We start from the raw sequence: 54,356 nt of genomic DNA, 5'->3' as shown, positions 1-54,356 counted from the left end.
CTGCCGCGTGCGGTGTCGTGGAGAGCCTGCAGGGGTTGGGAGGACACGCACCGGTTCGGCATCCGTCCGGGCCATGCGCGCTGCGGCCGCTGCCCCTGTTGCCAGCCCCTTAGACGATGGTCGGTTTGGGCGCGGTCACCGGCATCGGGCATAATTGCCGGTGAAACCTCCTTGCGCCGCTCTGCCGGGTTTGACGGCTGGCGCTCCCCCCTTCAAGTTCGGAACCCCAACCTTATGACGCAGACAATCACGGTCATCCGCGGCGACGGTATTGGCCCGGAGATCATGGATGCCACGCTGTTCGTGCTCGACGCGCTGCAAGCTGGCCTGACCTACGAGTACGCCGACGCTGGCCTGGTCGCGCTGGAAAAGCACGGCGATCTGCTGCCCGAGTCCACCCTGGCCTCGATCACCAAGAACAAAGTGGCGTTGAAAAGCCCGCTGACCACGCCGGTTGGCGAAGGTTTCAGCTCGATCAACGTCGCCATGCGTCGCAAGTTCGACCTGTACGCCAACGTGCGTCCGGCCAAGTCGTTCCCCAACACCAAATCGCGTTTCGCCGATGGCGTTGACCTGATCACGGTGCGTGAAAACACCGAAGGCGCGTATCTGAGCGAAGGCCAGACCGTGTCCGAGGATGGCGAGACCGCATTCTCCGGCGCCCGCGTCACCCGCAAGGGCTCCGAGCGCATCGTGCGCTACGCCTTCGACCTGGCGCGCGCCACCGGCCGCAAGAAGGTCACCGCGGTGCACAAGGCCAACATCATCAAGTCGACCTCGGGCCTGTTCCTGAAAGTCGCCCGTGACGTCGCCACGCAGTACCCGGAAATCGAATTCCAGGAAATGATCGTCGACAACACCTGCATGCAGCTGGTGATGCGTCCGGAACAGTTCGACATCATCGTGACCACCAACCTGTTCGGCGACATCATCTCCGACCTGTGCGCCGGTCTGGTCGGCGGCCTGGGCCTGGCCCCGGGTGCCAACATCGGTCTGGACGCGGCGATCTTCGAGGCCGTGCATGGCTCGGCGCCGGACATCGCAGGGCAGGGCAAGGCCAATCCATGCGCGCTGCTGCTGGGCGCCGCGCAGATGCTTGACCACATCGGTCAGCCGCAGAACGCCGAGCGCCTGCGCGAAGCGATCGTCGCTACGCTGGAAGCCAAGGACTCGCTGACCCCCGACCTGGGCGGCACCGGCAACACCATGGGCTTCGCCAAGGCCATCGCCAGCCGCCTCTGAGCGCGCGGGTAGATCGCACAAAAGAAAGGGCGCCTAGGCGCCCTTTCTTTTTGGTGGAAGCGGATTGCTTAACGTCAGTGTCAAACCATCAGGCCAAGCGATCGCTGTTGCGATTCCCCAATCCCGATTCCCGATTCCCTGCTCAATTGCGTGACTGCAGCTTCGACAGCAGGCGCAAAAACTCGATGTACAGCCACACCAGCGTCACCATCAGGCCGAACGCGCCGTACCACTCCATGTGCTTGGGTGCACCCTGCTCGACGCCGCTTTCGATGAAGTCGAAGTCCAGCACCAGATTCAGCGCTGCCACCACCACCACGAACAGACTGAAGCCGATGCCGATCAGGCCCGAGTCGTGGATGAAGGGAATGCGCACACCGAACAAGCCCAGCACGATGGTGGCCAGATACACCAGCGCGATGCCGCCGGTGGCCGCGACCACACCCAGCTTGAAGTTCTCGGTGGCCTTGATCAAGCCGCTGCGATACGCGAACAACAGCGCGAACATGGTGCCGAAGGTCAGCAGCACTGCCTGGAACACGATGCCGTTGAAACGTGCCTCGTACACGGCCGAGATCGAGCCCAGAAAAAAGCCTTCAATCAGCGCGTACAGCGGCGCGGTGACCGGTGCCCAGGTCGGCTTGAAGCTGGTCGCCAGTGCAAACACCAGCCCGCCGATCGCACCGGCGATCATGTACAGGCGTGCTGCCGGCAGCGGCGCGCCGTCCGCGCCGATCGATTGCGACCAGGCAAACGCAGCGGTGGCGACGGCCATCAGCAACAGCAGGCCGGTCTTGTTGACCGTGCCGTTGAGTGTCATTGCCTGACCGTCGCGGGTGACCACCGAGCCGGAGCCGAGGTCGAGGAACGTGGATTCCCGAAGAGCCGGGTTACCGCTACGCATGCGTGTTCTCCATGAAAGTGGTGCTCGCCGTACCAGTGAGCGTTGCTGCGAGGATACCGGATCGCCGAATTTACACAGAGTGATTGACAGCGAGGCCAATCGTTCCCAAAATAGCCGACCTTTCCAGCCTTTGGGATGGAAAGGTCCCGCCGGGGTATAGCGCAGTCTGGTAGCGCGCCTGCTTTGGGAGCAGGATGTCGGGGGTTCGAATCCCTCTACCCCGACCATTCCAAGCTCTTGACGGCGTGGGAATGCGAAGTTCGGTCCGGGCGCCCGTAGCTCAACCGGATAGAGCACCGGCCTTCTAAGCCGGCGGTTACAGGTTCGAGTCCTGTCGGGCGCGCCATCGGCGGTGCGGTAGGAAGTAGGTTTTCAGTGGTGGCTGTAGCTCAGCTGGTTAGAGTACTGGATTGTGATTCCAGATGTCGGGGGTTCGAGTCCCCTCAGCCACCCCACTGATTGCAGGAAAGTTCGACCCGATGCTTCGCGGGGTATTGCAACGAAGCAGAAATGCACATACAATGTGCGACCAGTTTCAGGGCCGTTAGCTCAGTTGGTAGAGCAGTTGACTCTTAATCAATAGGTCCAAGGTTCGAATCCTTGACGGCCCACCAGACAGGCAGCCACTCAGCGCAAGTTGAGTGGCTGTTTTTCTTTGTGCCGATGTCTGGTCCGGGCGCACTGCATTCCCCGCATCGCTGCGCGGCCACCTACGCTGTTAGCGCAACGCCTGCTGCCACGTCGACGTGCGAATCGATTCGCTCGGCCCTCGTCACTTCGGATAGACCGGGTGACGACACTGCAGGCGACGGCAGTCCGCCGCGTGCAGCCGGCAGTGTCGTTATCTCGCATCGCTACGATGCATCGCGCGCCCTGGCTTTAGCGCTGCTTGTCCAGCAGTTGCTGGCGCACGGCGATCATGCAGCTCTCCTTGATGATCAGGTGCTCCAGAGCGCTGTTGTCGTCGCGATTGCCGCTTCCCAGATCCAGTACCGAAACCTGCGTACTGCCGTGTCGCTTGAAGCTGTCGATGGCGGTGATGGCGTTCTTCAGTGGCACGGTGGCGTCATTGGACGAGCCGCACAGCAGCGTGCGTGTGCGTGGCGTCCAGTCCAGCAGATCGTTGCGCGCCAAGTCCTTGCGGAACGGGTTGTTCGGATTGCGTGGCACGTCCTTGTAGAAACTCGGCTGGAAATAGCTGCCGATCTTGTCGATGCCCGGCAGCGCGTCGCCGATCGCAAGATCGGTCAGCTCATCCTTACCCGGAAAGTAACCCTCGACCTTGCTGGCCCACGGGTCCTGAAAGACCTGCGAGGGAGCGAGATAGATGTTGTGATAAGCATGCTGCATGCCGACCAGCGCGTAAGTGGCCAGCACCAGGCCGAATGTGCTTTCGCCAACCGCATTGGTTCCGCTCCAGCTGTCCAGGAAGGTCTGACTCAGCGCATACGGCCCGGAGATCGGCGCGCTGGCAACCAGATTGAATTCCTTGGAATCGTGCGCTTCGATCTCGCGCTGGGTCGCCATCGCCGCATGCCCGCCTTGCGAATATCCCGACAGCATGACCTTGCCCGACAGTGGCGTGTGCAAACGTGCCAGAACCTGGCGAGCGGCACGCATCGCGTCGATGCTCGCACTGGCTTCGGTGGCCGCGTGCAGATAAGGATGGAACGGATACTGCGACTTGCCCAATCCCAGATAATCGGTGCTGACCACCACATAGCCCTTGCCTGCCAATCGAGTGACAAGCGGGTCGTCGCCCTTCGCATCGCGGATGTCCTTCGCCTGTTCCGCGGTACGTTTGGGTTGGGTGCCCTGGTTCCAGCCCAGCAAGGGATAGGGGCCTGTGCAGCGTGTGCCGCCCGGCACCAGCAGAGCGCCCGACGCGGTGGTCGGCTCTCCCTGGACACCGATCGTGGCGTAGGTGAACTCGGCCACGCGAACATCGCATGTCGGAAGGTCGCTAGCCTTGTCGTCGGGCAGCAAGGCGCCAAGTGCCGAGTGGGTATAGCTGGTCAGGAAGTTACTGTTGAGCAGCGTGCCGCGTGCAGGCGACGCCACTGCGATCATCGGCAGAAAAGCCAGTGCAGTCCCAATGGCAGTGAACAGGCGTGATGCGTTGCTATTCCGTATCTGGACCATGGAGTGGTGTCTCATGTGTAGTTACCCGAGAAGTGCGGATTGCGTGGGGAGCGACCGGGAACTCGAAAGCTTCCCGCTGCAGAAGCAATCCCTTGCTGTTGGTGCAAGTCTTGTATCCGGTAACGACGAGTAGTCAGGTGCGTATTGGTCAGCGGGCTTTCAAAAAACGGCATGCGATATGCCGACAGTGCGATTGCGATTGCGAGTTAACAGCGCCAGATGATGTGCTTGTGGGCTAGCCCAGGATTTCCCAACAACGAAGCCCGCACTCCCAGCGCGAACGCGTGCGGTCTGACGCGATTAATCGCTGCTCCGCGTTTATCGGGTGTTTGACGCAATAGATTCGCAGAGTGATGGAAGGTGGCAGAGAGGTGCGCGACGCCTGGTTCCCTGCTGGTAACTCACTATCGCGGCGCTGCATGCAGTCGGCTGTGCATGCCCGGTAGGCAGCACGACACATCCATGCCGGAACGATCTGCATGGGCATTAAGTAAGAAGTATCGAATACCGAATGGATGCTGCTGCATCACTTGATCAGCGGGCTACCAACTGCCGCCTTAGATATTTGAAAATTCCCTTCGCCTCGATTAAGGCAAGGGTGTTACCGATATGTTGCAGGCAGTGGTGAAAGAATTCTGCAATTGCAACGCCGCGCGCAATCGCCGCAGTTAGCGATTTACGTCAATTTAACTACATAACGCACGCATGCAGCTACGCATGTCTGCATTCGCCAACCGAGTGTTACGCCTGATCCACGCGCGGAAACGCAAGCAGGAAGCGCGCGCCTTTGCCTGGTGCCGAAGTCACGTCGATAAAGCCGCCTGCCTGGCGCACCGCGCTGTAAACCTGCGCCAGGCCCAGGCCGGCTCCCTTGTTTGCGCTCTTGGTGGTGAAGTACGCCTCGAATAGCCGTGACTGCACATGGCTGTCCATGCCGTGCCCGTCATCAGCGACCGTGATGGTGGCGAACTCGCCAGCGGGTTTGGTCAAGGTTGCATCGGCCTTGGCGACCTGCGTTTGGCCGGTCTCCACACGGATGACGCCGCCGCTTGCGCAGGCATCGCGCGCATTGATGACCAGATTCAAGATCGCGCGCTCCACCGTATGCCGGTCGACCATGGCGCAGCATCCGCCCGCAGCGGTGTTCACCTGCAAGCGCAGGTCTGTGCCGATGACCTGTTCCAACAACGGATTGAGCTGGTCGGCCAGTGCGGCAAGGTCAACAGGTTCGGGGCTATACGGATACTGGCGCGAAAATCCCACCAGCCGCTGCGCCATGACCGAGCCATGTTGAAGCGCGGCATCGGCCACGCCGAGCAGTTTGGTGTCCTGTGCGTCGATCTGCCCACGCTGGACCACCAGGTCGATCGCCGAGGTGGCGGCTTGCAGCACATTGTTCAGATCGTGCACCACGCCGGCCAGCAGTTGCCCGACCGCCTCGCCTTTCTGTGCCTGTTCGGAAATTCGTTCGGCAGCCCCCTGTGCGGCGCGCGCAATGTCCAGATCGTCCTCGATGCGCTCCTGTAGATCGCGCAGGCTGTGCAGCTCGGTCGATAGAGAATTCTCGCGCGTGCGTGCCAGCATCAGTGCGCCCGTGGAGAACTCGCGCTCCGCCTTCAAGGTGCGATCCAGCGTATGGAAGGCAGCTTCCAACGCACGGCGGTCGGAAATGTTCTTGCTGACCGCCAGGATCGCCTCGACGTTACCGTCTGCGTCGAACAACGGACTGGTGACCACCTGCCAGGTCTGGCGCACGCCAACGAAGTTGACGCAGCTGGCCTCGAACTCGTGCACCGCGCCCGCGAGAGATGCAGTAAGTGCCGTATCGATCAAGCCGGCGGCTCCCGCAGGCCAGAAGTCCCGCCACGGGCGAGAGATCAACTGCTCGGGCCGACTGGCGCCCAAGACGGTCAGTCCATTGGCATTGATCGCCGTGATCCGCCCGTCGAGGTCGATCTCTTTGATGCAGTCTCGCGACAGTGCCACGATCTGACGGTATCGGTCTCTCATTGCGACGGCGCGCTCTCTCGACTTGGGCTTAACGGAATTTTCGCAAATATTGACGCAGTCATGTACACGCAAAAGCATCAGGTTTGGGCTGGGATCAGGCCGGGGCGTGAATCGTTCACTTGAGTTCGGTTGGCGGGCGCCTCCGGAGCGTCGATTTGGCAGGTGCATGCCTGCCATGCCCGCCTCAACCCGGCGCGCGGCCTTGGCAGCCCGTTCGCGGCGCTTTTTCTTTGCCGGCATCCCTGCAACAATGCGCATGCACCTGCGACATCGCGAAAGTGGCGGAATTGGTAGACGCACCAGATTTAGGTTCTGACGCCGCAAGGCGTGGGGGTTCGAGTCCCCCCTTTCGCACCAATGCAGTGCGGCCGTGAGTGCTCCGGCCGCTGCCGCTCCGGCAAACCCGTCTTTCCGCTGCAAACCCCAGTGCGCGCGTTCCGCTGGCAGCCGTCGCCGTTATCGGCGAAACTACAAGGCTCGGCGGCATTCTCGCCATCCGTCAACCCGTCTCTTCCATCTCGTGCCGACGCTTGTGCTGTCGGTGGCAGGAGTCAACATGCAAGCATCGATCGAATCCACCGGCAATCTGGAACGCCGCCTGACCTTCACCCTGCCGCAGGAGCGTTTGGAGACCCACGTCGGTGGCCGCCTGCGCGAACTGGCGCGGACCACGCGCATCAAGGGCTTCCGTCCCGGCAAGGTGCCGACCAAGGTCATCGAGCAGCGCTTCGGTCAGCAGGTGCGTGCCGAGGCGATGGAAGGCCTGTTGCGTGAAACCTTCGACTCGGCCGTGCGCGAGCACTCGCTGCGTCTGGCCGGCAACCCGCGCATCGATCAGGGCGAAAGCGATTTCGACTTCGTCGCCACCTTCGAAGTGGTGCCGGACTTTGGCGATATCGATGTCGCCAAGCTGTCGGTGGTGCGTCACACCGCTGACGTGACCGACGCCGACATCGACCAGATGATCGAAAACCTGCGTCTGCAGCGCCGTACCTGGAACCCGGTCGAGCGCGGCGCGCAGGTTGGCGATCTGGTGGCGCTGGAGACCTGGTCGCAGGCCGGCGACGAGCGTCTGCCCGCCGAAGGCGTGGAAACCGGCAGCAGCGTGTTGGGCTCGGGCGTGATGTTCGACCAGATCGAGAAGGGCCTGGAAGGCCTGACCAAGGGTGAAGACAAGGCCCTGACCATCGATTTCCCGGCCGAGTGGCGCGTGCCGCAGCTGGCTGGCAAGACCGTGCAGGTGCATGTCAAAGCAGTTGAAGTGTCCGAGCCGGTGCTGCCGGTGGTGGACAAGGAATTCATCAAGAGCTTCGGCGTGAAGAGCGGCGATGCCGAGCAGTTCCGCGCCGACATCCGCACCAACCTGGAGCGCGAGCTCAAGGGTGCACTGATGAACCGCCTGCGTCGCGAAGTGGGCGAGCAGCTGATCGCTGCCTACGCGCACGTCGAGATGCCGCCGCGTCTGGTCGAGAACGAGGCCCGTTCGATGCTGGCCCAGCAGGTTGAGCAGGTGCGCCGCAGCGGTCGCGATCCAGGCCAGGTGCCGGACGATGCACACCAGGGTTTCATGGATGCCGCCGCCAAGCGCGTGCTGGTCGGCCTGCTGGTCGGTGAAGTGGCACGCCGCAACGAACTGCGGCTGGAGTCCAAGCGCGTCAGCGAAACGCTGCGTCTGATTGCCTCGACCTACGAAGAGCCGGAACAGGTCATTGAGATGTACCGCAACGATCCCCAACTGATGGGTGGGCTGCAGAGCCGTGTGATGGAGGAGCAGGTGATCGACTGGATCGCCGAGCGCGCCCAGCATACCGAGCAGCCGCTGTCGTTCCAGGACGCGATCCGCGTCTAAAAGCGGCGGTGTGACACCAACCCGCATCCCGCTGGCTGGGATGCGGACGTCAAACCCGGTTATCGGCGCAAGCTGGTGCCACAACAGGAAGACCGATGAGCATTGTGACCAAAGCCCTGAATCTGGTGCCGATGGTGGTCGAACAGACCAGCCGTGGCGAGCGTGCGTATGACATCTACTCGCGTCTGCTCAAGGAGCGTCTGATCTTCCTGGTCGGTCCGATCGACGACCATATGGCCAACGTGATCGTGGCTCAGTTGCTGTTTCTGGAAGCGGATAATCCGGAAAAAGACATCAGCATCTACATCAATTCGCCCGGTGGCGTGGTCACCGCCGGCATGGCGATCTACGACACCATGCAGTACATCAAGCCGGACGTTGCCACCATCTGCGTGGGCCAGGCCGCCTCGATGGGCGCGCTGCTGCTGGCATCGGGTGCGGCCGGCAAGCGCTATGCGCTGCCGAATTCGCGCGTGATGATCCATCAGCCGCTGGGCGGCTTCCAGGGCCAGGCGACCGATATCGACATCCATGCGCGCGAGATCCTGACCCTGCGTTCGCGCCTGAACGAGATCCTCGCCAAGCACACTGGCCAGTCGTTGGAGACCATTGCGCGCGACACCGAGCGCGACAACTTCAAGAGCGCGGTCGATGCACAGGCCTATGGTCTGGTGGATCAGGTGCTGGAGCGTCGTCCGGAAGAGTCGATCCAGCCGTCTTGATCGCCAGGTCGCTGAAATTGCAGGAAAAACCGGCAGGGTCGGGCGGGGCGAACGTCCTCCCGACCCTGTGCTATTCTCGAAATCGAACCCCCGTGCATCGGGTGGGGTAACTGGGTAACAGAAGCATGAGCGAAGACCGCCAAGGTCGTTCCGGCGACAGCAACAAGATTCTCTACTGCTCGTTCTGCGGTAAGAGTCAGCATGAAGTCCGCAAGCTGATTGCCGGTCCCAGCGTATTCATCTGCGATGAATGCGTTGAGCTGTGCAACGACATCATCCGTGAGGAACTCGAAGAGAAGGCGCAGTCGGCACGTTCCAGTCTGCCCAAGCCGCGCGAGATCCTCGAAGTGCTGGATCAATACGTGATCGGGCAGCTGCGCGCCAAGCGCACGCTCGCCGTGGCGGTGTACAACCACTACAAGCGTATCGAGAGCCGCAGCAAGAACGACGAAGTCGAACTCGCCAAATCCAACATACTGCTGGTCGGTCCGACCGGTTCGGGTAAGACGCTGCTGGCCGAAACGCTGGCGCGCCTGCTCAATGTGCCGTTCACGATCGCCGATGCCACCACTTTGACCGAGGCCGGCTATGTCGGCGAGGACGTGGAAAACATCATCCAGAAGCTGCTGCAGAAGTGCGACTACGACGTCGAAAAAGCGCAGCAGGGCATCGTTTATATCGACGAAATCGACAAGATCTCGCGCAAGAGCGAGAACCCGTCGATCACCCGCGATGTGTCCGGCGAAGGTGTGCAGCAGGCGCTGCTGAAGCTGATCGAAGGCACGGTTGCCTCGGTGCCGCCGCAGGGTGGGCGTAAGCATCCGCAGCAGGAATTCCTGCAGGTCGACACCAAGAACATCCTGTTCATCTGCGGCGGCGCGTTCGCCGGTCTGGACAAGGTCATCCAGGCCCGCTCCAACGACGCTGGCGGCATCGGCTTCGGTGCCAAGGTCAAGAGCAGCGAGCGCAAGCAGGAAGTCGGCAAGATCCTGGCAGAGGTCGAGCCGGAAGATTTGATCAAGTTCGGTCTGATTCCCGAGTTCGTGGGCCGCCTGCCGGTGGTTGCCACGCTTGAGGAGCTGGACGAGCCGGCACTGATCAAGATCCTGACCGAGCCCAAGAACGCCATCACCAAGCAGTTCAAGAAGCTGTTCGACATGGAAGGCGTGGAACTGGAGTTCCGCCCGGACGCACTGTCTGCGATCGCCAAGAAGGCGCTCAAGCGCAAGACCGGCGCGCGTGGTCTGCGCACCATCGTCGAATCGGTGCTGCTGGATACGATGTACGAGCTGCCTTCGCAGGAAAATGTGAGCAAGGTCGTGGTGGACGAGTCGGTGATCGAACACAAATCCGAGCCGTATCTGATCTACCAGGCGCAACCGGCCCCGGCCAAGGCTGCGTCCGGCGATTGAGCTCCGCATTCGCGTTGCCAGGCCTTGGCCCCGCTCGCGGATAAAGGGTTTCCGACAGCTACTTGCAACACCTCGCCGATGGCCCCATAACGGGGCCATCGGCTTTTTTTACGCCCTAATTTCCCCGATTCCTGCGGAGCGCCCCATGGCCCAGTCCCAACCAGAAGTTCTCGATCTGCCGGTGTTGCCGCTGCGCGACGTGGTGGTGTTTCCGCACATGGTGATCCCGCTGTTCGTCGGCCGTGACAAGTCGATGCGTGCGCTGGAAAAGGCCATGGAGGCGGACAAGCGCATCCTGCTGGTGGCGCAGAAGTCGGCCGAAACCGACGACCCGGCGGCCGGCGATCTGTACACCGTCGGCACCCTGGCACAGGTGCTGCAACTGCTCAAATTGCCCGATGGCACCATCAAGGTGCTGGTTGAGGGCCTGTCGCGGGTCACCGTCGACAAGGTCGTCGAACTGGACGGCGCATTGCAGGGGCAGGGCACCGAAGTGGAGGCCAGCGATGGCCGTGAGCCGCGCGAAGTCGAAGCGATCGCACGCTCGCTGATGTCCCTGTTCGAGCAGTACGTCAAGACCAATCGCAAGCTGCCGCCGGAGTTGTTGCAGACCCTGGCCGGCATCGACGAGCCGGGCCGTCTGGCCGACACCATCGCCGCCCATATCGGCGTGCGTCTGGCCGACAAGCAGCGCCTGCTGGAGATCACCGAGATCGGTGAACGCCTGGAGCTGCTGGTTGGGCTGGTGGATGGCGAAATCGACGTCCAGCAGCTGGAAAAGCGCATCCGCGGCCGCGTGAAGTCGCAGATGGAAAAGAGCCAGCGCGAGTACTACCTCAACGAGCAGATGAAGGCGATCCAGAAGGAGCTGGGCGATCTGGACGATGCGCCGGGCGAACTGGAAGAGCTTGCGCGCAAGATCGCCGAGTCCGGCATGCCCAAGCCGGTCGAGACCAAGGCCAAGGCCGAGCTCAACAAGCTCAAGCAGATGTCGCCGATGTCTGCCGAGGCGGCGGTGGTACGCAACTATCTGGACTGGCTGCTGGGCGTGCCGTGGAAGAAGCGCACCAAGGTCCGCAAGGATCTGAAGGTTGCCGAAGACACACTGGACGCCGATCACTACGGCCTGGACAAGGTCAAGGAGCGCATCCTTGAGTACTTGGCAGTGCAGTCGCGGGTGAAGCAGATGAAGGGTCCGATCCTGTGCCTGGTCGGCCCGCCTGGCGTGGGCAAGACCTCGCTCGGCCAGTCGATCGCCAAGGCGACCAACCGCAAGTTCGTGCGCATGAGCCTGGGCGGCATCCGCGACGAGGCCGAGATCCGTGGCCATCGCCGGACCTACGTCGGCTCGATGCCGGGTCGCCTGGTGCAGAACCTCAACAAGGTCGGCAGCAAGAACCCGCTGTTCCTGCTGGACGAGATCGACAAGATGTCGATGGACTTCCGCGGCGACCCGTCGTCGGCGTTGCTGGAAGTGCTAGATCCCGAGCAGAACCATTCCTTCAACGACCATTATCTGGAAGTGGATCTGGATCTGTCGGAAGTGATGTTCGTCGCCACTTCCAACTCGCTCAATATCCCCGGCCCGCTGCTGGACCGCATGGAAGTGATCCGCATCCCCGGCTACACCGAGGATGAAAAGCTCAACATCGCGATGCGTTACCTGGTGCCCAAGCAGATCAAGGCCAACGGCCTGAAGCCGGAAGAGATCGAGATCGGCAGCGACGCCATCCAGGATGTGGTGCGCTATTACACCCGCGAATCCGGCGTGCGTAATCTGGAGCGCGAAATCGCCAAGATCTGCCGCAAGGTGGTCAAGGAAATCGCGCTTGCCGGCCCGCAGCCGGCAGCGAAGAAAGTGGTCGCCAAGAAGGGCAAGCCGAAGGCGTTGATGACGGTCGGCTCGAAGAATCTCGACAAGTACCTGGGCGTGCGTCGCTTCGACTTCGGTCGCGCCGAAGAAGAAAACGAAATCGGTCTGGTCACCGGTCTGGCCTGGACCGAAGTTGGCGGCGAGTTGTTGCAGGTCGAATCGACGTTGGTGCCGGGCAAGGGCAATCTGATCCTGACCGGTCAGCTTGGTAACGTCATGAAGGAGTCTGCATCGGCTGCGCTGTCGGTGGTGCGTTCGCGCGCCGAGCGTCTGGGCATCGATGTGGATTTCCTGCAGAAACAGGACGTGCATGTGCACGTGCCCGATGGCGCCACACCGAAGGACGGCCCCAGCGCAGGTATCGCGATGGTGACGTCGTTGGTATCGGTATTGACCAAGGTGCCGATCCGCGCCGATGTGGCGATGACCGGCGAGATCACGCTGCGCGGTCGCGTGTCGGCAATCGGCGGGTTGAAGGAGAAATTGCTGGCGGCACTGCGTGGTGGCATCCGAACCGTGTTGATCCCGGACGAGAACCGCAAGGACCTGGCCGATATCCCGGCCAACGTCACGCGCGATTTGAAGATCGTGCCGGTCAAGTGGATCGACGAAGTGCTGGATCTCGCCCTGGAGCGTCCGCTCGCACCGAAGAAGGCAGGCAAGGAAAAGGCCCGCAAGACTGCGTCGCGCGTTGCCGTGCGCGGCAAGTCGCGTACTACCCCGGGTACCCGCGTCAAGCACTAACGTGCGCTGTCTAAGACGTCCCGAAACAAGCCAAAACCCGCGTCGTTATTGGGTTTTGGCTTGCGCGCTGTTGGGGGCGCTGGTATAAATGCACGACTCGTGGGCGCGGCAAAATGTGATGCGTCACGCGATACCACTTGTGTCGGGTTCTTCGCTAACGGCAAGAGCGCCGATTGTCGATTCCGCGGCATCTGCCGCAAAGGGAGTTTCAAGAATGAATAAAACCGAATTGATCGATGGCGTTGCCGCTGCCGCTGACATCTCCAAGGCTGAAGCTGGCCGTGCTGTCGACGCGGTTGTGAGCGAAATCACCAAGGCGCTGAAGAAGGGCGACGCTGTCACCCTCGTTGGCTTCGGCACCTTCCAGGTCCGCGAGCGCGCTGAGCGTACCGGCCGCAATCCGAAGACGGGCGACAGCATCAAGATCGCTGCTTCGAAGAATCCTGCATTCAAGGCTGGCAAAGCCCTGAAGGATGCAGTAAACTAATCGACTCGCTAGGGTGCTTAGCTCAGCGGTAGAGCGTCTCCCTTACACGGAGAGGGTCGGGGGTTCGAAACCCTCAGCACCCACCACTAAGCACCAAGCAAAGTTTTAAGCGCGGAGCGGTAGTTCAGCTGGTTAGAATGCTGGCCTGTCACGCCGGAGGTCGCGGGTTCGAGTCCCGTCCGCTCCGCCAGTTACACCGAAGCCCCTGAGCGATTGGGGGCTTCGTTTTCTCCACAGCATTTGCAATGCGAATGCCTTGGGGTAGATGTCCAAGTTTAAAGCGGAGCGGTAGTTCAGCTGGTTAGAATGCTGGCCTGTCACGCCGGAGGTCGCGGGTTCGAGTCCCGTCCGCTCCGCCAGTTACACCGAAGCCCTCGGCCTTGTGCCGGGGGCTTTTTTTTGGAGCGTTTGAACCTTGTCCCATGACGCGATGGCGCATGGGTCTGCGGTGAATGGAGCGCAGGCTGTGCGCGGCGGTGACCTCAATGCGCTGACTCCATGGCGCCTGTGAGGTGCGGCGATCTTCACGTCTCTTCCATTCACGACTGCACTTTTCTGCATCTTGACCCGCACCTGACGGGCGTCGGGCTGGGTGCATGGCGTTAAGCGGGTTACACTGCCCGGCTCGCCCACAGGCCGTGATTTGCCAATGCTGCAGAAACTTCGCGACAAGACGTCAGGCTGGATCGCTACCGCCATCCTGGGGTTGCTGATGATTCCGTTCCTGTTCGTCATCGACAACAGCTACCTGGGCGGCATTGGCGCCAACAATGTGGCCAAGGTGCAGGCGCCGCCGACGTGGTGGAAATCCGCGCCGACCTGGTGGCCGATCTCGCTGCTGTGGCAGCACCACGAAATCAGCACGCAGGATTTCCGCGCGCGCTTCGAACAGGCGCGCATGCAGGAGCGCCAGCGTCAGGGTGAGAACTTCGACCCGCGCACCTTCGAATCCCGCGAAAACAAGCTACAGGTGCTCGACCAGCTGGTGGACGAGCAAGTGATTCGCCTGGGTGCCGAAGATGCCGGTATCGTGATCGGCGATGCCACGGTGCGCGATTACATCACCAATATTCAGGCGTTCCAGGTCGATGGCAAGTTCAGCCCTGACCAGTACCGCGCCGCACTCGCACAAGGCACACCGCCGCGCACGCCGGCGCAGTTTGATGCGCTGGTGCGCGACAGCTTGCAGCAGTCGGTGATCCCGCAGGCCGTCGCCGAATCGGGTTTTGCAACCAAGGCCGAGTTCGAGCGCCTGCTCAAGCTGATGGGCGAAACGCGCGATGTGGAGTTGGCGATGTTGCCGGCGCCGGCCGCCGATACCGCGCCGGTCAGCGATGCGCAGATCAAGCAGTGGTATGACGCGCATACGCAGGATTTCCGTCAGCCGGAGACCGTGAGCATCGAATACGTCGAGCTCAATGCCGCCACGATGCCGCCGGCCACGGCAGCTGACGAGGCGACGTTGCGTAAGCGCTATGAAGAAGAGAAGGCGCGCTTTGTCGAGCCGGATCAACGGTTGGCGTCGCACATCCTGATCAGCGCCGGTAGCGATGCTGCTGCGCAAAAGGCTGCCGAAGCCAAGGCAGCCAAGCTCGCTGCGGAGGCCAAACAGCCAGGCGCGGACTTCGCTGCGCTGGCCAAGGTCAATTCGCAGGATCCGGGCTCCAAGGATGCCGGTGGCGATCTGGGGTGGGTCGAGAAGGGCACCATGGTCAAGCCGTTCGAAGACGCGCTGTTTTCGATGAAGGCCGGCGATGTGGTCGGGCCGATCAAGACCGAGTTCGGCTATCACGTGATCCAGCTGCGTGAGGTCAAGGGCGGGCAGGGCAAGTCGTTCGAGCAGGTGCGTGACCAGCTTGCTGCCGAGCAGCTCAAGGCCGATGCCGACAAGGCGTATGCCGATATCAGCGGCAAGCTGGTGGATCAGGTCTACAAGAATCCGACTGCGCTGGAGCCGGCGGCCAAGCAGGTCGGTCTGCCGGTGCAGACCCTCGGCCCGTTCTCGCGCACCAACGCCAGCGGTATTGCGGCCAATCCGGCGGTGCTGCGTTCGGCGTTCTCCGAAACGTTGGTGCAGGACGGCACGGTGAGCGACCCGATCACCATCGCTCCGAACCACAGCGTGATGTTGCGCGTGACCAACCACACCGCCGAGCAGGCGTTGCCGTTGGACAAGGTGCGCGACAAGGTGATTGCGGCAGTACATGTCGACCGTACCGAGAAGGCTGCAGCTGCGGCCGCCGATGCGCTGCTGGCACGTGTGCAGAAGGGTGAAACCCTGCAGGCGCTGGCGGCGAGCGAGAAGCTGCAGGTGCAGCCGATCCCGGGCCTGCCGCGCACTGCGCCGATTCCGACGCCGGCCGCAAATCGGGCAATCTTCAGCGCGCCGCGTCCGACCGAGGGCAAGCCGTCGGTGGGTAAGGTGGAGCTGGATGGTGGCCGCTTTGCGGTGTTCGTGATCAGCAAGGCCACGCCGGGCGACCTGAAGCAGATGCCGCCCGAGCAGCAGACGATGCTGCGCGAGCAGCTGAGCCAGATCGACGGCAACAACGCCGCGCAGTCCTACGTCAAGGAGATGCGCAAGCGTTACAAGATTCAGATCGAAGAAACACAGCTGTAACGGCGTGTTGTCGACGGATGTAAAGAGCGAGCCCGGGCGACCGGGCTTTTTCTTTGGGGCTGTTTACGGTAGTGCACCGGTGTGGCGCTCGTGTTGTGCCCCGATGCGATGTGGTACGTAGTCAAGGCTCACGCAATGTGCGATTGGGTATGCACTGCGCGGTAAGAGCGGCTAATAAACCACCGCCTAGCCGCCAGACGGGCACGGCCTGTATGCGGTGTGGCATGTCCCGCGCCTACGCTCCGGTTCCGAGTGTGCCGTCTACGCCCAACTGACGATTACGCACTACGTTCTCTTCGCCGCGCTTAGCGGTAAAGCGATTCGTGGACATGCGGCTTGGATGTTGGCGGCGTGGGTGCGGCCAGCGCTGCTCCAGCCGCTCTTGGACCATGCGGGCCCCTCTTTCTCAAGTCGGGCAGCTGAAATCAGTGCGGGACGCTGAAGTCCGATGACTCGTTCGTCGATGCAGTACGTTGCTGTGCCGACCAGCGCGCTATCCAGACGCACGCGATGCCATGCAATGCAGAAGCAGCGGTCAAAGCGCTCTCGAGGCCTGGATGTGTTCTTAAGCGACGGCTATCGAGACAGCGAAGGCTCGTGATGACCAGCCGCTGGCGCGGCTGCTCAAGCGGCTTGCTCAGGGCGTGTCGTTGAACGACAGCACCATGCCCGGCTTCAACACGGCCTGCTTGTCCAGGCCGTTGCTGGCGAGCAGGGTGGCGACCGTAATGCCATAGCGCCGTGCGATGGCCCATGCAGACTCGCCGTTGCGTACGGTGTGAGTGGTGCGGGCGGGCGAAGAGCGGGATGCCTTGGTAGGTGTGATGGTGGCGACCGCTGTTGAACGGCCAGCCGTATCGGTGTCTATGTTCACGGAGGTGAGCGCGACCACTGCACCGCTGGAACCAGGTTGGGCTGCCGCGACAGGGGCCAGCACATGGACACCCTTGGGTGCCGCACGGGCGCCCGCCACTGCAGGATTCAGGCGCGCCAACAGTTGCGGTTCAATCGCACGCTGCCCGGCCCACGTATTGAGGCTGGTACCGGCCGGAAGCGCATGTTCGGTCAGTACCGGCACTGGGCGATCCAGCGATGTCAGCAGCGTGCCCTGTTGCTGCGCGTGATCGAGCACGCAGGCCAGTGCATGCAGCTTTTCGACATAGTCGTAAGTGACCTTGGACATGCCCGGCAACTCCGACGGACGCGCGTTCTGCGCGTTCATGCCGGCACTGCGCATTGCCTGCAGGACGCGGTACTCGCCGGCGTTGTAGGCCATCAGCGCCAGTCGCCAGTCGCCACCGAACATGCCATACAGCGTTTTGAGATAACGCACCGCTGCGGTGGTGGAGTCCACTGCCGACAGGCGGCCGTCGTACTGCGCGCCGACCGGCACATGGTGGTTGCGCGCGGTGGTAGCGATGAACTGCCAGAGGCCAGCCGGGCCGCTGCCGTTGCGCGCGCCAGGGCGGTAGCCGCTCTCGACAAACGGAATCAGCGCAAATTCGGTCGGCATGTCGGCGGCACGCAGTTCGTCGACCACATACCCGAACAGCGGCAGGACATCCTGCGCGTCATCGGCCAGGCGGGCCGGGGCGCGCGAGAAATGCTGTTCCCAGCGGGTGTCGCTGTGTTCGCTGTCGCAGCCCGGGTCGGCACGGCCTTCCAGGAACGACGAAAAGATCTCACGCCCATTGCGCATGCTGGGAGCGTTGGACGCGACAGCGGTGCTGTCGACGGATGTGAGGCGGCTTGCGTCGTTGGACGAGGCGGCTGCCGGTGCGATGGCCGCGCAGGCGGCCAACACTGCCAGAACCAGGCGCCTCATGCGCGAAATTCGTCTTTCCAGCGCCGAAGTTCGGCGAAAACATCTACTTCAGAGGAAAGTGCGCCGGCTGCGCGCGGTGCGACTGCGGTGCGAATTTCGGAACGGCTGGTACGTAAGAACGGATTGGTGGCCAGTTCACTCTTGAGCGAAATCGGCAGGGTAGGACGGGCTGCTTGACGCATGGCCTGGGCTTCCTGTTGACGGCGCTGCAAGGCAGCGTTGGTGGGATCGACGTGCAGCGCAAAGGCCGCGTTGGCCAGGGTGTATTCGTGGCCGCAACACACAAGCGTTTCGCCGGGCAGAGAGGCCAGGCGCTGCAACGAGTCGAACATCTGAGGAGCGGTACCTTCGAACATCCGCCCACAGCCTAGGCTGAACAGGGTATCACCACTAAACAGGTGGCGGTCTGTCACAAAGGCGATATGGCTGCGGGTGTGGCCGGGCACCTCCAGCACATCGAAGCTGGTGTCCAGCAGTCGCAAGCGCTCGCCCTGGCCGACGCGGCGGGCGCCTGCGGGGATGCGCTCGTCGTCCGGGCCGAACAGTTCGAGCTCGGGCCAACGCTGCTGCAGCGCTGCCACGCCGCCGATGTGGTCGGCATGATGATGGGTGAGCAGCACCGCGCTGGGCGTCCAGCCTTCGCGCGCGGCGGCGGCGATCACCGGCTCGGCCTGGCCCGGGTCGACAATGACGGCACGGCCCTCCGCGGCGACCAGCGCCCAGATGTAGTTATCGTCGAATGCGGGCAGGGCGGTCAGTCGCATAGAATTGGGACCATGCCTGCCGCCCCATTCTCCCGTCAAGCTGGCGTCTCATCCTGGTTTGATACGGATGCGGGGCGCAGCCTGCTCCAGTCCGAGCGCCGCCTGGCGTTGGAGGCGCTGCAGACGCGACCATCACAGCCCTGGTTGTGGGTGGCGCCGACCAAGGAGTTGCCGCCACGCGAGTTGCTCGATGGCCGCGGGCTGCGCCTGTTTCGCAGTGCCGGACGCTTTGCTGGCGATGCCCGGTGCGCAATGCCGTTTCCGTTGCCCACCGAAAGCCTGCAGGCCATCGTGGTGCAGCATGCGGTGGTTGGCGGTGCGGCGGAGTTTCTGGGCGAATGCGAGCGGCTGTTGATGCCAGGCGGGCGGCTTTGGTTGTTCACGCTCAATCCGCTGAGCCCGTACCGGTTTCATTGGGCGCGGCGCGGCCCGGTGGCATTGCGCCCGGATCGCTGGCGATCGCTGGCGCAGCAGGCCGGCTTGCAGTGTGTGGAAACCGAGCGCTATCTCGGGCCGATCTGGCGGACCGGGCGCGGTTCCTCCGATCCTGGTCGTGCCCCATGGCGCGCGGTGTATTTACTCGAAGTGGAAAAACGCGCCTCCGCACCGATTGCGCCGACACCGATTGCGCGGCCAACGCGCTGGCCGCAACCGGTGGCCACGATCTGACCTTAGTACGCGACAACTCTGGAAGCTGATGAAATCAATTGAAGTGCATACCGACGGCTCGTGCCTCGGCAATCCGGGGCCGGGCGGTTGGGCGGCCCTGCTGCGTTACAACGGCCGCGAAAAGGAATTGGCCGGCGGTGAAACGCTGTCCACCAACAACCGCATGGAATTGATGGCCGCGATCATGGCGCTGGAAACGCTCACCGAGCCGTGCCAGATCGTGCTGCATACCGATTCGCAGTACGTGCGCCAGGGCATCACCGAGTGGATGTCCGGCTGGGTGCGACGCGGCTGGAAAACCGCTGGCGGCGATCCGGTCAAGAATCGCGAACTGTGGGAGCGGCTGCACGCGGCCACCCAGCGGCACACCATCGATTGGCGCTGGGTGAAAGGCCACAATGGCGACCCGGACAACGAGCGTGTCGACGTGCTTGCCCGTCATCAGGCCACCATCGCCCAGCGCGGCGGCGCTGCAACTGCGTAAGAGGATTCATGCGTCAGATCATTCTCGATACAGAAACCACCGGCCTGGAATGGCGCAAGGGCAACCGCGTTGTCGAAATCGGTGCGGTGGAGCTGCTGGAGCGGCGCCCGAGCGGCCACAATTTTCATCGCTATCTGAAGCCGGATTGCGATTTCGAGCCGGGTGCGCAGGAAGTCACCGGGCTGACCCTGGAATTTCTGGCGGACAAACCGTTATTCGGCGATGTGGTGGAGGAGTTCCTCGCCTACATCGACGGCGCGGAATTGATCATTCATAACGCTGCGTTCGATCTGGGCTTTCTGGATAACGAGCTCTCGCTGCTGGGCAATGGCTACGGCCGCATCATCGACCGCGCCACCGTGGTCGATACCTTGATGATGGCGCGCGAGCGTTACCCGGGGCAGCGCAATTCGCTCGATGCCCTTTGCAAACGCTTGGGCGTGGACAACGCGCATCGCCAATTGCACGGGGCCTTGCTCGATGCGCAGATCCTGGCCGATGTGTATATCGCGCTGACGTCGGGTCAGGAAGAGATCGGCTTTGCCAGCGCCGATGCCGGCCAGAACAACAATGAGGGCAGCGGCATGATCGCGTTCGACCCCGCATTGCTGCTGCCGCGCCCGCGCGTGGTGGTGACTGCGTCGGAATCGCAGGCGCACGAGGCGCGGCTAGCGCAGTTGCGCAAGAAGGCCGGCCGCGCGCTGTGGGATGCGCCCGTCGAAGAGAGCGCAGTCGCCGGCTAGGTCGGCGGTGGCGGCGCTGCTGCCCGTTGCTTGCGGCACATGCCATCGACGGCATGTGCCGCGTATGGTCAGGGCGTCAGCAGGTCTGCGGCGGACTCGAAGGCTGACGTCCGGCATCGACGCTGCGCAGCCTTGCTCAGTAGCTGCGCACCAGGATCGCGGTGATGTTGTCTGAGCCGCCGCCATCCAGTGCCGCGGCGACCAGGCATTCCACGCATTCCTGTGCGCTGCAATCGGCCTGCGACAGGGTCGCCGCAATCGTCGCATCGTCCACTTCTTCGGTCAGCCCGTCGCTGCACAGCAACAGCTGCATGCCTGATTTCAGCTCGCCCTGCATGGTGGCAACGTTGAGGTGCGCCGGGTCGGTGACGCCCAGTGCCTGGGTGACCACGTTGCGATGCGGATGCGCGCGCGCCTGCTCGCTGGTGAGCGTGCCTTGGGCGATGAGTTCCTGCACGTAACTATGGTCCTGGCTCAGTTGCGCCAGCCGCCCGTCGCGCCACAGATACGCACGGCTGTCGCCGACCCAGGCCACTTCGAAACGCTGGCCCAGCACGCGTGCCGCGACCACGGTGGTGCCCATCGGCAAGGTGTCGTTGCAGCGGCGCGAGGTCTTGATGATCTCTTCGTCGGCGATGCGCACCGCCTGCGCGAGCGGAGTGCCGGCGCGGACTTCGCGCACTATGGTTTCGCGTGCCAGCGCGCTGGCTACCTCGCCGCAGGCGTGCCCCCCCATGCCGTCGGCCACCAGCCACAGCCCCAGTTCGCTATCGCCGTAATAGGTGTCCTCGTTGAGGTCACGGCGCAGGCCGACGTGGGTGAGGTGTCCGAATTCGAGCATGGGGCCGGGTCGCCAGGGAGAAGATGCGTGCCCATCATCGCGGCCCGACCGGCCGGCAGCAACACAGCGATCGCGCCAATCGCAGTGCCGGTTCACGCCGGGCCGGCGGCCGGGCCGCCCGGCGCTGGCCCAGGCCGCTTGTGACCTGGCGCGTGTGCCCGTATGATGCACGGCCCCAGGACACTGGGGACCATCTGGAGAGGTGGCAGAGCGGTTGAATGTACCTGACTCGAAATCAGGCAGGCGTTTATAGCGCCTCGGGGGTTCGAATCCCCCCCTCTCCGCCAGATTGAGGCGACAAGGTGTGCCAGTGCCGCGTGAGTTTTGCCGGCGTCATTGGGGGGGTGAGAAGCCCCGGGTTCGACAGACAGCATCGCTGTCTGCACGGCGAAGCCGCCCGCAGGGCGAAGGCACGTAGTGCCGAGTGAATCTTCCCTCTCCGCCAGATTCGCATCAGCCCCCGCAAGGGGGCTTTTGTTTATGTGTCGCAGTCGGTTGTCGTTGCGATGACTACAATCCGTTCGATCCCCGTTGGAGGCTTGTCATGTCCGAGATCCTGGTGCCCGTGTCCTTTGGTGAGCTGCTCGACAAGATCGCGATCCTGCAGATCAAGTCCGAGCGCATGCGCGATGCGGCCAAGCTGGCCAATGTGCGGAACGAGTTGTCTGCGCTGGAAACCAGCTGGATGGCGCATCCGGCTGCCGGCCACGACATCGTGCGGCTGCGCGCCGAGCTCAAGGCCGTCAACGAGCGGCTGTGGGTGATCGAAGACGACATCCGGCTCAAGGAGCAGGCGCAGACCTTCGACGACAGCTTCGTGCAGCTGGCGCGCAGCGTCTACATCGAAAACGACGAGCGCGCGCGGATCAAGAAGGACATCAACCTGGCGCTGGGGTCTTCGTACGTGGAAGAGAAGTCCTACCAAGACTATCGTGCGACTGGCGCCTGAGCGGAGTGATGGGCCGAGTGCGCCGGTACCAGTCGGCGCACGGATGCGAGGGCCGTCTTTCATCGCGATAGACGTCTTGCGCAATGCAGGGTGCATCGGCCTGAAGGTTTGCTGCCAAGTGACTCAGTCCTTGCGCGGACGAAGAGCGGCGCGACGCGTCATTCGCCAGACGGATCCGGCCATCACTTGGACAGATCCGGTCGCCGGCCGTTAGCGGAGATGATCCGCCCGATAGCGCTCGAACGAAGCAATCGCGTCGTCGACGGTAATCAGCGACATCACATCGTCGAACTCGATCTTGGTGCCCCAGCTGAGCTGATCGGCCGGCTTGTGCAGAAACTTGCGCGCCGCCGCGTCGTAACGGTCCACGCAATAGCGCACGTCCGAATACGGGCCGCTGCGTCGTGGATTGCTGGCCGCATGCAACCCCAGCACCTTGCTGCCCATCGCATTGGCGATATGCATTGGTCCCGAATCCGGCGTGACCACGAGGTTGGCGCGGGCGAGCAGCGCAGGCAGCTGCTTGAGGGTGTCCTTGCCGACCAGATCCAGCACTGGGGCATGCGTATTCGCCACGATGGCATCGGCGGTGCTGCGTTCCAGTTCGCTGCGGCCGCCGCACAGCACCACGCGCCAGCCCTGGGCCGCCGCATGGTCGGCAAGCGCAGCGTGGCGGTCGGGATACCAGTTGCGCCGCACGTGACTGGAGCACGGGGAAATCATCAGCACCGGGCGGCCATCGTCGTCCCATTGCGCGCGCGCCCAGGCGTGCGCAGCGTCGGGTACCGGCAGGTCCCAGCGCACCTGGGTCTGGCGCAGGCCCAGCGGCTCGGCGAAGCTGCCGATGGCGTCGAGCACGTGGATGCCGGGGCGGTCGGCAATGCGTTCGTTGACGAACAGACCGTGCAGATCCTTGGAGCGGCTGCGGTCGTAGCCGATGCGGCGGCGCGCCGGCACGAATGCCGACAGCACATTGGCGCGCAACGCCACCTGCATCTGCAACAAGGCGTCAAAGCGTCCCAGCGGAGCCAGCGCCTGGCGCAGCGCGCGCATGCCCGCTACGCCGCTGCGTTTGTCGTAGGCATGGAAGTGCACGCCGGGCAGGCCGTCGAGCAGCTTCAGGCCGGCCTTGTCGATGATCCAGTGCAGCTGCGTCTGCGGGAAACCCGCCTGCAGCGTGCGCACCAGCGGCACCACATGGGTTACGTCGCCCAGGGCGGACAAGCGCAGCAAACACAGCGATGCAGGCGTTACAGCCATGGTGTTGTTAGACTCGATAGATGGTTTCTTTCGACGCCACCGAAGCGCTGACGCCGTACCGCGAGGGCCGCGGCTATGGCGCCATTCTGTTCGACCGCGAACGGCTGCGGCAAGCCGACGCCGAGCTGTTTTCGCCGCAACACTGGGGCGACAGGGCGCGGCCGGTCGACGAAGGCGGGCGCGGCGGTGCCTGGTTTGTGGATGCGCCGTTCGGCCGCAGCGTGTTGCGGCAGTATCTGCGCGGCGGCATGGCCGCGCGCGTCAGCCGCGACCGGTATGTGTGGAAAGGCGCGGGGCGCACACGCAGTTTTGCCGAGTTCCGGCTGATGCGCGAACTGATCACACGCAAGCTGCCAGTGCCACGTCCCCTGGCGGCCTGCTATCTGCGCGAAGGCCTGGGCTATCGCGCGGCGCTGTTGATGGAGCGGCTGGAAGATGTGCGCTCGCTGGCCGACCATGCACAGGTGGCTGGGCGTGGCGCGCCGTGGGAAGCGACCGGGCAATTGATTGCGCGTTTCCATCGCGCCGGCCTGGATCACGCCGATCTCAACGCGCACAACATCCTGTTCGATGCCGGCGGGCATGGTTGGCTGATCGATTTCGACCGTGGCGTGCTGCGCATTCCGGCCACGCGCTGGCGCGAGCGCAATCTCAAGCGGCTGCATCGGTCGCTGTTGAAGCTGCGCGGCAATCGCAGCCGCGAAGAGGTCGACAAGGATTACGAGCGGCTGCATCGCGCTTACGAGCTGGCCTGGGGCCGGGGCTACTGATGCAGTGGGCGTTGCGCGTGCAGGGGGTCGGCAATGCGTCGGCGGTGGCGCTCGGTTCGCCGATGGCCACGATCGAGCGTGCTGGCGCGCCGTGGCTGACCATCGATTGCGGCAGCGAGGGGCTGACCGCCTATCAAGCGCATTACGGCCACCTGCCGCAAGCCATTTTCATCACCCATGTGCATCTGGACCATGTCGGCGGGCTGGAGCGGGTGTTCGTCGACAGCTACTTCTCCGAGCGACGCGGGCGCACGCGCCTGTATGTGCCGGCGCCGGTAGTGCCGCTGCTGCAGCGGCGCATCGCTGACTACCCGAACGTGCTGGCCGAGGGCGGGGCGAACTTCTGGGATGCGTTTCAGCTGGTGCCGGTCGGCGATGCCTTCTGGCACGACGGGGTGCGGCTGGAGGTGTTCCCGGTGCGCCACCACTGGCCGGAGACGGCCTACGGGCTGCGTCTGAAAGGGGCGCTGGTATGGACCGGCGACACCCGGCCGATCCCGGAAATGCTGAAGCGTTATGCGGACGACAATGAGCTCATCGCGCATGACTGCGGTGTTCACGGCAACCCGTCGCATACTGGCGTGGATGATCTGGAGCGGGAATACCCGCAGGACCTGTTGAGCCGCATGCTGCTGTACCACTACGCCAGCGACGCCGACGGCGACGTGCTGCGTGCACTCGGCCATCGGGTCGCTGTGCCCGGGCAACACCTGACGCTGGCGGACCCGACCGCCGACACGGTGCGCTGATGGGCGCCTTGTCGCTGCCGACCCTGACCGGTGCCCCGATGCAGGACCGCTACGGTCGCCCGCTGCGCGATCTGCGCCTGTCGGTGATCGAAGCCTGCAATTTCCGCTGCGGTTATTGCATGCCGGCCGACCGCGTGCCCGACGATTACGGCTTCGATGCGCAACAGCGGCTGAGCTTCGACCAGCTGGAAACGTTGGTGCGGGCGTTCGTGTCGGTGGGTGTCACCAAGGTGCGCTTGACCGGTGGCGAGCCGTTGCTGCGTCGCGATTTACCGACCTTGGTTGCGCGACTCACCGCCATCGACGGCATCGAGGATCTGGCGCTGACCACCAATGGCACCTTGCTCGCGCGCCAGGCCAACGCGCTACGCCAGGCTGGGCTGCGCCGTATCACGGTGAGCATGGACGCGCTGGAGCCGGCGCTGTTCAAGCGCATGAGCGGCGACCGTGGCGACATCGCGCAGGTACTGGCCGGCATTGCCGCCGCCGAACAGGCCGGCTTCAAACGGTTGAAGATCAATTGCGTGGTGCAGCGTGGCGTCAACGAAGATCAGGTGCTGCCGCTGGTGGAGCACTTCCGCGGCACCGGGCATGTGTTGCGCTTCATCGAATTCATGGACGTGGGCAGTTGCAACGGCTGGACGCCGGAAGCGGTGGTGAGCTCTGCGCAGTTGCACGCGCGCATTCACGCACGCTGGCCGCTGATGGCACTGGACGCCAATTACACTGGTGAAGTCGCGCAACGCCACGCGTTTGTCGACGGCGCGGGTGAGGTGGGATTTGTCAGTTCGGTCAGCGTGCCGTTTTGCGGCGACTGCCAGCGCGCGCGCGTGTCGGCCGACGGTCACCTGTACACCTGCCTGTTCGCCAGCCAGGGCCACGATCTGAAGCCGGCGTTGGCCGACGGCGAGCAAGGGTTGGCGACACACTTGCGTCAACGCTGGAGCATGCGTGGCGACCGCTACAGTGAAGTGCGTGCATCATCGGAACCGCGTCGCGGCAAGCCGGTCGAGATGTTTTTGATCGGCGGATGAGTGCGCGCACCCTTCAGCGGCAGGTGCGCGCTGGAGTCGCGCTTGCTCGATCCACGGGTGCATGACGACACGCAGGCGCTGGAAGCACGGCTCGATCCTGAATTTCTGAATTTCTGGAGTCCGCCGCGTCCGAGCGCCACTGCACGCGGTGCGACGTCATCGCCGCGCCGCGTTCTAGTGCCGCTGTTGGTGGTTGCCACGCCGATGCCTTCGCGTGCGTTCTGCAGGCGCCGGATCTCGCGCAGCTGCGGTGCCCCACGGTCGATGGCAGCGGTGGGCTCGAACGGCATGCGTTGCGCAGCTCGTTATGGCACAGGGGCCCGGATGATCACGGCGGCTGTTTCATCAAGGCACCCCATTCACCGACAATGCCGCATCCTGATTGCCTATCACCGTGTCGTTTCCCATGCCTGCAAAATCCCGTTCCGCACGCCTGACCCACCTGGATGATGCCGGGCTGCCCACGATGGTGGATGTCTCGGACAAGGCGGTCACCGCACGCAGCGCCACGGCGACCAGCCGGGTGCGGTTTCCGGCGTCCGTCGCCGCGCAGTTGCGCGCCAACGGCCTGCGCAGCGCCAAGGGCGGCATCGTCGAGACCGCAGTGATCGCCGGCACCATGGCCGTCAAACGCACGCACGAGCTGATTCCGTTCTGCCATCCATTGCCGATCGATGGCTGTCGTTTCGAGATCGACTGGGCAGGCGAGCAGGTGCTGGAGATTCACTGCACCGTGCGCTGCGTGCATCGCACCGGTGTGGAGATGGAGGCGCTGACCGGCGCCAGCGTGGCTGCGCTGACCATCTATGACATGTGCAAGGCGTTATCGCACGGCATGACCATCGGGCCGACCAAATTGGTGTCCAAGCGTGGCGGCAAGCGCGATATCGGAGTGGCGCAATGACTGCAATGGTGACGGTGTTGTATTTCGCCAGCCTGCGCGAAGCGGCCGGGATCGCCGATGAGCGTGTGCAATCCAGCGCGCCGGATCTGCGTGGCCTGTATGCCGAACTCGATGCGCGGCACGGCCTGCGCTGGACACCTGCGCAGTTGCGCGTTGCCGTCGACGGCGCCTTCGCGCGCTGGGACGATGCGCTGCGCGATGGCAGCGAAGTGGTGTTTATTCCGCCAGTGTCGGGAGGTTGAGCGTGAGCGATGACGTCGTGGCCATCTTTGCGCTTTCCGATCTGCCATTGCCGGTGGAGCAGCTGCGTTCCGGCGCCGCGCATCCGCATGCCGGTGCATTTGCCAGTTTCGAAGGCTGGGTGCGCAATCACAACGAAGGCCGTGGCGTTGCCGGGCTGCGCTACGAAGCCTACGCCGCGCTGGCGCAGGCCGAAGGTCAGCGCGTGCTCGATGAAGCCGTGCGCCGGTTCGCCATCGTGCATGCGCACTGCGTGCATCGGGTCGGCGAGCTGCAGATCGCCGACATGGCGGTCTGGGTGGGCGTCAGTGCGGCGCACCGCGGCGCTGCGTTCGACGCGTGTCGCTACATCATCGACGAGGTCAAGGCGCGCGTGCCGATCTGGAAGCACGAGCATTACCTGGAAGGCGACGCGGGCTGGTTGCATCCTGAGTCGCAGTGACGTCCTCAACCGCGTGTGTGCGGTGGCGTGATGCACTGCTGGGGCTGCCGGTTTGGCGGGCGCCGTCGTGTTCGATCATGCCGCGCCAAAAGTTAGCTGGTGTGGCCTAAGAAGCTGCCGCAGCTACCCTGAAGCGCGCACGGCAATTGTCCGCGCGCTGAGGCATGCGGGAAGGTTGGGAAAATCTCCGACGGGTGACCTTGGCGCCCGCATCGATCGCTACGCGTCGAGCAGGGCGTTCCCGTTGCGGAGATGTCTGGCGCCGTCGCTACGGGCGGCAGCAATGCAAGCGAAGATCTTGAGCGTGGCGCGCAGCACGCTCCGTGACGGATACTGCCGATTCCAGGCAATGACCTGCGCCGGGAGCATCGACCAGGTCGATCCAGCGCGTGCACAGACAAGTAGGGTGGTGTCCCCGCCGGTTGACCTCGGCGCCCGCATCAATCGATACCGTTGCTGCCTTCCGGCCCTGGCGGGATTTTCGATCTAGCGTCGCGAGGGACCGACGGGGCCACCATAAGACGTGGGCCACTGGCATGGCCCTGCGATTTGCGACAGTGGTGTCATTGCGCAAATCATGAAACTGGCGGAGAGAGGGGGAGGTACTGATCCCGATCCAACTTCCTGACTCTCCTACAGCCACGCAAACCAGGAGGGTGTCCTGCTTTGTGGCCTGCCATTGTAGCTGCCACTGGGTGTGCTTCGCTAGCCCATCGGGTCCGCAGATGCGCGAGGCCGATCCTTTAAGTGCCAGTGGGCCCCATTGACAACCAAGGTTTACGTGCTAGATCAGCTGCTTTCGAGAGGAGATGCATCTGTGAAAATTGAAGACTTCTGGAATGCGGCGTTCTTGGCTGCGCTGCATCGGCTTCCCGTCACGCAGGCGAAGGAAGAAGCTGACCTGGCAACGAATGCCTGTATCGACCACTGGCACGCAAATTGGGAGAATCGATCCACGGCGAACGCGCCACGCGTTCAGGATATTGAGATTGGCAGTGTCTACCGGCCCGCGAAAGCGGACGGGACACCCAATCAGGATTTTCCGCGACTGTGGGGCAGCTAGGAGATCTCAATTCCTATTCCCCTCTCCGATAGCCCTGTTCTTCGAGATAGACCGTCGCTTCTCCTTCCGTGGCGAAATGCGCAATAAGTTGACCTCCTGGGATTTCGTAGGCGGCCCACCTTGAGGCCATTTGCAATTCAACATGCTCTGGCGCACAAAAAATTCCCACGGGCGGGACCAGATAGTATCTCCTGGAACTCCAGGTGCCAGTTGCACGTGCGGGTATAGTTGCTGTCGACTTTCCCTGAGATTCCAGAGAGGTATTGGAAGAAAGCTTTGGGTCGGGCGCTATGGGTGCCGGGATGGTTGGCGCTAACTCTGGGTCTTCCAGATCTCCAATTTGATCCGGAAGTTCTCCATATTCCAGCTCGGATGATCCGCTATCACCAATTTCAGGAATGGTCTTGTCTGAGATTTTTCCGTAGGAAGGCATCTTGATTTTCATCGACGATCCTTTTTTTTAGGTTTTTCGATTGTATCTGATGGCCACGCAGCACGATCAGTGGCCATTACAGCCTGGGCCCCAAGCTACCCTGCCGGCGTAAAGTCGGCTTCTGGAGGACGAATCTTAGCGTTCGTCACGATGGCAAGAAAAAAGCCCCGCTGCTACGGGGCTTTTTAATGGACGGCATGTCCTTAGTCGGATGGTGCTTTTCACTCTGTCAGCTGAAGCCAAGCGGCGTCATGACCCACCACTGCCACCAGCTGAAGCCACGATCGCGCTGGCGGGCCATGTGAGCCTCGAAAGCGTAGAGGCGCTCTGCTTTTCGCAAACCTCGCCGAGCCATCAGTGGCCCGACGATGAAGCCGAATGGCCCCAGGAGGAGCAGACTCAACGAGAACCACCAGAAGAATCGGTTGTGAGGGGTCATGACTTTCTTGGGGACTGCACGCAGCCCGCCGTCCCTACCGAGTGCACCGACCGACGTTTCAACCATCGAATTCGATTGGGTCTTCATTTGGCGTAGGCCCTCCACGTCCCGTCCGCCTTGGCATAGCGCAAATTCTTGTTGACCGGCAAGGGGACCTGCCGACCCTCAATGCTGAGCACGGCTTGGCCGCGGGTGTCGCAGCGGTAGCCGTCGGCGCCTTCTGCTTCCACGCATCCAGTCAGTTCGAAGTTTTGGACGTCGGTGACTTGGCCGGCACCGCTGTCCTTCAGCAGTTGGACAAAGGCTTCCTTGGCATTGTCAGACGAAGGCTTGCCGCCGCAGGCGGTCAGGCCCAGGGCCATGGTCAACGCGACCAGGCCGATCCTTGTGTGTTTCATGTCTGTCCTTTGATAGCGAGAGGGATTGAGAAGTAGGAGGCAGGGTTACTTGTCGCGGTTCCCGTCGGGCTTGAACCCCGCGATCCACATCCGTGTGTCCTTCAAGGGCGTCAGCAGGCCGCTGGGTCCTGGGTGCAGGTCGGCGGTCTGGATAAAGCCGGTTACCCAAGCGATGCGCAGCGACACGTCCACGGCGCGGTCAGCCAGGCCGGGCCGGCTGACGTTGACGACAAAGGGCTGGGCCGGAGGGTTGGGACCCGTGGAGCGCTGAGTGCCGGTGTTGGGCTTGCTGGGCGGCACGCGGATGCCGTTGAGGGTGTCTCGGCCTTTCCAGAGAGCGGCGGTGTTGAGCTCAGCGGTGTCGCCCAAGTCATCGGTCTCGGTCAGCGGGGCATCGAAGCAGGTCCGGAAGGTCTCCGTGGTCGAGGCCGTGGGGCTGGTCCAGATGCGGGCCTCCGCCGTCCAGCAGGGCAGCGAAGCGCCCCACTCGGTGAAGGTCAACGCCACTCGGGGCCACTCCAGCTTCCCGGCCTGCGCCGCTTGGTGGTTATCGCCCTTGAAGAGTCCGGGCAGCTTCCCAGCGCCGCTAACGGGCGTGTAAATCGAGCCTGTTCCCTGACTGCCGGCCTTGCTGCCCGAGTTCGGCTTGATGCCGACCATCTGCTTGCCCGTGTCGGCGAAGCCCTTACCGAGCTGGCGGAAAAAGCCGGGCTTCTGCTCCGGCACCTCTTGGGCCTGGGCACTGAGTGGAGAGACGAGCGTCAACGCCAAGAGCGCAGTGAAAGCTCCTTGTCCTGTGTGCTTCATACGAAAAGCCCCTGTAGACCGCCGGTCTGGCAGCATTTACGATATTCGCAGATGAGAAGCCCGCTTCCAAGCGGCACACTGAGGAAATTCAGCTTTCGTGCAATCTTCTCGATGCCCAAACCCAAGACACCGGCCACGGTCTATGGCACGCGTCTGCGCCATGCGCGCATCGCCATGGGCTGGACCCAGGCCGAGCTGGCGGAGCGCATTGGGATGGTGGACTCGGTGTCGGGAGCCACGCGTGTGAGCCGCTACGAGACGGGGCAACATGACCCGGACCCTGCGACGGCTGAGGCCTTAGCAAAGGCGTTGGATTTGCCGGTGGCTTACTTCCATGCGACGTCAGACCTCCTCGCGGAGGTCATCCTTCTCGTGTCCACGTTGCCCGTGTCCAAGCAAAAAGAGGTGTTGAAGCGCCTGCGTGAGATGGCGGAGTCGGCTGGCAGCTAGTAGCTCGTAGCTCGTAGCACTGGGCAGAGACACCATCCGTTGTCCCCATCCCCCGGATCTCATGCTGGACGACGTGCGTGTGGACTACTCGCGGACCGCCAAAGGGGGGCCGCAGCTGGGGAGACATGCGCCCCTGTCGTTGTCACTCAACTCGCGCCGCGTCCGAGAAGAGCCTCATGAGCTCTTCGCTAGCTTGATCAGCAAGTTCTTTGGTCCGTTCGCATGCCCTCTTAAGCGGGGGGAACGGATCAGATTTAAACGTGTCTTGCTTGAAAAGGTTTATCGCCATTCTTGTCTCATGGTGCAGGTTGTCCAAGGAAACGATTAGCGAGAGAAGTCTGTCACCGAGTCCCGGCATCAATGCCAGTCTTGGAACGTTCTCTCTCACTTCCTGAGATACCTCAAAAGAAGGAAGCATCTTCGAAAGCGCATCTGCCATTTCGGATACTTTCTTCGTGTCTTCAGGATTGCGATCGCGATCGGCTTTGCCTCCCCTCGGACCGATTGAGAAGTATGCTTTCGAGAGGGTGTCGACGAGACTACCTTCACGCCTGGCCAAATCCGCCACCCGGTTCTGCATGGCTTCGCTAATCGAGCGAAGCTCGCGTATGAGATTGACGGCATGCGATCTGGCAACTGCCTGCTCTTTGGCCTGCTCTTGAGCCTCCCTTGCTGAGTGCGCGGCAAGTTCACGCCTCTCCTTATCAGCCTCTCGACTTTCTCGCCGATTGTCCGAGCTTCTAGGCACGAAAACAGCGACGGCAATAGCGACAACGCTGCCTATTGCCTGAACCCAAGCAGCCTGAGCCTCTGGCTTAAGTGCGCACCATGCAATCCATTCGCAATTCATGCAGTTTCTCCATTTATCAATGGGCGAAGCATGAAGCCCATGCGCGCTACCGGCAAGCCTAGCGTCGCCAAGCAGCAGTGAATTACTGACAGGAGGACAGAGCGCCCTGCGCCGGAATTCAATGCTGACCAGCCGTCTTGCGTTATGGGTAGAACTTGCTCGGATCGGCCAAGCACTTGGCGAACTGCCCCCGCTGGTAGCGCGGCAGCTCGACGTTGGGCTGATACAGCTCCAAAGCGCTGATCTGCTTGCTGCGCGTCACCTGCGGCTTCTTGTGGAGGTAGTGCCTGCGCAGCACCTGGACCCGGTCCCGTGGATCGGTGCTATGGCCGGTGACCAAGGCGATCTCTTTCTCCGGAACATCGTTGACATCGAGCTCGGTTGCCAGCGTGTGGCGGAAGGCATGGAACCCGATGCCCTTGGGGAAGCCCAGGCTCTTCAGGTAGCGCCCAAAGTCCACCACGAACTGTTGGCTGTAACGCGCATTGGTCTCGCCTGTCGTGCGGTTCACGCCGGCGGAGAGGAGGGGGAACAGCCGAGGGTGGCCGATCGCTTTCATGTCTTCCACGAACTCCAGGAATCCGGCCTCCAAGAGCGGCTTGGCGATGGGGATGATGCGCATGCAGCCACTGCCCTTCATGCTTTGCCGGCTGCGCCGCCGTCGCTTTGGGTCTGCGGCCAAGTCTTGGTCCAACGTCTTCTGGAAAGCAATGCACCACACCCCGCGTTCTTCGATGATGTCGGTCAACTTCAACTGGCAAACCTCATTGACCCGCGCGCCTGTGTAGAGGCCGATCATTGGTGCCCACCAATACTGCGGTTTCTTCGCCCAGGGGATGAATGTTGCGGGGTCAAAAATGGCTTGCAGGTCTGCGTCCTCGAACAAGCGGATCGCCTTGTCGGGGTTGATGGTGTGATCTTCTTTGGGCTTCCGAAACGCCTTCATCGGTGACAAGTCGATGGCTTGTCCGTTGACCAAGTGGTTGAAGAAGGCAACGAGGAATCGGCGGTGACGCTCTTCCGTGGCAGGCGAGAGCGGCGGCACGTCTTGCTCTTTCCCCAGCGCGATCGCTTCGTCGAAGGAGAGGTCTTTTAGCAGCGGATCCGACACCAGGTTCCTTGGGGCCCAGCGCAGCAGTTTCCAGAGCGCTTGGATGTGGTAGTAGTCCACTCGAGCCGCGGAGATGTTGCCGCAGGTAAGAAGCAGGAGCTTCAACGTGCGCTCGGTGGACTGGATAGTTTTGGGCTCCAGTTGCCGGCGACGCATGTCCTCCAGATGATCCTCGATCTCCTTGGCCAGAGGGCGCGCCGGCGTGCCCATGGGCAGCTGAGCGGGATAGCGCGTGCTGTTCTTAAGGCCGCTCTTTCGTCCGGTTTCGTCGAGCGCGGCGAGGATGCATTCTTGCAGGTTGATGGCGGCTTCCCGACCTCGGATGATGGCGCGGTCGATGCGGAACCGGCCGATGTGGATGCCTTCCAAATGCAAGAGGCCGAAGGGCGAGGCGATGTAGTCGTTGAGTGCTGCGGACGGTAGAGCGGTCATGGGTCACTTCCATCGAAAGATGGAAGTAGGGATATGACAGGACGAAAATTCGTCAACGGGGGCGATACAAAAATCTGCGTTGCCGGCGCAGTCCTTAGGTGTTGGGGTGTCCCCTCTGGGGTGCTTCCCGGATTCGCCAATTCGTTACCTGGCGGAAACCCTTATAAAACAAGGGGTGCGAGGGAATTTGCGTCGATTTATCGCAGTCAATTCTGTACTGTTTGCAGTAAATAAGCTAACTAAATGAGCTTGTTGCTCGATTTTTAAAATGAATTTGAGTTAAATGTTAGCCAATTATTGTTAGTCTGAATTTATATTCAAAGCAGTGATATGCCTGGATCGGAACTTTCTGACATCCGATAGGGCGCGACACCGATGGTGCGACGAATGCCAGGAGTGCAGTCTGACCTTGCCGGACGTGGGACCCGATGGTCGCTCACCCCGCGGGGCGCTTGAGCAGCGCCATCTCGGCACCTGAAGAGGCTAGTTGTGTGGCGTTGGCGGCGTCTCAAGCGGTGCGACCGCACTGCCGATACTCAGGCCCATGGACAGAGCCGAGCTTCGCCGTCACCTCGAACGCCTGGATGCTGCGGTGCCCGCCCTGCGGGCCTCAAGTCCTGATCGCCGTCATTTTTGGCAAGCCTTTGCCAACATGGCTGCTGCTATCGAGAGCAAGGCAGCGACGAGCGAGGATGCACAGTTCGTGGGCCGTCGGGCCGAGGAAATCTTGTCTTGGCACGGGCTGGAAGACATAGACGAACACGTCTGAGTCCGCTGGTGCCGACCAGCCCATCCCGACGCCTGCGTGCTTCGCATGCGCAGCGATGCTGCGCAGGGCAAGCACGCACAGGTCCGCAGTAGCTCATCACTGGCTGCACAGCCCAGTCATCGCTTGCTGACATCAGTCACCCCGTCCATCCGAATGCCGCTTGGTCCGCAAGCCTTGGGGGCATGCATGGTGTTTTCTCCACCAGCGCTGGGCCTCTTGAAGGGAATCTTGTCTCCGCTGTCCCGACCGCAAGGGCAGGCCTCCTCCTCGACGCTGACGCTCTGTTGCGGCCCTTCGCTGCGCGCCGCTTGCGCGGTGCTCACTCCCGGGTGCGGTCGGGCCGGACGCTTCGCCTGCCGGTTCCCACGAGGCGCACAACGCGCTGGTGGAGAAGAGCCGATGAAGCGCACCCAAGACCGAGCAGTCCAGTATCAACTTCAGATGGACGAGGAGGGGATTCTCCTCGCGGCAGCGAATATCCTGGAGCAGCGCCTTCAACGCCAAGGCCGCATCCACAGCCCCGACCAGGCCGGCAGCTACCTGGTCGCCCGCTGCGCCCACCTGCCGCGTGAGGTCTTCGGATGCATCTTCCTCGACACCAAGCACCACATCTTGGCCACCGAGCACCTCTTCAGCGGCACCATCGACGGGTGCGATGTCCACCCGCGAGTCGTAGCAAAGCGTGCCCTGGACCTCAACGCCGTCGCCGTCATCCTCTTCCACAACCACCCTTCGGGCAATCCGGAGCCCAGCGAAGCCGACCGCAAAGTCACGAAGCGCCTGGAGCAGGCCTTGGGTCTGCTGGACATCCAAGTCCTCGACCACTTGGTCATCGGCGGGCGTCAGCACACCAGCCTGGCAGCAAGGGGGTGGGCATAGCCCACCCCTTCACCTGCGCAGCCTGCCGAAGCTAGACCGCCAAGGCAGATGCACTTCCAAGGAGCAGGAATGAAGGCGTTCCGCGTGCTTGGGGTTGTGTGGGAGGCCGATGGCCATCGTTGTCGCATTAGGCTTGATCGAAGACGATTGTGAAGAGATATCGCCGATACGCTGATCAATACGTATAGCTGGGCGATGAGCGTCATCGCCGCCGCAGAACCATCAACATTACATGCCGAAGCAAGGCGTGGCGCGTTGGAAGCTCAACGCGCGCACCAACACGGCCTGAGCGCAAAAGCGATGGGCGGAGCTGCGCACTCCCCCGTGCTGGCGATACATCATTGGCTGGGCTACGCGTTGCCACGGTCAGCAAAGGAAGCCGGCTCTCGTGAGCCTCGTTACGTGCAAGCGACGCTTGTTGCGGCAGGCGTTCCCGCACGCAGTGCACGCATCTCTGGCACAATTCACCGCTTTGGGGTAAAAGCATTGGCGCTTACATACAGCCCCAAGGTGGGGGAAATTTTAGAATGCGATTTTGGGCGGTTCCGCGATCCCCTCCTCACGCCAATGTTTGATGGCGGACTGCCGAATGAAATCATCAAACGTCGACTAGCGGTCGTTTTGAACGGTAAGTTGCCCAACGGTTGCTGCCTAGTAATTCCTCTTTCCTCAACCGGAAACATTGACGCCCTAAATCGGGGCATTCACGTGCATGTTCCGAGTCATCTGATTCCTGCAACTCCAAGTTGGGAGGCAAAGGAACGGTGGGCGGTCACCGAATGCATTTCGCATGTCAGCAAAGAGCGGCTTTTCCAAGTCAAGAATCTAGGAGCGCCAGTCAAGACTCTGCTGCCTAGGGACGTCGTTGCGGCGATTCAGCGGGCAGCCATCAAAATTCTAAGTGCGTCCAGCTTGCTGGCGCCGCCGCCCCCTGCGGCAGCCGCTCAAGCGCGATGAGACTGGGGTCTTGACCGGGATGCGAGCATGGGTATAATAGCGCCATAGCCCTCGAGGCCTTGCAACACCTAGCGCCTTCCAAGGCCTAGAAAAAGCCCAGCGAAAGCTGGGCTTTTTCGTTCGAGCCGACTGGCGAGGGGCTGGATGGAGACGGAGTCTTCCCCATCGACTTGGGGACGTTGTTGTAAGCTTTGGCACAACTGGTGAGTTCAGTGAGCTACTGACGAAACGCCTGGGCTACGTGCGCTCGGGTGTGTAACGACGAATGGACACCCGGCCAACCTAGCTCATTCCGCTGAACGGCCGCATATGCCCGTCGAACGGTGTGAGGCCTCAAGGTGATGTGCTGCTCGCTTCTGGAGGCCGCAAGATACGCTCAGCCACATCGTCTGGGAGGTTCTGGCGCCGGGCCAGTTCGCGCTGGAATACGATAATGCCGTAGCCGTCGTCCTCTTCCACAATCACCCAAGCAGCAATCCGGAGCAAAGCGAAGCCGACCGCAAGGTCACCGAGCGCCTGAAGCAAGTGCTGGCACTTCTCGACATCCGGGTCCTCGACCACTTGGTCATCGGCGGGCGTCAGCACACCAGCCTGGCAGCAAGGGGTGGGCATAGCCCGCCCCCTCATACCTGTCCCTAGAAGCAGACGACAGCGGCAGTCCCGTGCTGCCGCCCTCAAGGTTCACATCCACCAAGCTACGGCTCCTCTTAAGAGCCTTATTTCTTGCTCGGAATAAGGGCCACTACAAGCTTGGTCCCTTTGGGTAGTTCCGCGCGCAGTTGCGCTTCCATGACTCCATCTTTCAAGTCGAACCAAGGGTCCATGTAGCCGCCTGGAACCTTGAGCAGGTAGTGATAGCTCTTATATCTGACCCGGCTATGGATACACACGATGGTGCCACTGGGCAGCTTCGCGGGAGGGTTCCAGTCTGCAACGACCTTTACGTCTTTCTTGTAAAGAGCATTGGCTATCTCGTCTATCTCAAAGCCTTCCGGGTGGTCGTCTATTCCGCCCGACTTTTCCTTCTCCAGTAAGCGCTTTGCCCGCTGGTATGGGATGTCCAAGATCGATGCCACGCAGGCAGCCGCACAACCCCATTCGTCTTCCTGCGATATAAGTTCGTATTTCCGCATGCGTCCTATCCTTGTCTGAGGTTGCTGCATTGTATGACTATCCATACAGCCGGAAACGCCCGCGCTCAGCTGTGCATGGCAAAGGGTAGGGCGGTAGACTCATAGGCAGAGCAATGGGTTGACACCCACATGGAGAAGACCGGATACATGGAAACGAAGACGATCAACGAACCCAAGGTCGGCGAGTTTTTCGAGCTGCTGCCGGACGCCCGGCGTGGAGGAAAGGGCCACGGGGTGATCTTCGAAAATGAGCAGGCTCTGTTGACGCCGCCCCGGCTTATTTTGCAGCCGGACGAAGGCGGATTTCCTCCGTTGAGAGAGACGCCACTATTGATCTACAACCCCATGGAAGGGACGTTGCCTCAGGATCTTGAGGGAGGCTTCAGTGGCTACTGGCTGGTCTCCGAGCGGCTCCGCAAGGTGATGGAATCTGTGGATGCGGATGCCTTCGCCTTTGCTGATACTGACTATCGCTTGGCCGATGGCTCCAAAGGTCCGACCGTCTTCCTTTGCGATGTTGTTCGCACGTTAGATGCTTTGGATGAGGAAGCCTCGGAACTCGATATAAAAATCAGCGACGATTACGAGGCTGGAAAGTATTACAGTCTTGCGGGTGGTAGTCGCTTGGCTTTCAAGAGTGACGTGCTCGGAAATGCGCATGTATTTAAACTTCCGTTCAACGATGGCGTCTTTTGTGATCGGGTATTTAAGGAGGCGGTTGAGGCCGCCGGTATTGGCACTAATGGAAATTCTGACGGGCTATGGTTCTACGATGTCGTGAATCGTTGATGCGCCGGATACGAGCAAGGAATAGCTTAGGTCATGTCGAAATATCGGACGCTTTTTCAAGATCATCACGAGATTGAGCAGCAAACGCTTAAAGGCAGTAAGTTGCTTGCGAAGCTGCAAGACATCGGTCGGTTCGATATTCATGCGCAGGAAAACCGCATTTTCCTGCCGTCCGATCCCAAGTTCGCTCACTCTCTTGTCATTTCGCCGCACAGCGGCGGCCCGCTTGGCACCTATCAGTATGGCGTCATTAAGCGCTTGGAAGAAATCCAGGCAACTCGAGATGGTCGAGCGGCTTTGGGAGGCGACCCGGAGGCATTGAATCGCGTGGTCCAGCGCGTGGAGCAGTTGCGCGACACCCTCGCGGTTGGCCTGATCAACAACGATTTGAACACCAACACTCCACTTGGTCTTACTCCAGCTCAAGCAAGCATGAAAGTTCAGGGTTTTATGCAAAACAGCCCGAACTATTATCAAGCCCATGCTCAACAGCTTGATGCTCTTAAGGGGCTCACCGGAGTTGATCGTGGTTGGGCAGGTGTGACGAACTCTGAGTCTCGCATTGTCACAACGCTCAGCCAGATCCAGGTCAGTAACACCGCCATCATTCGAGGCGGGGACATCGAGCTTCAGCGCAGCGGATTGTCGCTCGCCATCGCAAATGCTCACCACGATGGGCGCGTGGTCTTGTCTGAGCAGGGCATCCTCAAGGTCGAGCAGGTTCTCGGTGAGGAAGCCGCACATAACCTGCGCGTGCCTCGTGGCCAACGTGGCGAAGCCGCCATGGAGTTGTTGATGGGAGAGGCATCTGCTCGGGGGCTGACCCGTGCGGGTGGGCTTCTGACCACTGGCGCAGATGCGGTCATGACCGCACGCACGGCGTCGGCGTTGTTGGAGCAAGGCAACGCCACCGCCGCGCAATCCGAGGTCACCCATGCCTTGGCCCGCAACGTCGGCGGTTGGGCCGGTGGCGCGTCCACCGCAGCAGCGCTGGGCGGCAGCGGCTTCGTGCCTGCGGCCTTGGTGGTCGGCGACGCGCTGTTGATGAGCAAGGCGTTCGACAAAGGCGCCGATTTGCTGGACAACCGCGCCATCTACCACCAGACCGACAAAGCGGACGTGGAGTGGAATTTCAACGGTCGCAACTTCCAGCGCGAAGCCGCCATTGACCTCGCCCAGGATGGCCGCCGCACGTCGGGCGAGCAGCCCGTGGTTGCAAGCTATGAGAAATCGCAGGAGCTGGGTGCCCTGGCCAACGCGAAGGCGGTGGAGCTGGCGTTGGGCAAAGCACCGCCGCCCCAGAACCCGTTCAACCTCCCCGCACGGGCAAGCGACCAAGTGGGATTGGACAACCAGAATTGGGAGCGCAATCCCGAGCGTCAGACTTGGGAGCGCCAAGTCAGGACCGCCGCGTCCGGCACCGATGAGATTGGCAGCTATTCCCTCCAACTCGCGCCCCCGGAACGCGTGCAGCAACTCAATCAGGAGGCGTTGGCACGCATAGAGAGCAACATCGCCACGGGGCGCGAAGCCATTGCCGCCGCCTACCTGGAAAACCACGCCGCGCAGCGCGCCCGCGACTATGGAGTGGAGGTGCCGGCGGTGGTGCAAGCTGCCCGGGCCAAGCCGGATCAGGTTCAAGGCCACGATGGTCAGACCTACCAGCGCAACGAGGCTGGGCAGTGGCTTGGAAAGGAAGGGTTGGCGACCGGCAACCTGGCGGCGGAGCTGGAGCTCACCAACCAGATGCGCCAGGCCTCGCTGGAGCGCGCTCAGGAAACCCTGGCGGCGATTGAGGCGCTTCCCGCGCCTACGGCTGCGCAGATGGAGCAGAACGAGCTGCTGCACCGCTACCGGGCTGCCGGCGTTGATTTGAACGTCAACCCGCAGACCCAGCAGGCCGTGGCGCTGGCTTCGCAGCGAACCATGGAAGCCAACGGCATCACCGGGCCGACGATGCAGCAGTTACAGCGCAACGAGTCCGGGCAATACGGCTATGACAGCCCCATCGCACACCTCCAGCGCGGCAGCGATGGTGTCACCCGCGTGGTGGCCATTACGAGTAGCGATGACATTCGGCAGGCGCTGAGTGAGACGCAAGGCAATCGGCGAGAATCGCCGACCCTTGGGCGCGTGCTTGAGGGAACGGCAGACGCGGACACCTCGACCTCCGAGTCGTCCAATCCGCAGCAAGTGCTGGATATCCAGACACGCATGCAAGCCTCTGTCGCGGCGCAGGCGCGACAAGAACGCGAACAGCAAGATCGCCTCGCGCAAGAGCAACACACAGCGCAGGTGCGCGAGCACCTCCAGCAGGCACAGCCTGAACACGAAGACAGGTCACAAAGCGAACAAGCGGTCCAGGCGCACGCGGTGCTGGAAGGTCAACGCCAAGCGGAGCAGCAACGCGAACAAGAAGAGCGCCAGGTGCAGGAGCGCCAAGCGCAGACCAGCCAACAGCGCGAACTGCAGGAACATGAGGAAAGGGACGTCCAGCAACGTCAGGCGCAAGAGCGCCAGGCTCAGGACAACCAAGAGCGCGAGCAGCAGCAATACCGCCAGGTTCAAGAAGCAACGCGAATTGAGTTCCAGGAACGTCAGGCTCAGCAAGCGCAGGGGCAGGACGAATTTCAGCAAGCCTCGCAGCAACCAGACACTCAGCTGAATGCTCAAGATGCCGCGCTGGCTCACCAAGTAACGAGTCCTCAGTCGCAACAGGAAGACGCGCGCCAGCGGCCAGAGACACAGAACCAACAGACAGGCGAAAACCTGGCGCACGACACACCTGACCCACTGAAGCAGACGCCCGGTCCAGGTGACGCGCAGCCGCATCAAGCACAAGAGGCAGAGCGCGCGCTGGAAATGCAGGCAATGGAGAGCCGCGCCGCCGCGCGCGTCCAAGTGTCTTCCTCCGAAGGCCCGGAGCCTGACAGTCAATCTTCTCAGAGCGCGCAGGCCGATGCGGGGACGTCAGCGCTGCATCACTACGGGCAAACGCCGCAAGGAGAGATGGAGCAAGCGTCGGTCCGCCAGCAAAACGCGACGCGAGAGCAGGAGGCAGCGTCGGTTCGCGTCATAGCCCCAACGGCGCCTGCGACAGCAGAACCGTTGATTGCATCGCTTTCCACAGCGTCTACCACGCCTGAGCGAGAAGCCGAGGCAGAACAGCGCCGTCCTTCAAACGCCTTGCTCGCTGATCATGGCGCGCCGGTGCTGCCCCCAGAACACCTCGCGCAAGCGCGTGAGCAATCCTTGGAAGCCAGTGCAGAGAATCGATTGCCCGTCGGATCGGCGGAAGCCGAAGACCTGCGCACCCCATCGCCCCCGGCGCAGGACCGCAGCGCCGCAGACCCGGGTGGCGCCCTGTTCCTGGAAGAGACCATGCGCTCGCTGCGCCAGCTGCAACAAGAGATTGAGGCGGCCGATCGGGAAGACGAACGCTTTCACCAGGAGTGGAAGGAGTATCGCGACCGTGGAGAACCCTATCCCTTCGTTCGCGACGACACACGAAGCGCGCAAGGCGCAAGCCTTGATGGGTTCCCGCAGCACGAGCAAGCACGACACTCTCCCAGTGAAGCGGTCGAGCAAACCGATGCCTTCCCACCTCCAGCCCAGCGCTCCATCGGGTCAGGGGGAAGGGATGCGCCACACGACTCTTCGCAGCCTGAGCGGAAATCCATCACGGGCGACCCCGACGTGGACGAGGTGCTCTACGCACTCGAGAGCAAGAACGAACTGGCGATCGAGCAGGCCCTGAATCGAGTGGCCAACAGCGCAGCGACGCAGGCGTTGTTGAAGAAAGGCAACGATTTCCTGGAGGCGCAGGCGATGCAGGAAGCGCAAGAGCTCGCCGCCACACGTCAGGCGCTGGGGATGGATGTCTCAGCAGAGATCAACACCAGCCGCGGGCCGGTGATGGTGATGACCTTGCCCGAGTTTGCCAAGGGGCCGATGCAGAGCGGTCCGCAAGGGGACGGCGGTGGAGGCGGAGACGGCGGCGGTGGCGGTGGGGGAGGAGGCGGTGGTGGTGGAGGGGGCGGCGGTTAGTCAAAATCGCTTCCGTGACCAGCCGAGCTCAGGAGACCTCATGGACAGGCAAGACTCCGCCGCAATGGCGGAAATGATGGACACGTTGAATGCATCGAACACCTCGTTGCAAGAAGCGGTCAAAGTGCTGACGACGCTGGTGGCATCCATGCAGCAGCGCGAACAACGGCTGCGCGAGGTGGTCGCCGAGCAACTCCAGGTGCTCCAGCACGCGGCCAGCAGCGCCGATGCCAAGGTCAATCGGGTGCTCGAGAGTGCACTGCCGAGGCTGACGCAGCTGACCAATCAGGCGTTGACGCAGACGCTGGAACCGGCCGCCAAGCGGTTCAACAAAGAAATGGCCCATGCGGACGAGACGTTGCAGCAAGCCACTCGACGTTATGCGCAGGCCCAGCAGTCCTTGGAGACACGGATCACGCGACGCATGGGCATTGCATCCGCCACGATGCTCGTGGCCGGCGTGTTGGGCCTAGGGGCGGTGGCCTACTCGGTGGGCATCATCAACGAAAAGCGAACCGAACTCGCACAGCTTCGAGCGTCCATCGATTACCTGGATCGCGTGTCGCGTGCGGACGTGGCTCCCTGTGGGGAAGGAAGGCTTTGCGCCACGCTTGAGAAGAACGGGCCGCGTTACGGCGACCAAAGGCAATACAGAGCGATCAACCTACGCACACCATCGGTCGCGCGGTGATGCCCGTTTCATCCATAGCCAACGGAACTGCTTGCCCTCTTCGGTCGCCGATCGGTAGCAACTCCTGGCGCCCGTGCGTGGCCTGTTCGACCAGCACTTTGCGGGTGCGTTGCGGTAGGCCAGCGTCCACCCTCTTGAATAGTCAGTGGAGGGGCTTGGTCGCTTCACCAGTCTTTTACTTCATCTCCATCGCGCTTCGCGCATGGTTGGGCATCGACTACGCCTTTCGTTTCAAGGTGCTGTTGGGATCCAGTCTCGCCCAGTAGTGCTCTCCATTCAGTCTACGAAGGGCGTCTTCAAAGGAGGCCAGAAGCAGTGGGTCGCTTGCCAGCTGAGCATGGGCCTTCGACAAAAAGGCGTCGCGCTCTTTCCGCAGTTCGTTCACCTTAGCCGCGATAGCCAGTCGAATATCAGGATCAGCGTGACTGCCTATGCTCTCGAAGTTCGGCAGCGGGTGACGCTCCATTGGTGTCCCGTCCGATGTTGATGGGTCGGAAAGGATGGCCTGGAGCTGGGCATACGATTTTTCATACTGTGCTCGATACTTCGGTCCCTTGGCCGCAAGACTTTTCTCTAATTCCACGGATTGCTGAGCGGACTTGAGCGCCGCGTCTAAGACGGTCTCCTCGACCATGAGCTCCCGTGATAGGTCCATCGTCGCCGACTGCAGCGCGTGCCCTCTGTCAATTTTTTGCGAGGGCCCTTCCATTGCATTGTTCATTTTGTTCAAGGACGACCTCGGGGACTTTTGGGGTTGTGCTGGGTTGAAGAAAGGCGTGGCGGGTTTGCCAGATTGGGTGCGGCTGACGCTGTTGGACGTGAGCCGCTACGGGGCCGCGCCTGCATGGACGTGGTGGTGTGTTGTTTAGCGACAGAAGGCACTTCCTCGCCGCGCGCTTTCGGTTTGTAGTTGCACGCAGGGAAGTTGGAGCACGAGCGGAACTCTCCATACGGACCCGTGCGCAGCACCAGAACGCCTTGCTTGCAAGCTGGGCAGGACGCTTGCTTGATAGCCTGGCCGTCGGTGTCTGTAATGACCACCGCTCGGTCATTTTCCAGTTCACGAAGGAAGGTCGAGCATTGGCCCCGAATAGTGAACATGGCCACGGAACGCCGGGCGCGGGTCAGGGCCACGTAGAACAGTCGGCGCTCTTCGCCCAGCGGGAACGTGTCTCCCTCGGGCATCGCCAAAGCCAACACCGGATCATCGGCCCGGGTGTTGGGGAAGCTTCGCCGACGTGGGGCGCTGATCATTTCCGGAAGGATGACGTAGTCCGCTTCGCTGCCCTTGGAGCGGTGGATGGTTAGGAAGGAGACGTCCACCCAGCGGTTAAACCGGTTCTGCCTTATGGGCACATACTGCCGGTCGGTGTTGTAGCGGCCCAACACGTAAACCGACACCTTGCCACTGGGCCCCGGAGGGGTCGTGCCATCGCGGACCCCCTCGGCCAGTGTCACTACAAAGCGGTCGATTGCATCGGCTAACCGGTCTTTGCTGTCCACCTGGAATGCCTGAAGCACTGGGCCTTGGGCGGGGGTGGCGGAATGCACGCGCTTGGCGATCTGCCCAGGGTTTTTGGAGACAAACGCGCTAGAGACGTCGCACAGCGCCTGCGGGCAACGGAACGTTTGCTCCAGCTTGAGCACTTGGCCGTGGCCAAACCACTGGCGAAAGCCGGTCATCACAGACACGTCTGCGCCGGCAAAGCGGTTGATCGACTGCCAGTCGTCGCCCACTGCGAAGAAGAAGCGGCCCTTGCCTTGAACCAATGCGCGGCACAATCGGGCCCGGGCGCGCGACGCATCCTGGAACTCGTCGGCCATCACCAGGTCGTAGGGCGATTCCACGCGGCCGCTTTCCAGGTGGCCGGCGGCGAGGTTGACCATGTCCTCAAAGTCGATCCCATCCTCGGCCGCCAAGGCTTGGTCCCACGCCGCCATCACCGGAACCGCGATGTCCAAGAACATCTGATGGCGCAGCTTGAAAGTATCGGCGGGCATGGCGTCCAAGCGCCCTTGCAGATCCAAAGCGCTCAAGCCGTTGCTCTTGGCGTGGCTCATGAACGTGCGAACCAGCCCAATGAGCTCGCTCGATTCCATGGGCTTCTGGCCCTCCTGGGGGATACCCCGGTCCGGGTTGGGATCGAGCACTAACCCACGGGAGGTCAGTTCGCGCTCCAAGTGGTCCAGATCGTTGCCGTGGCGCAACCCGTGGCTGGTGGTCTCAAACAGCGCGGTGCCCTTGTCCGCGTGGAGCTGTCGCTTCCAAATCACCCCTTCCAAGTAACCTTCGAAGTGCGTTGGCGGCACGCCGTCGGCGTCGAGCGCGAAGTGTTCGTGGAACAGGTCCAGATCGGGATAGTAGAAATCGGGCTTGTATTGCCGGTGCGTTTCGTCAGCGGTGCGATGGGGGTAGGGGGCCTCGTAGCGGTAATCGACCCCGTTCAAGAAGAGCAGGTTGGCGATCATCACCTCTTCCATGCTCTTTACCTGCTCGCCGCGGTTGGTCACCAGCGAGCCCTTGCCCTGGGCGTCCCACACCTCCGCCGCCTCCGGTGCACCAAACGCCGGGAGGTCTTTGCCAAAGACGAAGCGGAACAGGTCCCACTGGCGGCGAAACGCGGACGAACGGTCTTTCAGCTGGTCCACGATCTCGGTGAGCTTACGCACCCCACCGGCCGCGTCCGTCGCCCAATCGGGAATGTCGGGCTTTTCACCTGTGGCCTTGCCGATAAGGCGCAAGCCCATTGCGTGGAAGGTGGAAGCCTCCACGGTCACCTCCGCCATGCCCAAGCGGTCAAACGCCAAGGCCGCGCGTTCCTTGAGCTCTTCGGCGGCCTGCTTGTTGAACGCTAGCAGCACGATTCGCTTGGGGTCTACGAATCCGCGGTGGATGGCGTAGGCCGCCTTGGCCACCATCGTGGAGGTCTTTCCCGAGCCGGCCGAAGCCACCACCTGCACGCGGTTGTCGAAGCACACCACGGCCCGTGCCTGTTCCGGGGTGAGCGGTTTGCTCTCCACCCGGTCCAGCAAGTCCTTGCTGGCTACCAACTCGCGTTCCACATGGGAGGCGTTGAACGCGGTCCAGGCTGGGCGGTGGTCGTCTTCCCACGCAGCCAACGAGCGCTCGATTGCCTGGGCCGCCGGTCCCAGCCGGGCCGCCACGCCTGGCTTCTTCAAATGGGCCCGAAGGGCGGCAGGCTCAACTTTAGCGCGGGCCGCCAGGACGTCAGCTTGCTGCTCGTGGGTGAACCAGCGACGTTGTTCCAGACAAGCCCGTTCTTGTTCTGCCTTATGGTCCAGCCACGTGTCGATCGTGCGTTGCTCGCCCTTGAGGAAGGCCACGTCCTCGCGCAGGCGCTTCTCCGTCAACGCAACGCTCAACGCCTGAACCAAGGCAGCGCCTTGGGCGTTGGGCAACCCATCGGCCTTCACTTCCCGGTTCTGCCCCGGGTAGAACGTGATGTCGCTCCAGAAGGTGCCGGCGTTGACGCGGTAAGAGGCCTCGTCCTCGACGTTGACCCGGTGGGTGCGGCCCTCCAAAGCCAAGGAGAGCTCCAGGCCCTCCAAGCGCAAGCGCCACTCCGATGCTCCCGTTACGTGCTGGCCCACCCACGACGGGATCCATTCCTTTGCCATTCCTTGTCCCACATGTCCCCTGGAAATGCCGGCGGGGATACGTCACCTCACCGACGGTTCCATGGTAATCGCTTGGGCATGGCCGGAGACGGCCAATCGGGGGCGGGGCAAGTGCCACTTTCCCTTGGCCATCCGTTTCTGGACGTGGACGCGATACACCTCCGGTGAGGGAGCTGGGGAGGGGCGCTTGTGGCGGCGCTGGTTGCAAAGGTGGCAAGCGGCCACGACATTGCCCGCCACGCCCTTCCCTCCGTCCTGTTGTGCCACCAAGTGCTCAGCCGTGCATTGATAAGGACGTGCCGAACGGGGGCGCAAGCCCAGCTCGTGAGGCGAGGCGAGCCACATTGAGAGGCCGCAATAGAAACAGCAGCCCGACTGGGCGTGAAAGGCACGGATGCGAAGAAATTTGAGGCGTTTGTTGCTCATAGAGGGCTCCGGAATCAAAGGACGATTCCCGTGCCTCTAGAAGAGAACTTCGGGCACCCGGAGCCTAGTGGCTATGCGGGCACAACACCTGGGCTTTAGCCGAGCAGGCAAGTGCTTTGTAGCGCAAGCCGAATCCGACCGCAAGTTAGGAAAAATCCGAGCCTCTGTCGTGCTTGAGTCCGATAGCGGAGCGGATCGGCAGTGTTCAATCTATCCATGTCGTCCAGACCACCAGCACCCAAGCAACGGATAGCACGAATAAGAACGGAACCCCTCACGAAACCTTCGGTCACGTGAGCCGGGAAGGGGGGCGGGGGAGTAACAACCCCCATTCAAGTGCCGACGACCAAACCCCTGGGAAACCCGGGGCTTGCTTTATTGAAATGTGACCCCTTATGCAAATGGTTTCGTTTGCTGGAACTGGATCGAAGGCCGAAAACATAGGCCCTTTTTCAAGTCCATTACCTAACAAACGGAGGTTTTCACCCCATGCGCACCAAAACCCTTTTTGCTTCCCTCGCTCTGGCTCTGGCTCTGGCCCTGGTCGCGGTTGCTGAAACTGCCAGCGCTCATGCCCAGGACCGTGAACCTCAAGGACAAGGATCTGCCCGTTGGCGTTGAGATTGACGAGACGGAGAAGAAGTCCGTGGCCGCGCGCCAAGGCGGTGTGCACGTGGCCTTCCCGGTGCCGACCCAAGACGCGCGAGCGTTCACCCTGACGGGTTCAGCCATCGAGCCGGGCATCATGGCCTCTACGAACAGCGAGCAAGCGATGGTGGGCTACGACGGCGCGCTTTACTTCGAACACCCCGAGCCGGGGATGGCCGTTGATGTGGCTGGGGTGTGCCGAGCGGTGTTGCCCTCGCCCCTGCCGGGTGTGGACGAAGTTGGCAGCATTCAATGCGGGAAGTTACGGTCTCAAGCTGGGAGATAGGAGGCCGTTACCGTCTACTGGTGCAGCCATGGTTCGCACCAGGTTCTACTGCTGGCAAGGACCGTGGCCAACAACTAAATTACGACCACGGTGGTCGTAGATGGCCATCAATCAGGGGATGACATGGGAAGTGTGACCGTTTCAACGCGGGATGAGTTGGAAGCAGCCAAGAACGCTAAGGCCAGTGAAATCTTGGTGGTGGGAAAGCTCGCTGAGGATCTCAAGAAGACGAAGAAGATCACCAAGATTGGAAAGATTGGTCTAGCTGCTGTTGTTGCGGCGGTTGGCTTGGCTCCTTTTACCGGCGGGTTAAGTGGCGCGGTTGGTCTGGGTGGGTTGGCGGCAGTTACTGGGATGGAAGTGGCCGCAATCATCCTTGCTGCAAGCATTGGCATAGGCCTGCTCGTTGCGCTCTCGAAGGACTATGACGAGATCGACGTTGGGCCTAATCACGCACGTTTTAGGCGCAAGGCCGGCAAGTGAGCACCGGCCTAATTCCTGGTCCGCCATACTTCTTCGCATGCAAGAAATGCAAGCACCAGTTCAGCCGGCGCATCAATCTGGGATTGATTTGTCCTCAGTGTAAGTCGCTCTCAGTCATTCCTCGGCCGATCTTGAAGTAAGAGACTTTGCGAGTATCCAAGGAAGGACTCATGGCATTCGACTGGACCCAGCTTCCCCTCGCCAACACCCCCTGGCGCATCCAGGTCGTCGCCGACATCCTCCCAATCCTGATTCGCCGGGCGAAGGAGGGGCGGCCCATCTTTTACGGGGAACTGGCCAAGCAACTGGAACGCGAGTTCGGGCACGAGCCCAAGGCCCGCAAGACGATCTACGGGCCAGCTATCGGGGCTGTTGGACTGGCTATTCAACAACTCGGGCAGCTTCCAGAGTGGCGAGGTGAACGCATCCCGCCAATCAACACCATCGTGGTGAGCAAGAGCACTGGCTACGCGAGCACTGGTGCCGGAGAGATCGCGAGCTACTGGTTTGAGGATAACGGCGCCGGCATGGCCGCCAATCGCGAGGCCTACCTCGACGCTGCCATGAACGCGGTCTACCACTTCGACAAGTGGGACCAGATCGCCGCGGCGCTTGGAGTGGCCCGTTTGGAACCCGCGTCCGGAGAACTGGAGGCCGACAAGGGCGACGTGCTCCCGTTGCCCAAGGTTCAAGCCGGCGGAGCACCCGAGAGCGCCGAACACCAAGCCCTCAAGCGCTGGATGCGTCAACACCCCGAGGAACTGGCCGACTTCGGCGCCTTTGAGCCGGGCCGAAACGAGGCCGTGTTGAGCAGCGGGGATCGGTTGGACGTGCTGTTCGAGAACGGCAAGCAGCGCCTGGCGGTGGAGGTGAAGGCCAGCAAGTGCTCGGAGGACGAGCTCATGCGCGGGGTCTATCAGTGCGTGAAATACCGCGCCATCCTGCGTGCCGAACAGTTGGCCATGCGCCAGGTGCCCAATGGCGAGGCCGTCCTGGTGTGCTCGCGGGCTCCGAAAAAGGCGACCAAGGTACTCATCAAGCGACTCAATGTGAACTTCCACCGGGTGCCAGTGGACGCTGAAAAGTGAGGGCAAGCGTGGTCGCCCCTGATTGAGGTCAGCCTATTTCCCATACGCGCTCGTTGGATCTCATAGCGCGCCGGCTTCGAAGCTGATCAATGTGTTTTTCGGTGCTCTCCGACTTCCGGGAAAAGGAGTTGCACCGCACGAACTCTATGTCCTCCCAAAAGGCCGTCACTGCCATGAACATTTGCTCGAGGACAGTTCGGGGAAGGGTGATGGAATCGAAGGCAGGGTGGCGCGGTGCGTCAAGTGGGACGGTAAAGAGATTGGCAATGACCGTGCCTGGGGGAAGCCAGTTGATCCAGAGAGACGGGGCGAGCTTATGAATAGTCATAGCGGCGTTCCCGTCGCCGTGTCGAAGAGCATTGCCTAGCAAGTTGAGAAACAGCAGGTCATCGTGCAACCCGAACAGTTCCATCGGCGCATCGAATAGTTCAAGGAAGAGGCTTTGAAGGCTCTCCTTGCCAGTCAAAGAGCAGCGTTGGATCTGGCCTTGCTGGGCGTTGGACCATGCTTTCTTTCGCGCCATGGCGGTCATCAACCCTCGCAGTGCCCGTTCGTGCATGGACTGCGTGGCTAGCAAGAACGCTTCAACAGTGGATTGTTGGAGTTTCGCGTAACTATCAGCTGCCAGGGTTCTTTCCACTTCTTCCTGGCTGCTTCTTAGTTCGTCGATTTTTCTATCCAGGGAGTCGATAGCCGCGAACACCACTTCGTCTCGGAAGGTGGCAAAGGAGTAAAGGCGCAGCCCTTGGTAGACCGCGACCTCGCCGTGCTCCATGCGGACGTGCTCCAAAGGGTCAGCGTGGGTGTCCATCGTGATCCTTGTCACCAGCAAAGGCGCCGCCTATTTCGTTCATGGCCTCGCCTCGCATCCTGGCAAGCAGAGCCGAATGTGAAATCTTAGATGGGGCTCGCAGCGTCAACCGCTGTCCATGAAGTGTGCGATAGCAAGTATCGGTGACCGAATCGGAGACAGACACCAGCAGGTCTGGTGAGATGTCGAGCAATCCTGCATCAAACAGGGCGTGGATGTCCTTCCGAAGCAGCAAGCCGTTGCTTAGGGCGTTGGTAGAGATCCCGTTGTAAGGCTTGATGTGCGCGGCATCGATCACGCTTGCGTGCGACGTCCCGGTGACCATGCAGACGGCCCCGTAGTGCTCCACCAGGCGCTTTCGGAAATCGGCTTGTCCTTCCCGGATCACACGCAGCACTTGCTCAACCCGTTTTCCCTCCAACGATGGGTCGGGCGGAATAGATGGGGGAGTCGAGGATAGATGGAGCCGGCCCGATTCTTCCAGTGAGCCCTTCAAGGCTTGGATGGCGTCGTTGCCCGTCATCTGCGCCGGAGATCGAAGGGACGCATCAATCCCCGAGCGGTGGCGGATGTGAGCAAGCAACCGTGCAGCGTCTTCAACATAGGACAGCTTTTGCGCCCGTTCGCTCCACAACTGGCGGAGCGAATCCATGTCCCAGGACCACAAAGCAAGGCGCAGCTCGCTGCTGGACAGGCGTGGAGACGGTTCAGCAGGCGCCGATGCCCGCTGCGCCAATGCTTGCTCTTCAGCATCCGCGGCGGCGTCGGCGGGATCGATGCTTTCCTCATCATCGTCCGCGAGGAAGAAGTGGCCTGCGAACTGCCGCGTGCGGCTTCGGCCGCGTTCCTGTTCGAAGCGTTCCTGACGCCTCTTCGCGCGCCACTGTGCGATCCGCTGCTTTTCGTCGTCCATGCGATTCCTTACTGGCTCTATTGGGTTAGACCATCGATGGAGCTCGCTTTCCTGTCAGCGAGTGGACTTCCGGTTGAGAGTGTCCGAGCAAGGATGGCGGCTAGTGGAAGTTCCGTCCAGTCGCCGCATCGGCGTCCTTGTCCGCGTCGATCAGCGCTTCGCTGCGCATCTTCAGCACCGCCTTTTCAGCACTGCTACCGTTGTGCAAGGCCAGGCTGCGGAAGACCTTCCCCAAGTCCTCGCGCCGCACCAGGTTGAGGAACCGCGTGCCATCGGTGGTCGCACGAGCAATGTCTGGATACCCGCCGCTCTCCGCCATCACCACGATCAGCATGTCCGGGTCGCTCATCGCCAGGCCGCTCAAAAAAGTTTATGGCGCATCGCCGATGACCACCGGCTCTGCTACGCCCTGGTGGGGCTTGAGCGGCTACCCTCGGGTCGCCCGTGCTTTCGGGCCATGCTCAAGCGCTGCGCCGGCGCTTGGTCGGGAGGTGAGCCCCCGGACGAGCACGAAGAGCGCTTACGTGCTGCACTCATTCGTCTAGAGCTTTCAACCTGGCCCCTTCATGGCCGGATTGCGTTGGAAGAGAAGGGCGAGAACTTGCGCCAGCTCCACGTGCTGGATGCCTGGCACTACCTGGGCACCGTCACGACACTGACAGCGGCCAGGAAGCTGAAAGGCGAGCCGTTGGGCTTCGACCGGGACAGCTACAGGATCATCAGGGCTGCGATAGAGTCGGGACTTCATGCCATCACCGTCCTTGGCTCGTAGAACTCTTCCGGGCTATCAAGCAGGGCCAGATCCGTTGGCAAGTCATGGAACCGATGCAGCCGGGGAGCGTCCAGCAGGAGCAAGGGCCTCGGATGACCATGGGCGAGCATTGGGTGGCTTGCAAAAAAGCTGACTTGATAGGGCAAGGTTAGTGAAGCAAGCCTGCCCGGTCCCTCATGTGATTGAGCAGCAACGTTTCCAGTTCTGCCTCGTCTAGTGCATGGGCACCCGTCTGGAAGACTAGGTCAGCCACTCGCTGCCGTCGTCTCATCTCTTCGCGCCTCGCTGTTTCCTGCGCCTTTGCTTCGCGGCGCTGGTTGGCTAAAAGCTCTTTCGCTTGCAGCTGTGCTAAGCGCTCGGTGGCCCGCTGAATTTGGTCTCGGTAGTGATTCGTTGCGGTCATGCGTTTCTCCTGTCGCTTGGAAATGAGTCAAGCAGGAAAACTGCTCGCGTCAAGCGTTGAGGCGGTCTCGAATTTCGTCCACCGCGAGACCCGAAAGATCTAAAAAACAAGAGCCTTCAAGAACAAGCAAGAGCGCACCTAGGTGTCACTGCGTGACACGTGCGCAAGGGTCTTCGCCCCTTGAACCCCAAGTGCTTTCAGCCCTTGCGCAAATCCTAATTCACGCCATAAACGAAGCGAACTCAACCCACTCGGGACTCACGCTTCATGGCCATCTACCACGCCAACGTCAAAACCTTCAGCCGTGCTAAAAGACATTCCTCCATAGCAGCTGCCGCCTACCGGGCCGGTCTGCTCCTCGAAGACGCATCGACTGGCATGCGACACGACTATCGCCGTCGAGACGGCGTGGTCGAAACGCGCTGCATCGCTCCCGAGGACGCTCCTGACTGGGCCCTGGTCCCCGCCGAGCTCTGGCCGGCGGCAGAAGCCGCCGAGCGCCGGAAAGATGCGACCGTCGCGCGCGAGTTCGAGTTTGCGTTGCCCCACGAACTCGATGACCTCCAGCGGTCCGACCTGGCCGTGGAAGTCACCCGTGCGCTCGTCGCGCGCTACGGGTTCGCGGCGCAGGCCAGTATCCACAGCCCGGGCAGCAAGGACGGCTTGAACTGGCACGTCCATGTGCTGGCGACGACGCGGCGCATGGGGCCAGACGGTCTCACGGACAAAACCAAGGAACTGGACGGCGGACCGTCGGGACGTGTCGAGGTGCAATGGGTGCGCGAACTCATCGCCTCCACCATCAACGCCCACCTTGAGAAGGCGGCCCTGGAGATTCGGGTGGACCACCGAAGCCTGGCCGCCCAAGCCGACGATGCCCTGGCGCGGGGCGACCTGGCTGCGGCCGCCGTCCTATCTCGCGAGCCGACCAAGCACGTCGGCAAGAACGGGACCGCGCTGGCTCGACGGGGCCAGCCATCGGAGCGGTTCGAGGCCAACCAGCTCATCGAAGAGACCAACGAGGAGACCTTCCGAAAACTCATCGCCGTGTTCGAGCAGGAGGGGCGCGCCATGCCGGTGCCCGACGGTCACAGCCAGGCCCAAGCCGAGCGCGAGGCTCGCCAACCTTCTGATGTGCTGTCCCTGCCGCTCAGGCGCGGGGCAGGACACATCGAGGTGTCCCCCAGCATGGCGACCATTGTCCGTGGGCTGGGACTGATGGAGGCAGAGGAGGCCAAGCCGCCCCGCGAGCCACGTTCGGTCGCCGAGCTTGCGGAGGAGGCCAGCGTCGAATGGGGAGTGGCTGTTCAAGCGGATCCGCGCTTGGCGAAAACACTCCACGCAACCCTGGCCTTGATGCAGTGGATCAGGGAACGTGTGACTGCCTTCGCCGACGAGGCCCGGCTGCGTCCGGACCTCAACGAGCTGCTGCGTCGGCTGCGGCGCTTCAAGGCCGCCGCCATGAAGTTCGCCCGGCGTCTATTGGCGGTGCGCCGAGCGGAGAAGCTGCACCACATGGCCGAGAACTCATGGAACGACTTCGTTGCAAACAACCCCGAGCCCGGTCCGTCGTGGATGCAGGGAGAATGGAAACAGCGGCGTGGTCGCCGACTCAGCACCCTGGAAAGCCGGACCGCAGAGCTTGCAGATGCAAGGACCAGAGTGACCCAGCAGGAGCAAGCCCTCTGCGAAAAAGAGGCTTTGGCCAGTGCGGCGCATCTGGAGGTGTGGAGCCGAGACATGCTCCAGCGCTATCCCTTGGCACTCGACATGGCGAATGAACCCGATGAGCCGCGTCCAAGCCCTGTCATCGTTGCCCCTCCTGCGCCGGCCTACGTTCCCCAGCCGTCGCGCTTCCACTGAAACCAAAGAGCCCCGCAGTGCGGGGCTCAATGTTTACGTGCTCTCGTCCGACTCAATGAAGGGTGGGGCGTTTCTTATTGCGCACTGGATCCAGCTG

General features: G+C 62.0%; 51 protein-coding genes, 9 tRNA genes, 1 other RNA gene and 2 pseudogenes (1 of these 63 cut by a window edge). 40 read left to right on the top strand and 23 right to left on the bottom strand.

Annotation, left to right across the window (positions count from 1 at the left end; all coding sequences use genetic code 11):
• Positions 1-234: 234 nt before the first annotated feature.
• Entirely contained in the window at positions 235-1,242 is a 1,008-nt protein-coding gene (locus ASF90_RS03780; protein WP_006451741.1) for an isocitrate dehydrogenase, read from the top strand.
• 142 nt (positions 1,243-1,384) lie between these two features.
• Here ASF90_RS03780 and ASF90_RS03775 read toward each other — a convergent pair whose 3' ends face one another.
• A complete protein-coding gene (locus ASF90_RS03775) occupies positions 1,385-2,146 on the bottom strand; it encodes a Bax inhibitor-1/YccA family protein (protein WP_055845987.1) in 762 nt (253 codons plus the stop codon).
• Positions 2,147-2,296: 150 nt separating this feature from the next.
• Here ASF90_RS03775 and ASF90_RS03770 point away from each other — a divergent pair.
• From ASF90_RS03770 to ASF90_RS03755, 4 genes are all read left to right on the top strand, one after another.
• A tRNA-Pro gene (locus ASF90_RS03770) sits at positions 2,297-2,373 on the top strand.
• Positions 2,374-2,415: 42 nt separating this feature from the next.
• A tRNA-Arg gene (locus ASF90_RS03765) sits at positions 2,416-2,492 on the top strand.
• Positions 2,493-2,524: 32 nt separating this feature from the next.
• A tRNA-His gene (locus ASF90_RS03760) sits at positions 2,525-2,601 on the top strand.
• Between the two features lie 83 nt (positions 2,602-2,684).
• Positions 2,685-2,760 (top strand) — tRNA-Lys (locus ASF90_RS03755).
• A 265-nt stretch (positions 2,761-3,025) separates the two neighbouring features.
• On the opposite strand, the gene ASF90_RS03750 is transcribed toward ASF90_RS03755, so the two are convergent.
• Together ASF90_RS03750 and ASF90_RS03745 are read right to left on the bottom strand one after the other, a co-directional pair.
• Positions 3,026-4,288, bottom strand: a complete 1,263-nt coding sequence (locus tag ASF90_RS03750) for a lipase family protein (protein WP_055845984.1) — start codon at positions 4,286-4,288, stop codon at positions 3,026-3,028.
• A 741-nt stretch (positions 4,289-5,029) separates the two neighbouring features.
• On the bottom strand, positions 5,030-6,298 hold the full coding sequence (locus ASF90_RS03745) for a PAS domain-containing sensor histidine kinase (RefSeq protein WP_055845981.1): 1,269 nt from the start codon (positions 6,296-6,298) through the stop codon (positions 5,030-5,032).
• A 272-nt stretch (positions 6,299-6,570) separates the two neighbouring features.
• Between ASF90_RS03745 and ASF90_RS03740 the strand changes: the two genes are divergently transcribed.
• From ASF90_RS03740 to ASF90_RS03695, 10 genes are all read left to right on the top strand, one after another.
• Positions 6,571-6,655: transfer RNA gene (locus ASF90_RS03740), tRNA-Leu, on the top strand.
• 199 nt (positions 6,656-6,854) lie between these two features.
• Positions 6,855-8,147, top strand: coding sequence for a trigger factor (tig, locus tag ASF90_RS03735; RefSeq protein WP_055846334.1), 1,293 nt, complete (start codon positions 6,855-6,857; stop codon positions 8,145-8,147).
• Between the two features lie 95 nt (positions 8,148-8,242).
• Positions 8,243-8,869, top strand: coding sequence for an ATP-dependent Clp endopeptidase proteolytic subunit ClpP (gene clpP / locus ASF90_RS03730; RefSeq protein ID WP_055845978.1), 627 nt, complete (start codon positions 8,243-8,245; stop codon positions 8,867-8,869).
• 125 nt (positions 8,870-8,994) lie between these two features.
• Entirely contained in the window at positions 8,995-10,281 is a 1,287-nt protein-coding gene (clpX, locus tag ASF90_RS03725; RefSeq protein ID WP_055845975.1) for an ATP-dependent Clp protease ATP-binding subunit ClpX, read from the top strand.
• A gap of 145 nt (positions 10,282-10,426) precedes the next feature.
• Positions 10,427-12,898, top strand: coding sequence for an endopeptidase La (gene lon / locus ASF90_RS03720; protein WP_055845973.1), 2,472 nt, complete (start codon positions 10,427-10,429; stop codon positions 12,896-12,898).
• A gap of 214 nt (positions 12,899-13,112) precedes the next feature.
• Positions 13,113-13,385, top strand: a complete 273-nt coding sequence (locus tag ASF90_RS03715) for an HU family DNA-binding protein (protein WP_002806049.1) — start codon at positions 13,113-13,115, stop codon at positions 13,383-13,385.
• A gap of 11 nt (positions 13,386-13,396) precedes the next feature.
• Positions 13,397-13,471, top strand: a tRNA-Val gene (locus ASF90_RS03710).
• Positions 13,472-13,498: 27 nt separating this feature from the next.
• A tRNA-Asp gene (locus tag ASF90_RS03705) sits at positions 13,499-13,575 on the top strand.
• Positions 13,576-13,667: 92 nt separating this feature from the next.
• A tRNA-Asp gene (locus ASF90_RS03700) sits at positions 13,668-13,744 on the top strand.
• 290 nt (positions 13,745-14,034) lie between these two features.
• Entirely contained in the window at positions 14,035-16,005 is a 1,971-nt protein-coding gene (locus ASF90_RS03695) for a peptidyl-prolyl cis-trans isomerase (RefSeq protein WP_055845970.1), read from the top strand.
• A gap of 637 nt (positions 16,006-16,642) precedes the next feature.
• Here ASF90_RS03695 and ASF90_RS03690 read toward each other — a convergent pair.
• Together ASF90_RS03690 and gloB are read right to left on the bottom strand one after the other, a co-directional pair.
• Positions 16,643-17,830 carry a lytic transglycosylase domain-containing protein gene (locus ASF90_RS03690; protein WP_055845965.1) on the bottom strand — a complete coding sequence of 396 codons (1,188 nt, stop codon included), beginning with the start codon at positions 17,828-17,830 and terminating at the stop codon, positions 16,643-16,645.
• Entirely contained in the window at positions 17,827-18,594 is a 768-nt protein-coding gene (gloB, locus tag ASF90_RS03685) for a hydroxyacylglutathione hydrolase (RefSeq protein WP_055845963.1), read from the bottom strand. The genes ASF90_RS03690 and gloB overlap by 4 nt, the downstream gene beginning before the upstream one ends.
• A 12-nt stretch (positions 18,595-18,606) precedes the next feature.
• Between gloB and ASF90_RS03680 the strand changes: the two genes are divergently transcribed.
• Genes ASF90_RS03680 through dnaQ form a run of 3 tightly spaced genes read left to right on the top strand, consistent with a single transcriptional unit; the run spans position 18,607 to position 20,490 of the window.
• Positions 18,607-19,263, top strand: a complete 657-nt coding sequence (locus ASF90_RS03680) for a hypothetical protein (RefSeq protein ID WP_055845960.1) — start codon at positions 18,607-18,609, stop codon at positions 19,261-19,263.
• A 28-nt stretch (positions 19,264-19,291) separates the two neighbouring features.
• Positions 19,292-19,747, top strand: coding sequence for a ribonuclease HI (rnhA, locus tag ASF90_RS03675; RefSeq protein WP_055845957.1), 456 nt, complete (start codon positions 19,292-19,294; stop codon positions 19,745-19,747).
• 8 nt (positions 19,748-19,755) lie between these two features.
• Positions 19,756-20,490 (top strand): DNA polymerase III subunit epsilon, encoded by a 735-nt coding sequence (gene dnaQ / locus ASF90_RS03670; RefSeq protein ID WP_055845954.1) that lies wholly within the window; start codon positions 19,756-19,758, stop codon positions 20,488-20,490.
• Between the two features lie 136 nt (positions 20,491-20,626).
• Here the strand turns inward: dnaQ and ASF90_RS03665 are convergent, their stop codons facing one another.
• Complete coding sequence (locus ASF90_RS03665) at positions 20,627-21,331, bottom strand: PP2C family serine/threonine-protein phosphatase (protein WP_055845953.1); 705 nt, start codon at positions 21,329-21,331, stop codon at positions 20,627-20,629.
• 196 nt (positions 21,332-21,527) lie between these two features.
• Between ASF90_RS03665 and ASF90_RS03660 the strand changes: the two genes are divergently transcribed.
• Positions 21,528-21,618: transfer RNA gene (locus tag ASF90_RS03660), tRNA-Ser, on the top strand.
• Between the two features lie 257 nt (positions 21,619-21,875).
• Positions 21,876-22,280 carry a DUF6165 family protein gene (locus ASF90_RS03655; protein WP_055845950.1) on the top strand — a complete coding sequence of 135 codons (405 nt, stop codon included), beginning with the start codon at positions 21,876-21,878 and terminating at the stop codon, positions 22,278-22,280.
• A 210-nt stretch (positions 22,281-22,490) separates the two neighbouring features.
• Here ASF90_RS03655 and ASF90_RS03650 read toward each other — a convergent pair whose 3' ends face one another.
• A complete protein-coding gene (locus ASF90_RS03650) occupies positions 22,491-23,540 on the bottom strand; it encodes a glycosyltransferase family 9 protein (protein WP_055845947.1) in 1,050 nt (349 codons plus the stop codon).
• A 20-nt stretch (positions 23,541-23,560) separates the two neighbouring features.
• On the opposite strand from ASF90_RS03650, the gene ASF90_RS03645 reads away from it, so the two are divergent.
• From ASF90_RS03645 to ASF90_RS03620, 6 genes are all read left to right on the top strand, one after another.
• Entirely contained in the window at positions 23,561-24,310 is a 750-nt protein-coding gene (locus ASF90_RS03645; protein WP_055845945.1) for a 3-deoxy-D-manno-octulosonic acid kinase, read from the top strand.
• The gene (locus tag ASF90_RS03640; RefSeq protein ID WP_055845943.1) at positions 24,310-25,059 is read left to right on the top strand and encodes an MBL fold metallo-hydrolase; all 750 of its coding nucleotides are present in this window, start codon (positions 24,310-24,312) and stop codon (positions 25,057-25,059) included. Before ASF90_RS03645 ends, ASF90_RS03640 begins: the two co-directional genes overlap by 1 nt.
• Positions 25,059-26,093 carry a GTP 3',8-cyclase MoaA gene (gene moaA, locus ASF90_RS03635; RefSeq protein ID WP_055845939.1) on the top strand — a complete coding sequence of 345 codons (1,035 nt, stop codon included), beginning with the start codon at positions 25,059-25,061 and terminating at the stop codon, positions 26,091-26,093. The genes ASF90_RS03640 and moaA overlap by 1 nt, the downstream gene beginning before the upstream one ends.
• 406 nt (positions 26,094-26,499) lie before the next feature.
• Positions 26,500-26,997 carry a cyclic pyranopterin monophosphate synthase MoaC gene (moaC, locus tag ASF90_RS03630; RefSeq protein WP_055845936.1) on the top strand — a complete coding sequence of 166 codons (498 nt, stop codon included), beginning with the start codon at positions 26,500-26,502 and terminating at the stop codon, positions 26,995-26,997.
• A complete protein-coding gene (locus ASF90_RS03625; protein WP_055845933.1) occupies positions 26,994-27,239 on the top strand; it encodes a MoaD/ThiS family protein in 246 nt (81 codons plus the stop codon). Before moaC ends, ASF90_RS03625 begins: the two co-directional genes overlap by 4 nt.
• Positions 27,236-27,679 (top strand): molybdenum cofactor biosynthesis protein MoaE, encoded by a 444-nt coding sequence (locus tag ASF90_RS03620; RefSeq protein ID WP_055845930.1) that lies wholly within the window; start codon positions 27,236-27,238, stop codon positions 27,677-27,679. The genes ASF90_RS03625 and ASF90_RS03620 overlap by 4 nt, the downstream gene beginning before the upstream one ends.
• A 412-nt stretch (positions 27,680-28,091) precedes the next feature.
• On the opposite strand, the gene ffs is transcribed toward ASF90_RS03620, so the two are convergent.
• An RNA gene (gene ffs / locus ASF90_RS21320) (signal recognition particle sRNA small type) lies at positions 28,092-28,188 on the bottom strand.
• A 308-nt stretch (positions 28,189-28,496) separates the two neighbouring features.
• Between ffs and ASF90_RS23190 the strand changes: the two genes are divergently transcribed.
• Complete coding sequence (locus ASF90_RS23190) at positions 28,497-28,742, top strand: hypothetical protein (protein ID WP_156364947.1); 246 nt, start codon at positions 28,497-28,499, stop codon at positions 28,740-28,742.
• A 13-nt stretch (positions 28,743-28,755) separates the two neighbouring features.
• Here the strand turns inward: ASF90_RS23190 and ASF90_RS23185 are convergent, their stop codons facing one another.
• From ASF90_RS23185 to ASF90_RS03605, 4 genes and pseudogenes are all read right to left on the bottom strand, one after another.
• Positions 28,756-29,187 carry a hypothetical protein gene (locus ASF90_RS23185; protein ID WP_156364946.1) on the bottom strand — a complete coding sequence of 144 codons (432 nt, stop codon included), beginning with the start codon at positions 29,185-29,187 and terminating at the stop codon, positions 28,756-28,758.
• A gap of 229 nt (positions 29,188-29,416) precedes the next feature.
• Positions 29,417-29,701, bottom strand: a pseudogene (locus tag ASF90_RS03615) (hypothetical protein); the annotation flags it as partial.
• The gene (locus tag ASF90_RS03610) at positions 29,698-30,012 is read right to left on the bottom strand and encodes a hypothetical protein (protein ID WP_055845928.1); all 315 of its coding nucleotides are present in this window, start codon (positions 30,010-30,012) and stop codon (positions 29,698-29,700) included. The pseudogene ASF90_RS03615 and the gene ASF90_RS03610, both read right to left, overlap by 4 nt.
• A gap of 45 nt (positions 30,013-30,057) precedes the next feature.
• Positions 30,058-30,819, bottom strand: a complete 762-nt coding sequence (locus ASF90_RS03605) for a hypothetical protein (protein WP_055845925.1) — start codon at positions 30,817-30,819, stop codon at positions 30,058-30,060.
• A 51-nt stretch (positions 30,820-30,870) separates the two neighbouring features.
• Here ASF90_RS03605 and ASF90_RS03600 point away from each other — a divergent pair, with 51 nt between their 5' ends.
• On the top strand, positions 30,871-31,269 hold the full coding sequence (locus ASF90_RS03600; RefSeq protein ID WP_236699188.1) for a helix-turn-helix transcriptional regulator: 399 nt from the start codon (positions 30,871-30,873) through the stop codon (positions 31,267-31,269).
• 142 nt (positions 31,270-31,411) lie between these two features.
• On the opposite strand, the gene ASF90_RS23180 is transcribed toward ASF90_RS03600, so the two are convergent.
• Positions 31,412-32,119, bottom strand: a complete 708-nt coding sequence (locus ASF90_RS23180) for a hypothetical protein (RefSeq protein ID WP_156364945.1) — start codon at positions 32,117-32,119, stop codon at positions 31,412-31,414.
• Between the two features lie 142 nt (positions 32,120-32,261).
• Entirely contained in the window at positions 32,262-33,662 is a 1,401-nt protein-coding gene (locus ASF90_RS03590; RefSeq protein WP_055845916.1) for a site-specific integrase, read from the bottom strand.
• A gap of 544 nt (positions 33,663-34,206) precedes the next feature.
• On the opposite strand from ASF90_RS03590, the gene ASF90_RS03585 reads away from it, so the two are divergent.
• From ASF90_RS03585 to ASF90_RS21310, 4 genes and pseudogenes are all read left to right on the top strand, one after another.
• Complete coding sequence (locus tag ASF90_RS03585; protein ID WP_055845914.1) at positions 34,207-34,431, top strand: hypothetical protein; 225 nt, start codon at positions 34,207-34,209, stop codon at positions 34,429-34,431.
• A gap of 399 nt (positions 34,432-34,830) precedes the next feature.
• Positions 34,831-35,310, top strand: coding sequence for a DNA repair protein RadC (radC, locus tag ASF90_RS03580; RefSeq protein WP_055845911.1), 480 nt, complete (start codon positions 34,831-34,833; stop codon positions 35,308-35,310).
• A 195-nt stretch (positions 35,311-35,505) separates the two neighbouring features.
• Positions 35,506-36,267 carry a type II toxin-antitoxin system PemK/MazF family toxin gene (locus ASF90_RS24060; RefSeq protein WP_236699187.1) on the top strand — a complete coding sequence of 254 codons (762 nt, stop codon included), beginning with the start codon at positions 35,506-35,508 and terminating at the stop codon, positions 36,265-36,267.
• A 417-nt stretch (positions 36,268-36,684) separates the two neighbouring features.
• Positions 36,685-36,906: pseudogene (locus tag ASF90_RS21310) on the top strand (JAB domain-containing protein); the annotation flags it as partial.
• Positions 36,907-36,983: 77 nt separating this feature from the next.
• On the opposite strand, the gene ASF90_RS03570 reads toward ASF90_RS21310, so the two are convergent.
• Positions 36,984-37,400 (bottom strand): hypothetical protein, encoded by a 417-nt coding sequence (locus tag ASF90_RS03570; RefSeq protein ID WP_236699186.1) that lies wholly within the window; start codon positions 37,398-37,400, stop codon positions 36,984-36,986.
• 147 nt (positions 37,401-37,547) lie between these two features.
• On the opposite strand from ASF90_RS03570, the gene ASF90_RS03565 reads away from it, so the two are divergent.
• The 3 genes from ASF90_RS03565 to ASF90_RS03555 are packed head-to-tail and all read left to right on the top strand — an operon-like array spanning position 37,548 to position 42,927.
• The gene (locus tag ASF90_RS03565; RefSeq protein ID WP_156364950.1) at positions 37,548-38,189 is read left to right on the top strand and encodes a DUF1629 domain-containing protein; all 642 of its coding nucleotides are present in this window, start codon (positions 37,548-37,550) and stop codon (positions 38,187-38,189) included.
• A 33-nt stretch (positions 38,190-38,222) separates the two neighbouring features.
• The gene (locus ASF90_RS23985; RefSeq protein WP_055845903.1) at positions 38,223-42,236 is read left to right on the top strand and encodes a hypothetical protein; all 4,014 of its coding nucleotides are present in this window, start codon (positions 38,223-38,225) and stop codon (positions 42,234-42,236) included.
• Positions 42,237-42,276: 40 nt separating this feature from the next.
• On the top strand, positions 42,277-42,927 hold the full coding sequence (locus ASF90_RS03555; protein WP_055846328.1) for a hypothetical protein: 651 nt from the start codon (positions 42,277-42,279) through the stop codon (positions 42,925-42,927).
• Between the two features lie 217 nt (positions 42,928-43,144).
• On the opposite strand, the gene ASF90_RS03550 is transcribed toward ASF90_RS03555, so the two are convergent.
• Genes ASF90_RS03550 through ASF90_RS24470 form a run of 3 tightly spaced genes read right to left on the bottom strand, consistent with a single transcriptional unit; the run spans position 43,145 to position 46,911 of the window.
• Positions 43,145-43,648 carry a hypothetical protein gene (locus tag ASF90_RS03550; protein ID WP_236699197.1) on the bottom strand — a complete coding sequence of 168 codons (504 nt, stop codon included), beginning with the start codon at positions 43,646-43,648 and terminating at the stop codon, positions 43,145-43,147.
• Between the two features lie 5 nt (positions 43,649-43,653).
• Positions 43,654-46,566: a UvrD-helicase domain-containing protein gene (locus tag ASF90_RS03545; RefSeq protein WP_055845898.1), complete on the bottom strand. Its 2,913-nt coding sequence runs from the start codon at positions 46,564-46,566 to the stop codon at positions 43,654-43,656.
• Positions 46,567-46,608: 42 nt separating this feature from the next.
• A complete protein-coding gene (locus tag ASF90_RS24470; protein ID WP_330218868.1) occupies positions 46,609-46,911 on the bottom strand; it encodes an HNH endonuclease in 303 nt (100 codons plus the stop codon).
• Positions 46,912-47,575: 664 nt separating this feature from the next.
• Here ASF90_RS24470 and ASF90_RS03540 point away from each other — a divergent pair.
• From ASF90_RS03540 to ASF90_RS03530, 3 genes are all read left to right on the top strand, one after another.
• Entirely contained in the window at positions 47,576-47,926 is a 351-nt protein-coding gene (locus tag ASF90_RS03540; RefSeq protein WP_156364944.1) for a hypothetical protein, read from the top strand.
• A gap of 123 nt (positions 47,927-48,049) precedes the next feature.
• Positions 48,050-48,409 carry a hypothetical protein gene (locus tag ASF90_RS03535; protein WP_055845893.1) on the top strand — a complete coding sequence of 120 codons (360 nt, stop codon included), beginning with the start codon at positions 48,050-48,052 and terminating at the stop codon, positions 48,407-48,409.
• A 170-nt stretch (positions 48,410-48,579) separates the two neighbouring features.
• Positions 48,580-49,497, top strand: a complete 918-nt coding sequence (locus tag ASF90_RS03530; RefSeq protein WP_055845890.1) for a hypothetical protein — start codon at positions 48,580-48,582, stop codon at positions 49,495-49,497.
• 28 nt (positions 49,498-49,525) lie between these two features.
• Here the strand turns inward: ASF90_RS03530 and ASF90_RS03525 are convergent, their stop codons facing one another.
• The 3 genes from ASF90_RS03525 to ASF90_RS23775 form a co-directional block, all read right to left on the bottom strand.
• Positions 49,526-50,308 carry a hypothetical protein gene (locus ASF90_RS03525; RefSeq protein WP_031422145.1) on the bottom strand — a complete coding sequence of 261 codons (783 nt, stop codon included), beginning with the start codon at positions 50,306-50,308 and terminating at the stop codon, positions 49,526-49,528.
• A complete protein-coding gene (locus ASF90_RS03520) occupies positions 50,292-51,221 on the bottom strand; it encodes an HNH endonuclease (protein ID WP_055845887.1) in 930 nt (309 codons plus the stop codon). Before ASF90_RS03520 ends, ASF90_RS03525 begins: the two co-directional genes overlap by 17 nt.
• 100 nt (positions 51,222-51,321) lie before the next feature.
• A complete protein-coding gene (locus tag ASF90_RS23775; protein ID WP_168371655.1) occupies positions 51,322-51,570 on the bottom strand; it encodes a hypothetical protein in 249 nt (82 codons plus the stop codon).
• Positions 51,571-51,801: 231 nt separating this feature from the next.
• Between ASF90_RS23775 and ASF90_RS23980 the strand changes: the two genes are divergently transcribed.
• The gene (locus tag ASF90_RS23980; RefSeq protein WP_201782815.1) at positions 51,802-51,993 is read left to right on the top strand and encodes a hypothetical protein; all 192 of its coding nucleotides are present in this window, start codon (positions 51,802-51,804) and stop codon (positions 51,991-51,993) included.
• A 148-nt stretch (positions 51,994-52,141) separates the two neighbouring features.
• Here the strand turns inward: ASF90_RS23980 and ASF90_RS03510 are convergent, their stop codons facing one another.
• On the bottom strand, positions 52,142-52,396 hold the full coding sequence (locus ASF90_RS03510) for a hypothetical protein (RefSeq protein ID WP_011346616.1): 255 nt from the start codon (positions 52,394-52,396) through the stop codon (positions 52,142-52,144).
• 267 nt (positions 52,397-52,663) lie between these two features.
• Here ASF90_RS03510 and ASF90_RS03505 point away from each other — a divergent pair, with 267 nt between their 5' ends.
• On the top strand, positions 52,664-54,259 hold the full coding sequence (locus ASF90_RS03505; protein ID WP_055845885.1) for a MobA/MobL family protein: 1,596 nt from the start codon (positions 52,664-52,666) through the stop codon (positions 54,257-54,259).
• Positions 54,260-54,311: 52 nt separating this feature from the next.
• Here ASF90_RS03505 and ASF90_RS21300 read toward each other — a convergent pair whose 3' ends face one another.
• A protein-coding gene (locus tag ASF90_RS21300; RefSeq protein WP_082473388.1) for a hypothetical protein crosses the window boundary here: on the bottom strand, positions 54,312-54,356 show its 3' end. The gene runs 297 nt beyond the window's last position; only the last 45 of its 342 coding nucleotides appear in the window; its start codon lies beyond the right edge, outside the window; its stop codon occupies positions 54,312-54,314.

It is taken from the genome of Xanthomonas sp. Leaf148, from assembly GCF_001423585.1.
In the GTDB taxonomy this organism is placed as follows: domain Bacteria; phylum Pseudomonadota; class Gammaproteobacteria; order Xanthomonadales; family Xanthomonadaceae; genus Xanthomonas.
The sequence above is the reverse complement of the archived record's forward strand: the minus strand, read 5'-3'. Positions and strand labels throughout refer to the sequence as shown.

Excerpts from the sequence above, each read along its gene's own strand:
- ASF90_RS03775 (WP_055845987.1), bottom strand. The coding sequence starts at position 2,146 with ATGCGTAGCGGTAACCCGGCTCTTCGGGAATCCACGTTCCTCGACCTC.
- moaA (WP_055845939.1), top strand. The coding sequence starts at position 25,059 with ATGGGCGCCTTGTCGCTGCCGACCCTGACCGGTGCCCCGATGCAGGAC.
- ASF90_RS03585 (WP_055845914.1), top strand. The coding sequence starts at position 34,207 with ATGGACAGAGCCGAGCTTCGCCGTCACCTCGAACGCCTGGATGCTGCG.
- ASF90_RS03525 (WP_031422145.1), bottom strand. The coding sequence starts at position 50,308 with ATGGACACCCACGCTGACCCTTTGGAGCACGTCCGCATGGAGCACGGC.
- ASF90_RS03655 (WP_055845950.1), top strand. The coding sequence starts at position 21,876 with ATGTCCGAGATCCTGGTGCCCGTGTCCTTTGGTGAGCTGCTCGACAAG.
- radC (WP_055845911.1), top strand. The coding sequence starts at position 34,831 with ATGAAGCGCACCCAAGACCGAGCAGTCCAGTATCAACTTCAGATGGAC.
- ASF90_RS23185 (WP_156364946.1), bottom strand. The coding sequence starts at position 29,187 with ATGAAAATCAAGATGCCTTCCTACGGAAAAATCTCAGACAAGACCATT.
- ASF90_RS03745 (WP_055845981.1), bottom strand. The coding sequence starts at position 6,298 with ATGAGAGACCGATACCGTCAGATCGTGGCACTGTCGCGAGACTGCATC.
- ASF90_RS03570 (WP_236699186.1), bottom strand. The coding sequence starts at position 37,400 with ATGCGGAAATACGAACTTATATCGCAGGAAGACGAATGGGGTTGTGCG.
- ASF90_RS03520 (WP_055845887.1), bottom strand. The coding sequence starts at position 51,221 with ATGGACGACGAAAAGCAGCGGATCGCACAGTGGCGCGCGAAGAGGCGT.
- ASF90_RS03555 (WP_055846328.1), top strand. The coding sequence starts at position 42,277 with ATGGACAGGCAAGACTCCGCCGCAATGGCGGAAATGATGGACACGTTG.
- ASF90_RS03715 (WP_002806049.1), top strand. The coding sequence starts at position 13,113 with ATGAATAAAACCGAATTGATCGATGGCGTTGCCGCTGCCGCTGACATC.
- ASF90_RS03640 (WP_055845943.1), top strand. The coding sequence starts at position 24,310 with ATGCAGTGGGCGTTGCGCGTGCAGGGGGTCGGCAATGCGTCGGCGGTG.
- ASF90_RS03695 (WP_055845970.1), top strand. The coding sequence starts at position 14,035 with ATGCTGCAGAAACTTCGCGACAAGACGTCAGGCTGGATCGCTACCGCC.
- ASF90_RS03665 (WP_055845953.1), bottom strand. The coding sequence starts at position 21,331 with ATGCTCGAATTCGGACACCTCACCCACGTCGGCCTGCGCCGTGACCTC.
- ASF90_RS03535 (WP_055845893.1), top strand. The coding sequence starts at position 48,050 with ATGGGAAGTGTGACCGTTTCAACGCGGGATGAGTTGGAAGCAGCCAAG.
- ASF90_RS03545 (WP_055845898.1), bottom strand. The coding sequence starts at position 46,566 with ATGGCAAAGGAATGGATCCCGTCGTGGGTGGGCCAGCACGTAACGGGA.
- moaC (WP_055845936.1), top strand. The coding sequence starts at position 26,500 with ATGCCTGCAAAATCCCGTTCCGCACGCCTGACCCACCTGGATGATGCC.
- dnaQ (WP_055845954.1), top strand. The coding sequence starts at position 19,756 with ATGCGTCAGATCATTCTCGATACAGAAACCACCGGCCTGGAATGGCGC.
- ASF90_RS03605 (WP_055845925.1), bottom strand. The coding sequence starts at position 30,819 with ATGAAGCACACAGGACAAGGAGCTTTCACTGCGCTCTTGGCGTTGACG.
- ASF90_RS03600 (WP_236699188.1), top strand. The coding sequence starts at position 30,871 with ATGAGAAGCCCGCTTCCAAGCGGCACACTGAGGAAATTCAGCTTTCGT.
- ASF90_RS03680 (WP_055845960.1), top strand. The coding sequence starts at position 18,607 with ATGCCTGCCGCCCCATTCTCCCGTCAAGCTGGCGTCTCATCCTGGTTT.
- ASF90_RS03565 (WP_156364950.1), top strand. The coding sequence starts at position 37,548 with ATGGAAACGAAGACGATCAACGAACCCAAGGTCGGCGAGTTTTTCGAG.
- gloB (WP_055845963.1), bottom strand. The coding sequence starts at position 18,594 with ATGCGACTGACCGCCCTGCCCGCATTCGACGATAACTACATCTGGGCG.
- ASF90_RS03650 (WP_055845947.1), bottom strand. The coding sequence starts at position 23,540 with ATGGCTGTAACGCCTGCATCGCTGTGTTTGCTGCGCTTGTCCGCCCTG.
- ASF90_RS03645 (WP_055845945.1), top strand. The coding sequence starts at position 23,561 with ATGGTTTCTTTCGACGCCACCGAAGCGCTGACGCCGTACCGCGAGGGC.
- ASF90_RS03690 (WP_055845965.1), bottom strand. The coding sequence starts at position 17,830 with ATGAGGCGCCTGGTTCTGGCAGTGTTGGCCGCCTGCGCGGCCATCGCA.
- ASF90_RS03530 (WP_055845890.1), top strand. The coding sequence starts at position 48,580 with ATGGCATTCGACTGGACCCAGCTTCCCCTCGCCAACACCCCCTGGCGC.
- ASF90_RS03590 (WP_055845916.1), bottom strand. The coding sequence starts at position 33,662 with ATGACCGCTCTACCGTCCGCAGCACTCAACGACTACATCGCCTCGCCC.
- ASF90_RS24060 (WP_236699187.1), top strand. The coding sequence starts at position 35,506 with ATGAGCGTCATCGCCGCCGCAGAACCATCAACATTACATGCCGAAGCA.
- ASF90_RS03550 (WP_236699197.1), bottom strand. The coding sequence starts at position 43,648 with ATGAACAATGCAATGGAAGGGCCCTCGCAAAAAATTGACAGAGGGCAC.
- clpX (WP_055845975.1), top strand. The coding sequence starts at position 8,995 with ATGAGCGAAGACCGCCAAGGTCGTTCCGGCGACAGCAACAAGATTCTC.
- tig (WP_055846334.1), top strand. The coding sequence starts at position 6,855 with ATGCAAGCATCGATCGAATCCACCGGCAATCTGGAACGCCGCCTGACC.
- ASF90_RS03610 (WP_055845928.1), bottom strand. The coding sequence starts at position 30,012 with ATGAAACACACAAGGATCGGCCTGGTCGCGTTGACCATGGCCCTGGGC.
- ASF90_RS24470 (WP_330218868.1), bottom strand. The coding sequence starts at position 46,911 with ATGTGGCTCGCCTCGCCTCACGAGCTGGGCTTGCGCCCCCGTTCGGCA.
- clpP (WP_055845978.1), top strand. The coding sequence starts at position 8,243 with ATGAGCATTGTGACCAAAGCCCTGAATCTGGTGCCGATGGTGGTCGAA.
- ASF90_RS03750 (WP_055845984.1), bottom strand. The coding sequence starts at position 4,288 with ATGGTCCAGATACGGAATAGCAACGCATCACGCCTGTTCACTGCCATT.
- lon (WP_055845973.1), top strand. The coding sequence starts at position 10,427 with ATGGCCCAGTCCCAACCAGAAGTTCTCGATCTGCCGGTGTTGCCGCTG.
- rnhA (WP_055845957.1), top strand. The coding sequence starts at position 19,292 with ATGAAATCAATTGAAGTGCATACCGACGGCTCGTGCCTCGGCAATCCG.
- ASF90_RS23985 (WP_055845903.1), top strand. The coding sequence starts at position 38,223 with ATGTCGAAATATCGGACGCTTTTTCAAGATCATCACGAGATTGAGCAG.
- ASF90_RS03780 (WP_006451741.1), top strand. The coding sequence starts at position 235 with ATGACGCAGACAATCACGGTCATCCGCGGCGACGGTATTGGCCCGGAG.
- ASF90_RS23775 (WP_168371655.1), bottom strand. The coding sequence starts at position 51,570 with ATGAGCGACCCGGACATGCTGATCGTGGTGATGGCGGAGAGCGGCGGG.
- ASF90_RS03505 (WP_055845885.1), top strand. The coding sequence starts at position 52,664 with ATGGCCATCTACCACGCCAACGTCAAAACCTTCAGCCGTGCTAAAAGA.
- ASF90_RS23180 (WP_156364945.1), bottom strand. The coding sequence starts at position 32,119 with ATGAATTGCGAATGGATTGCATGGTGCGCACTTAAGCCAGAGGCTCAG.
- ASF90_RS03625 (WP_055845933.1), top strand. The coding sequence starts at position 26,994 with ATGACTGCAATGGTGACGGTGTTGTATTTCGCCAGCCTGCGCGAAGCG.
- ASF90_RS03510 (WP_011346616.1), bottom strand. The coding sequence starts at position 52,396 with ATGACCGCAACGAATCACTACCGAGACCAAATTCAGCGGGCCACCGAG.